Raw genomic sequence first — 56077 nt, 5'->3', positions numbered from 1 at the left:
AGTCGGCGCTGTATTGCCTGCGTTTCCTGCTCATGATCAGGTTCTCCTGTCGGAATGATCAGAGCTTAGCGCCTGGTCCGAATTTCGGGGTCCACTTCAAGGCGCCGACGCCCTGGCCCTGTTCACCAAGAACCAGCGGCGCTGGCACGCCAAGCCGCTCGACGAGGCGACGATCACCGCCTTTCGCGAAGCCTGCGAGACTCATGGCTATTCGGCGGCACAGATCCTGCCCCACGACAGCTATCTCATCAATCTCGGCCATCCCGAGCGCGAGGGGCTGGAAAAATCCCGCGCGGCCTTTCTCGATGGGTGCCAGCGTTGCGAGCAGCTGGGGCTGACATTGCTGAATTTCCATCCCGGCAGCCACCTGGGCCGCATCAGCGAGGCGGACTGCCTGGCACGCATTGCCGAATCGATCAATGAAGCCCATGCACGAACCCGCACGGTCGTCGCCGTGCTGGAAAATACCGCCGGGCAGGGCACCAACCTCGGGCATCGTTTCGAGCACCTGTCCGCCATTATCGAAGCGGTCGAGGACAAGACCCGAGTCGGCGTCTGCCTGGACACCTGTCACGCTTTCGCCGCCGGCTACGACCTGCGCAGTGCCGAGGCGACCACCGCCACCCTCGACGAATTCGGCGCGGTGATCGGCTTCGACTACCTGCGCGGCATGCATCTCAACGATGCCAGGAGCGCGTTCGCCAGCCGGGTCGACCGCCATCACAGCCTCGGCCAGGGCAATATCGGCCTGGCGGCATTCACCACCCTCATGCGCGATCCGCGCATCGATGACATCCCCCTGATTCTGGAAACCATCGATTCATCGCTGTGGGCCGAGGAGATTGCCTGGCTGCGCGCCCAGCAATTCGAGCCCTCCTGACACCCGGGAACCCCCTAACCATGCAAGACAACGGCTTTTTCAACTGGCTGGGCGAGCGACTGGGTGACGCCCTGCGCGAGCTCATCGACTTTCTGAATCACCTGTTCGGCGGCGCCTTCGCGGCGGCACGGGATTTCGTCGACGGGCTGACCGCCTCACTGGGCATCAGCGACTCGCTGTTCGCCATGCTGATGCTGATCATCGGCCTGCTGATGCTGTACAAGGGGCTGCGCGGCTTTCTGCGCGGCGCCGTGATCGGTGCCCTGATCTGGACCCTGCTCGGGCTGGCCATACTGAGCTGGCTGATCGCCTGACGCGTGTTTTGCCGGACGACTCGCCAGACGCCCCGCCCTCGTGTTGAACTGACCCTCTTCCACTCACACGAAACGGAGAGCCCGCCATGCAGGACTGCGCCAAACGCCTGATCGCCATCGGCATGCTGCTGATGGCCATGACCGCCACCGCCTTCGCCCAGCAGACCACGAACGGCAACGCGAACAACGTCCAGACCCGCACCGTCCAGGACTGGCAGGTACGCTGCCCGACGGATACCAGTCAGGGCCGCTGCTCCATGACCCAGCTGGTCAACGCCCCGGACGACGATCGGCCGGTGCTGCGCGTGGTGGTGACCTATCCGCCCCAGGTCGATGGGCCGGCCATGGTCTTCCTGCTGCCGCTGGGTGTACGTCTGGCTCCGGGGCTGCAGCTGGCCGTGGACGGCGGCAAGCCGGTCAAGTTCCCCTACCAGGTCTGCGTACCGGACGGCTGCCGTGCGGATATTCCCGTCAAGCCGGAACTGATGCAGCAGTTGCGTCAGGGCAGCCAGGCCACATTGAGCCTGATCGACCCGCGCGGCCAGCGCATGGACCTGTCCATCTCGCTGATGGGCTTCAGCAACGCCAGCGAGCAGATCGCGCCCTGAAACGCGTTATCTGCCTGCCAACGACAAACGGGGCGCCCCAAGGGGCGCCCCGTTTGCGTTCGCACAGGCCGCGAGTGCCTCACTCGGCCAACGCTTTCTCCACCACCTCGTAGACATTGGGCGAGAGCTCCTCGGCGCGAATACGCTCGAGCTCCGCCTTCATCAACACCTGGCGTGTCTCGTCGTAACGCCGCCAGCGGGTCAGCGGGGTGATGATCCGCGCAGCGATCTCCGGGTTGAGCGTGTTGAGCGCGATCACCACGTCGGCGAGCAGCTTGTAGCCTTCGCCGTCGAGGCGATGGAAGTTGACCCGGTTCTGGCCCGCGAAGGCGCCGATCAGCGCGCGCACCCGGTTGGGGTTCTTGAGCGAGAATGCCGGATGCTCCATCAGGTACTTGACCCGGTCGAGCGCATCCGCCTGCGGCCGCGTGACCTGGAGGCTGAACCACTGATCCATCACCAGCGGATCGTGCGCCCACTTCTCACCGAAGGCCCTGAGAAGCGGGTCGGCAACCTCGTTGCGCGAACTGTGGACCAGCAGGGTCAGCGCCGCGCGCACATCGGTCATGTTGTGGTCGGCCTCGAACTGCTGGCGGGCCAGCTCAATGGCTTCCTCGTCCTCGATGCTGATCAGGTACGCCAGGGCGACGTTCTTCAGGCGACGCCCGGCGATCTGCTCGGCGGAAGGCGCGTAGGGTGCTTCGGAGCGATTGGCCCGGTAGAGCGCCATGAAGTCATCGCGCAGCGCCGTGGCCAGCGACTGACGCACGAACTCGCGCGCCGCGTGGATGGCATCCACGTCGACCACCGGCTGCTGCTCGGCGATGTACGCCTCGGACGGCAGCGTGAGCATCTCGGCGAGCACCGCCTTGTCGTCGGCCGGCTCGTTGAGCAGCCCGCGGAATGCCTCGACCACCCGCGCATCCATGACCTTCTCGACACCGTTGCGGTGCGCGGCGATCAGATCGTCCAGGGCCAGCATGGCCAGCCGCTGCCCGGCATCCCAGCGGTTGAAACCGTCGGAATCGTGCGTGAGCAGGAATGCCAGATCCTCGCGGCCGTAGGGGAAGCGCATCTTGACCGGCGCCGAGAAACCGCGCAGCAGCGACGGCACCGGGGCTTCGGCAACGTCGGTGAAGATGAAGGTCTGCTCGTCCTCGCGCAGGTGCAGCACCCCCTCCTTGCCCAGCTTCTCCTTGCCGTCGGCACCAGCGAGGGTCAGGGTCAGATCCTCGCCGGACTTGGTACCCACCAGCCCCACTCGCACCGGGATGTGCAGCGGCAGCTTGTCGGGCTGGCCCGGCGTGGCCGGCGTACGCTGGCGCAGCGTCAGGTGATATTCGGCCGACGCATAGTCGTACTCGCCATGCGCGTCGATCTCCGGCGTGCCGGCCTGGGAATACCAGCGCATGAACTGATCGAGATCGAGCCCGGACACCTCGGCCATGCAGCCGGCGAAGTCCTCGATGGTCACCGCCTGGCCGTCGAAACGCTCGAAGTACAGATCACTGCCCTTGCGAAAGGTCTCCCAGCCCAGCAGATTGCGCAGCATGCGCACGATCTCCGCACCCTTCTCGTAGATGGTCAGGGTGTAGAAGTTGGAGATCTCGATGTAGTGGTCGGGCTGGACCGGGTGCGCAGTAGGGCCGGCATCCTCGGCGAACTGCGCGGTACGCAGGAAGGAGACATCCTCGATGCGCTTGACCGGCGCCGAGTTCATGTCGGCGGAGAAGCTCTGATCGCGGAAGACCGTGAAGCCTTCCTTGAGCGAGAGCTGGAACCAGTCGCGGCAGGTCACGCGGTTGCCCGACCAGTTGTGGAAGTACTCGTGGGCGACCACCCCCTCGACACGCTGGAAGGCCGCATCGGTGGCGGTCTGCGGATGAGTCAGCACCGCCGCCGAGTTGAAGATGTTGAGGCCCTTGTTCTCCATCGCGCCCATGTTGAAGTCGTCGACGGCGACGATCATGAACAGGTCGAGGTCGTACTCGCGGCCGTAGGTCGTCTCGTCCCACTCCATGGCCGCCTTGAGCGAGCGCATGGCGTGGTCGGTCTTCTCCAGGTTGGCCGGCTCGACCCACAGCTGCAGGGTGACCTCGCGACCGCTGCGGGTGGTGAAGTGGTCCTCGACCTTCTTCAGGTCACCGGCCACCAGCGCGAACAGGTAGCTGGGCTTGGGGTGCGGATCTTCCCAGGTGACGAAGTGCCGACCATTGGGCAGTTCGCCGCGCTCGACCGGGTTGCCGTTGGAGAGCAGCACCGGCAGCGAGGCGCTGTCGCCGATCACCGTGGTCGAGAAGGTCGCCATCACGTCCGGACGATCCGGATAGAAGGTGATGCGGCGGAAACCCTGGGCCTCGCACTGGGTGCAGAACATGCCGTTGGACAGGTACAGCCCTTCCAGCGCGGTGTTGCTGGCCGGATCGATCTCGACCTCGGTCTCCAGACGCAGTCGGTCCGGGGCGTCGGGAATGGTCAGCGAGGCATCGTCGAGGCGGTACTCGCCATCGTCGAGCTCCTGACCGTCGATGGCGATGCGCTTGAGGGTGAGCTTCTCGCCATCCAGCACCAGCGGCCGGCCCGGCGCACTGTCCGGGTGACGTTCGAGGTGCAGCACGGCACTGACCCGCGTCGCCGCGGGTACGAGATCGAACTTGAGATCGACATGCGTGACGCGAAAGGCCGGCGGCTGGTAATCCTTCAGGTAGACCGGCTGCGGGGCAGCGTCGACGGGCTTGATCTCCGCTTCTTCGGAAACGCGCGTATCGGACATGGAACGAGTACTCCTGTACAAGGTTACCGGCATTGTACGGCGAGCAAGGCAGGAGTCTCAAAGTCAGCCGGGAAGCCCGGCAGTCAGCGCCCGGAGCGGGACGACACACGACTCGCCTCGTCCAGCCGCCGTTGCGCCGCCGCATCGGCGGCGGCGGCAAACGGGCAGGCACCGCGCGGCTCGGGACGGGTGATGATCCACAGCCCCAGCGCGAACAGGCCGACGATCAGCCCCAGCCTGACCACCAGCGCCCCCACGGTGAAGCCGATCACCAGCGACGAGACGACCAGCATGGTCGCCGCCATCCACTTGGCGTGGCGGGGGATGGCGCGCTCGTCCTCCCAGGCAAGGATCGGCGGCCCGAAGCGCGGGTGACGGCGAATCCAGTGCGCGAAACGCGGCGATCCCCGCGAGGCCAGCCACACCGCCAGCAGCATGAAGCCGGTCGTGGGCATGACGGGCAGGAACAGACCTATCACGCCGAGCGCGAAGCTGACGGCGGCCAGGCTTGCGTAGATGGCGTGCTTGAGGTTGGGCATGGGGCTTTCTCCCGAACGCGACGCTCCTAGCCTACCGGATTTCGCTCGCCGACGGATGGATCGCATCGTCGCACCCGGCACGTCCGCCGGCGCACGGCAAGCGATCGCCGGGCCCGAACGGGGCACGCCGGAACGAAACCGGACCCGACGCTCGCCCCTTCATGACACCCGTCCTCCGCTCGGCGAGGAAATGCAAACCGGCTATCACCAGCCTAGACAAGATTCCAGCACATCAGTCGCGAAAGTTGTTGAACTGCAGCGGCAACTCGATGGACTCATCGCCCTTGAGCAGGGCGATGGCCTGCTGCAGGTCGTCGCGCTTCTTGCCGGTGACCCGCACCTTGTCGCCCTGGATCTGCGCCTGCACCTTGAGCTTGGCGTCCTTGAGCGTCTTGACAATCTTCTTGGCCAGCGGCTGGTCGATGCCCTGACGCAGGACGATGCGCTGGCGCACCCGCACGCCGCCGGTCTCGGCGTCCTCCTCCTCGAGACAGCCGACATCGATGCCGCGGGCGATCAGGCGACCCTTCAGGAGGTCGAGCATCTGGCGCAGCTGGAACTCGGCCTCCGCCTCCATGAGCACGGCGCCGGTTTCCTCGGTGAAGCTCGCGTCGACGCCGCGGAAGTCGAAGCGGGTGGTGAGTTCACGATTGGCCTGGTCGACGGCGTTGGTGACTTCGTGCTTGTCGAGTTCGGACACGATATCGAAAGAGGGCATGACAGGGCTCCGGTAGGTGAACGGCGCCATCCTAGCCGATCGGCGAAGGCGCTGCAGCCGCTGGTGTCACTGACTCGGCCGGCGTCGATGCACCCAGCGGCTTGTCCATCTGCCAGGCGGCGCAACCATCGACGTAGTAGTCATCCAGCCAGCGGCGCGGCAGGTAGCCCATGCGCCGATACAGGCCCATGGCGACGCGGTTGTCGGCACGGACTTCCAGGCTCAGGCGCTGCATGCCACGGTCGACGGCGACTGCCTCCAGCGCATTGAGCAGCCGCCGCCCCACGCCGCCGCCACGCAGCGCGGGATGCACACAGAAGGAATAGAGGCGGGCGGTGCGACTGTTGCGCCGGAACAGCAGAGTCCCATAGCCCTGCAGCTCGCCGTCGGCATCGACGACGACCCGGGTCACGGCGTTGGCGCGCTTGAGCAGGTGCGAAAGCTGACGGCGCGAGAAGCGATCCCCGGCGAAGCAGGCCTGCTCGAGTCGGCACAGGGCCTCGAGATCCTCCGGACGGGCGTCGCGAAGCAGCGGTGGGTGCGGCGAATTCATGGGTGATTCCGAAACTGGCGGCGACGGCATTGTCGGATGCTGAAAAGCGCCCTGTCATTGCCTGGTTGCATGAAATTATTTCACCATCGACCCGGCTTGTAGCGAGTGCCGGTCAAGCGCATGCTAGCGGCAATTTTGCCCCGTCCGGCTCCCCCTTGCACGCAGGAAATGCACCCATGGCTCCCTTGCGCATCGTCGTCGACCGCCTTTCCGACTGGCAGCCCTACTACCCCTCGGAAGATCTGATCACCGCTGCCGATTACCTCGCGCGCGAGGATGATGCCCTCGATGGCGTCACCCACGTCATCAACCTGTGCAGCGGCCTGGACTACCTAGAGACCGGCTACTATGTCTCGCTGCTCGCCCAGGCTCGAGGGCAGCGAGTACTGCCTACGGTCGAGACGCTCAATCAGCTGTCCCGCAAGGCGCTGGTCGACCTCCAGCTGGAATCACTGGCTCCCTTGATGGACCGGCTGGCCCGGCACGGCGCGCTCCCCGGCGAGGCCTTCACGCTGCGGGTGATGTTCGGCGAGTGCCTGGAGGATGGCCTTGGCAGGCTGGCCCGCCGACTCTTCGAACGCCTGCCCTGCCCGTTGCTCGAGGCACGCTTCCAGCGCCGTCAGGGGCTGTGGCGGCTGACCCGACTCAAGCCGCTGGCGCTCACCGCCCTGCGCGGCGCGGAACAGGACCTGTTCGCCCAGGCCCTGAACCGGCACTCGCGCAAGGTCTGGCGCACGCCCAAGGCGCGCCGGCGCTACCGCTACGACCTGGCGATCCTCGTCGATCCCAAGGAAACGCTGCCGCCCAGCAACAGGAGCGCGCTCAAGCAGTTCATTCGTGCCGGCCGCCGGCTGGGCATCGACGTGTCACTGATCACCAAGCGCGACGAGGGGCGGCTCGCCGAGTTCGACGCCCTGTTCATCCGCGAGACGACCAGCCTCGACCACCACACCTACCGCATGGCGCGGCGTGCCGAGCACGAGGGGCTGGTAGTAATCGACGATCCGCGCTCGATCCTGCGCTGCACCAACAAGGTCTACCTGCACGAGTTGCTGCGCGCCAGGGGCGTGCCCGCCCCGGACGGCCTGCTGCTGTATCGCGACGACCTGCGGCGGCTACCCGAAAAGGCCGCCGATCTGCAGTTCCCGATGGTGCTCAAGGTGCCCGACGGGGCATTCTCGCGCGGAGTGGTCAAGATCACCTCCAGCGAGCAGCTCGTCCAGGAGGCCGAGCGGCTGTTCGCCTCCTCCGCCCTGCTGCTGCTCCAGGAGTGGCTACCCACCGATTTCGACTGGCGGATCGGCGTGCTCGACGGCAAGGTGCTGTTCGCCAGCCGCTACTACATGGCCCGCGGCCACTGGCAGATCTACGACCATTCCCGCGGCAGGACGCGCAGCGGCGGCTTCACCACCCACGGCCCCGAGGACGTACCGAAACCGGTGATCCGCGCCGCCCTCAAGGCTACCCGGCTGATCGGCGACGGCCTCTACGGGGTGGATCTCAAGCAGATCGGCGAACGGGTGGTGGTGATCGAGGTCAACGACAATCCCAATCTCGACGCCGGTGTCGAGGACGTGGTGCTCGGCCCGCGCCTCTACGACACCGTGATGGGAGTGTTCCTCGAGCGCATGGAGAGCAATCGGCGGCGGCCGGGGTGACGGGGCAGCGTCACTCCACCACGACCTCATACCCGGTGAACTTGCGCAGGTTGATCACCCCGGTGTCGAACATCAGGTATTGGCCCTTCAGGCCCATCAGGGTGCCGCCGACGGCGGGCGTCTTGTCGAAGTTGAGCGAGACCACCTTGGTGGGCGATTCGAGCACCGGGTAGTCGAGCGTCACCGGGGCCTCGTCGAGGGGGCGGATGGCGTCCGTGCCGAAGCGCTCGCGCAGTTCATCGAGCCCCGCGGCCAGCCCCTCGAGCAGCCGGTCACGCTCGGCGACCAGATCGAGCGGCGCCACCTCGCCCTTGAGCATCGCCCGCCAGTTGGTGCGATCCGCCACCTCGCGCTTGAACAGCGTCTCGACGAAGCCCGACTGCTGGCGGGTGTCGACCTCGAGGATCGGCAGCGCCTGGACAGCGCCCTGATCCAGCCAGCGGGTGGGCACCTGGGTCCGTCGGGTGATGCCAACCTTGAGCCCCGAGGAGTTGGCCAGGTAGACCACATGCGGCCGGAAGCAGTGGCGCTCGCCCCATTCGGGCTCGCGGCAGGTACCGGCGAAGTAGTGGCAGGTTTCCGGCTTGACGATGCAAGTGTCGCACTGCGCCAGCCGCTTGAAGCAGGGGTAACAGTAGCCCTGACCGAAACTCTTGCGGGTAGCACGCCCGCAGTGGGTGCAGGCGATGGCACCGGTATGGGTCAGGGTGAGCCGCTGCCCCAGCCGCGCATTGAGGTCCAGACGCAGCTCACCGGCGCGCAGGGTGTAGCGCGCCGGCTCGCCGTCGTCGCCGGGCTCGATCGCCATCTTGCGCAGGCAGCCCTGGCGGGTGATCAGTTCATCCACTTGATGCTGTCCTCGCCGCCGGCGCTGGACTGGCTGGAGCAGGTGCCCTCGAGATAGCCGACCCGCTCGCTCTCGGGCACGTTGTGCTCGATCTCGTAGCGCATGACGGCCTCCAGGCACAGTTCGGTCTGCTCGGGGGTGAGAAAGCGCCCGTCGGGCCATTTGCGCAGCGCCACGGCCTGCTTGAGGCTCTGATAGATCTCGGGCGTCATCTGCTCGATCATGCGCGCGAAGGTCATGTCACTCATCGTCGTCAACTCCGGTAAATCCGAACTCCATTGTCTCACGTCGCGCTGGCGAGCGTCTGCTCAGGCCGTGCGGGCCGGGGTACGGCTGGCCCACAGGCCGATGCCCAGCCCGATCAGCAACCCGCCCAGGTGCGCCTCGTTGGCGACATTGCCGAAGCCCACCGGGGCGGCGAAATCGGTCATGGTGAAGACCATCCAGCCGATCATGAACACCACCAGCATGGTCGGCACAAAAAAGCCGCTGTGCGGCCGCCGCCGCGCCATCAGCCAGACATAGCCCAGCAGCGCGTAGTCGACACCCGACATGCCGCCGAACAGCACCGTGCCGGTGGCGTACTGCGCCAGGTTCGAGCCCAGCGCGCTGGCCAGCACCACCCAGACGAAACGCCGCGAGCCGTGCAGACTCTCGATCTGACGACCGAAGTACCACAGCCACAGCATGTTGAAGATCAGGTGCATCCAGCCGAAATGCATCAGGGCCGGTGTCAGCAATCGCCACAGCTGGCCGGATGCCAGCGTCTCGCCCAGGGCACCGACCTGCACGCCGTTGCCGACCAGGGTCACGGGCACGATCGTCAACGCCGCCAGGAGCCGGTCGCCGAACAGTGCCATCAGGCCGAAAACCGCCACACACAGCACGACCAGCCCCGCCGCCGCCGGGGCCTCCGCCAGCACACCCTGGCGCCAGTTCGTGCCGGCACGCGGCTCGTCGGGGGCGACGGCGAGAGTATCTCCGCGCTGCCAGCGCTCGACCAGGCGCATCAGCGCCTCGTGCTGGCGGGGGTCGGCCAGCCACAGGACCTGCCCTTCTTCCTCGTGGCTGATGCGATGACCGATGCGTCGCGCCCACAGCGCCTGGCGCAGGGTGCGGGTATCGATATCGTGCGGAATGATCAGCACCTTGTGCATGACGAACCCTCAGACGATGGAAAGCAGGACAACCGCAGCGACAGGGCGACAAAAAGAAAAGTCCGGCGGAGGGGGCCGCCGGACAATGAGCAAGGGATCATTCAAGGGAACACTGACTCTGACGGGCGCTGCGGCGAGAAGTTTCATGACGACGCAAAAAATTGTGTAATTAATTGTAAAACCTTCAATCCAGGTCGATTTCCCAGGGTCGCGGCCGCGAACGCTCGTCCCGCGGCACCCGCAGCCAGACGAACTTGTCGGCGTCCAGCCGGGCCTCGCCGTCCCAGCGGTAGGCCACCAGCCGGCCGTACTTGACCGCGCTGTAGTCCAGGCAGGCGATGTTGGGCGCCGGCAGCGCCGGCACGCCCTCGCACCAGTAGTGCCCCAGGAACAGCGGCGGCTGCTCCGGCCCGTAGTAGGTCAGGCGCTGGCGCTCGCTCGCCGACAGCGGGCGCGATTCGAGATCCCCCGGCAGGTTGTCTGGCTGGAAGACCACATCGCCGTAGGTACGCGGATGGCGGGCCCAGAAGTGGGCGCGGAAGGTGCGCCGCGTAAAGCCGTCGCCGGACTGGATCTCAATGCCCTCGGGCAGGCGCAGGTGTGTGCCGCGGGTCAGCCGCTCGAGCACCCGGAAGGCGAAACTGTCGGGGTCGGCCGAGGCGTCCAGGAACGCCTCGTCGATGCGGGCGTTCGGGTACGTGGCCAGGAAACGCTCGATCAGGGGCGCGTCCCAGCAGGCATGCACCACGCGCATGCCATCGAGCTCGAGCAGCAGCGGAATGTTCATGAACCACGCCAGCACGTCTTCCCACTCGTCGGGATGATCGCGGTACTGCTCGAGCGTCTCGCGGATGATCCGATTATGGCGCGGCGTGTGTTCCCGCAGCCACTGGCAGCCGGTGCCGTCCGGGCAGCGTCGGTTGTAGGCCAGGGCATTGAACTCATGGTTGCCCATCACGATATGGGCCTCGCCGGCTTCCACCATGTTGCGAGCGATCGACACGGCCAGACGAATGCGCGGCCCCCGGTCGATCAGGTCGCCCAGGAACACCGCCTTGCGCCGCGGGTGGCGATAGACGCCATCCTGGCGGTGATAGCCCAGCTTCTCGAGCAGGGCGCCCAGCGTGGCGCCACAACCGTGCACATCACCGATCAGGTCATAGCCTTCGATACCGCCGCTCATGCTCATCTCACTCCCCCAGCCGGCTGCTCCAGCCGAGCTTGCTGCGACAGATCTCGTAGTAATTGTGGCCCCGCGGGTGGATCAGCGTGAGCCGCTGGGGTTTGCGGCGCACATAGAGGATGTCACCGGGCTTGGAGACCACCTGGGTCTGGCCGTCGCAGCTGACATGCGGATAGGCCTCGTTGGTCTCGCCGATATGCAGGGTGATCTCGCTGGCGGCGTCGACCACGATCGGCCGGCTCGACAGGGTGTGGGGAAACATCGGCACCAGGGTGATGGCCTCGAGCCCCGGATGGACGATCGGCCCGCCGCCGGACAGCGCATAGGCGGTGGAGCCGGTGGGTGTGGCGATGATCAGCCCGTCCGAGCGCTGGCTGTAGACGAACTGGCCGTCGACGAACAGCTCGAACTCGATCATGCGGGCCGCCTTGCCGGGATGCACGACGACGTCATTGAGCCCGTCGGCGGTGCCGACCAGCGAGCCGTTGCGGAACACCTCGGCATCCAGCAGGAAGCGCTGCTCGCTGTCATAATGACCGTCCAGCACCGCACCGACCTTGTCCTCGACCTCGTCGGGGGAGATATCGGTCAGAAAGCCCAGCCGCCCACGGTTGACGCCAAGCACCGGGGTGCCGCTCAGGCACATGGCGCGCCCGGCGCCCAGCAGGCTGCCGTCACCGCCGACCACGATCACCAGGTCGCAGATATCGCCCAGCAGGCGCCGGCTCGACTCCTGCTGGCCATGATCCAGCAGCACGGTGGCGGTACGATCCTCGATGATGACATGATGCCCCCGGGCATTCAGGAAACGGATCAGGCGCCGCAGCGTCTCAACCACCTTGGCACTGCCCAGGCGACCGATGAGACCGATGTTCTTGAAGGGTTGCATGCATGTTCCCCAGCCACGTCGAGCGGGTCATTATGCGGGCAGGGCAGGGCCCGGGCAAACGCCGCCGCCGCGTGCCGGCCACCCACTGGCGGCCGCCCGCCGCCCCACACACCAGGGAGACGCCGATGACTCACCCGCGGGAACTCGAGATCGATGCGCGCCTGCGCCATCCCGTGGTCCGCGACCTGGCCTGGCTGCTGCAGGCCCCCGACCTGCTCGACACCCCCTACCCCGGCCGCCCCGGGCTCGACGAACTGGCACTCGATGATCCCGACCGGCGCCAGGCCTGGCTGCGGGAACTGGAGCAGCGGCCCGGCGATCTCGAACGGGCGGTCGCCCACCGTCTGGGCGGACGGTTGGGTCTCTACCACGAGGCACTCTGGCACTTCCTGATCGCCCGGGCACCCGGCACCCGGCTGCTGGCGGCCAACCTGTCGATTCGCGACGCCCGCGGGGTGACCCTCGGCGAACTCGACCTGCTGTACCGCCGGCGCGGCGACGCCACCGTCGTGCACCTGGAACTGGCGATCAAGTACTACCTGGGGCTGGAAGCAGGTCCGGGCGACGACACCGCGCCGGCGCGCTGGATCGGCCCGGGCTGCGCCGACTCGCTGGCCATCAAGAGCCGGCGAGCCCTGACCCATCAGCTGACGATGAGCCGTCGTCCTGAAGCGCGGGAACGCCTGGCAGCGTACAGCGACGCGCCGGTGGAGCAGCGCCTGGCCCTGCTGGGCATCCTGTTTCGTCCGGCCGTCATGCACGGCGGCGCCCTTCCACTGCCGCGCGGCACCACTGCCGGCGCCCTGATCGGCGAATGGCTGCCGCTGAGCGCCTGGCCCCGTTATACCGGCAGGCTAATCGCCCCCGTTTGCGGTGCCTTTCTCGACAAGCCGCACTGGCTGGCGCCGCCACCCACCGACCAGCTGATGCCTCTGGGCGCCCTGACGGACGCCCTGCTGGCACGCTTTCGAGCACGCCGGACACCCTGCCAACTGGCCCTGCGCGACGCCGGCGGCGGGCACCGTCGGGTCTTCGTGGTACCCGACGGCTGGCCACACCTGATCCCGCTCATGCCACGCTGACACCTTCACCCGCGTATCAGCGCGCGATGAGCAGAACCTTCATGGCTTTCTCCTCGGCGGCGTTGCCGAAGACCCGATACGCCGACTCGATATCGTCCAGGTCGAAACGGTGAGAGATCAGCTCGGCGGGCTGCAGCTTGCCACCCTGCAGGGTCTGCAGCAGCATCGGGGTGGTGTTAGTGTTGACCAGCCCGGTGGTCAGCGTCACGTTCTGGATCCACAGCTTTTCGATGTGCAGCTCCACGCTCTTGCCGTGCACGCCGATATTGGCAATGTGCCCCCCCGGCACCACGATCGACTGGCAGACATCGAAGCTCGCCGGCACACCCACCGCCTCGATCGCCACATCCACGCCCTTGCCATCGGTCAGTGCCAGGATGGCATCGGCCGCCGAGCTTTCCCGGGCATCGATGACGTCGGTCGCCCCCAGTCGGATGGCCATCTCGAGCCGTGCCGGATCCATGTCGGTCACGATGATCCGCGACGGCGAGTAGAACTGGGCGGTCAGCAGGGTCGCCATGCCGATCGGCCCGGCACCGACGATCGCCACGGTGTCCCCCGGCTTGACGCAGCCGTTGAGCACGCCGATCTCGAAGCCAGTAGGCAGGATGTCGCTGAGCATCACCAGCGCTTCCTCGTCGGCCTCGGGCGGTACCGGGTACAGGCTGTTGTCGGCGTGCGGAATGCGCACGAACTCGGCCTGGGTGCCATCGATGAGGTGGCCGAGAATCCAGCCGCCGTCCTCGCAGTGGGAATACAGCTGACGCTTGCAGGCCGGACAACGACCGCAGGACGTGATGCATGAGATCAGCACGCGATCGCCGGGCTTGACGTTGCTCACCGCATCGCCGACTTCCTCGACGATACCCACGCCTTCGTGGCCCAGCGTCAGGCCGGCGGGTACCTCGGGAACATCGCCCTTGAGGATGTGCAGGTCGGTCCCGCAGATGGTGGTGTAGAGAATCCGCACTACCGCATCGGTAGGCTTGTCGAGAGTCGGGCGAGGCTTGTCCTGCCAGGCTTTTTTGCCGGGGCCCTGATAGACGAGTGCTTTCATGGCAACGCTCCTGAACGTGACGATGACCGGCTGTCATCCGTTCAGGAGCATGGCGCATGGGGCCGGACGCGCCTTGACGCGAATCAGCCTCCGACGCGGTGGCGTGTGCCGGAGCTGACCGGGATCAAGACGTCACGCGACACCGGGCACCCGGCGTCGCGTCCACCACTCATTGATCAGCAGCGAGGCGAGGATGATGGCGCCACCGGAGGCCAGCCGCACCAGGTCGGCATCGCGATTCCAGATCAGCAGGTTGACCACCAGCCCGGCGGGAATCAGCGCATTGTTCATGATCGCCAGCGCGCCGGCATCGACGCGAGTGGCCCCCTTGTTCCACAGAAAATAGCCAAGCCCGGACGCGGCCAGCCCCAGCCACAGCAGCACGCCCCACTGAACGCCTGTGGTGGGCAGCTTCGCCGTGCCCAGCAGGCCATAGGCCAGGGCCACCAGTACCAGCGCCCCCAGATAGAACCAGCCGAACACGCTGCGCTGGGGGACCTCGGCGAGCAGGCGGACGGCCAGATGTCGGTAGGCGACCTGACCGACGGCGAAGCACAGATTGGCGCCCTGCACGACCAGAAAGCCCAGCCAGAAGGAGTCACTGACGCCCTGATAACGGATCACCGCTGCACCGGCTACCGCAATCGCTGCCGTCAGCAGGTAGAATGGGGAAAAGCGCCGGGCCATGGCGTCGTCCAGCAGGGCGACGTACACCGGCGTGAAGATGGTGAACAGCAATACCTCGGGCACGCTCAGCAGCAAGAAGGACTGATAGAAGAAGATGTACATCAGTCCCAGCTGCACCGCCCCGACGGCCATCAGCAGCAGCTTGACCCGGTTGGCCACCGCACGCGGCCGCAGGAAGGGCAGGAACAGCAGGCTGGCCAGGCCGATGCGTATCAGCACGGCGAGGTAGCTGTCGACCTGGCCGGCGAGATAGACGCCGATCAGCGAGAAGGAAAACGCCCACAGGGCCGTGACACCGATCAGGTAGGACATGACGCAATCATCCGAGAGAGAAGCTGTCGAGCCGGCAATGGTAGCGCTGCGCCGCCACCTCCTGTCAACGTCGGAAGTTTATTTTAGTTCACTGCCCGGTGCGCGCTCGCAAACCGGCTGGGCGGGAAACGGCGAAGGCCGCGTAGCGGTCACCACCGATGAGGATGGCAGTGTGGTCTTCACCGAAAGCGGCCGGTTTCACCCGGCCGTCGCCCCCGACGCGCCGGCGGTGAGCTTTCGCAACGTGTTTCGCTGGAGGTTTCTGGCCGACCGGGTCAGCCTGGCGCACGAGCGCCGCGGCGCAGAAGCCGCCGTACGACTGTTCGACCTGGCGCCGGAAGACACCGCCAACACGTGGGCATCGTGCCATGACCACATCTGTGGCGATGATCGCTATCGGGCATGGCTTGTATTGGGGCCACTGGGATTCGATCTGCGCTGGACCATCGAGGGGCCGCGCAAGGATGAACATCTACATTATCGCTATCGGCGGGCGGCGTCGGCCGGCGTGCGCTGACCGACGCCCGGGAGTGTAACGGGAGGGAAAGCCGGCTTACTTGTGCAAACGGGCCTTGCTCATGCCCCAGCAGACCAGCTTGGCCATCACCCAGCCTGCCAGCAGCAGCAGTAGCACCGTCAGCAGCATGGAGACCGGCTTGACGATGCAGGTCGCCCCCACCACGGCGGCGGCGGTGCACCACACCCAGCGGTCGTCCTGGCTACGCAGTACCCGGGGAATCCGGCGTTCGACGAACTGGCCGAACCCTCCTTCCCAGCCTTTCCAGGTCAGAAACAGGATCACGGCGAATGCGATCAGCCAGATCACGGTCACGGTCATTTATCAGCTCCTGAGAGATCACACGAACTCGGTATCACGGGTATCGTCAACGTACGCGCACTCCGGGGCGCACGATCGATGACGAGGGAATCATGCCGATGGATCATCACAACCTGTCCCGCGTCGGCTGACGCAGGGGAAAGCCTTCCGGGCAAACGCGGTGACGGAAAACGGTCGACTTGCATCGTGGATGCCATGAAGGCCCTGGCCGGATGTCCTGACGGCAGGGTACCCCCGCCCCGGGGCACGCGCAACCGGCCGACGGCGCTCACCATGCGCCCATGAGCCACGCTTGTTGAATCACGGTCATGTCGTTCCCGAGGGACTTGAAAAAATTCCCCCTGCCCCTGACAGCCCGGGGTCGAGACGTTACCATGAGCCTGACATGCACATACCGAAAGGTTCATCACATCATGCAGATTGCGCAGAATTCCGTTGTCGCGTTCCACTACACCCTGACCAACGACGCGGGTGAAGTGCTGGACAGCTCGGAAGGCCGCGAGCCGCTGACGTATCTTCACGGTGCCGGTAACATCATTCCGGGGCTGGAGAAGAAGCTGGAAGGTCACCAGAGCGGCGATAAGCTGCAGGTGGACGTCAGCCCCGAGGAAGGCTACGGCGAAAAGCAGGACGCCCTCGTCCAGGAAGTGCCGCGTGATGCCTTCCAGGGCGTCGAGAGCGTCGAGCCGGGCATGCAGTTCCAGGCTCAGACCCAGGGTGGCCCGCTGATGGTCACCGTGACCAGCGTGGAAGGCGACACCGTCACCGTCGACGGCAACCATCCGCTGGCCGGCCAGCAGCTCAACTTCGACGTCGAGATCGCCGAAGTGCGTGAAGCTTCCGCCGAGGAAATCGAGCACGGCCACGTGCACGGCGAAGACGGCCACGAGCACTGAGGATTCCGCGCTCCGCCCACGGCGGACACGTGGCCCGACGGGGCAGCCTCTGGCTGCCCCGTTTTCGTTTACCGGATACACTCGCCTGACGCAACGCCCGCCTCAACACGCCTTCTGCTCCTCGAGCCGCCGCAGTGTCCGATACCCGCCCCACAGCCGGGTCGCGGTGGTCACCAGGCAGGCGGCGGTGAACACGCCCGCCAGCACGACGAAATGCGCCGGCCACAGGCAGAAGGCCACGAAGGCCAGGATCGTCTCCGTGCCCTCGGTGAGCCCATCGAGATAGAAGAAGGCCTTGTGGGGGAAGTCCGGGCGCTCGAGCCGATGGCGCGCGGCCACGATGGCAAAGGCCAGAAAGGAGCTGGCGGTGCCCATGAAGGCGAACAGCAACCAGGCGGCCGCCAGGGCGTTCGCGGCCGGGTCGGCCATCGCGAAGCCGAGCACCACGGCGGCGTAGAAGACGAAGTCCAGGCCGATGTCGAGAAAGCCCCCGGCGCCGCTGGCCCGATGCGTCCGACGCGCCAGGGCACCGTCCAGCCCGTCGGCCAGGCGATTGAGCAGGATGACCACCAGCGCCGCACCGAACCACTGCCCGGCCAGCAGCGGCAGCGCCAGCAGCCCGACGGCGAATCCGCCGACCGTGACCTGCCCGGGCGTGATGCGCAGCCGGGCCAGCCCGCCGGCCAGGTAACGCAATGGCGGCTGGGTCCAGCGGGCCGTCCAGCGATCCAGCATGTCGTCTCCTCGTGGTCTTGTCAGTCGCGATCGGCGCCGCGTCGGCGCCAGGCGAAATAGCGCCCCAGCAGGTCCAGCAGCCGCTGGGGCTTGTGGGCATTGCGCCAGACCCCGGCGGTGGCCCTGGCCGCCTCCGCATAGGTGGGGTAGGCATGGATCGTGCCCAGCAGCTTGCCGAGGCCGAGGCCGTGGGTCATGGCGAGGGTGAACTCGGCCAGCAGTTCCCCGGCGGCATCGCCGACCACGCTCGCCCCGAGGATGCGATCCTTGCCGGGTACCGTGAGCACCTTGATGAAGCCGTCGGTCCGCCCGTCGACGATCGCCCGGTCGAGTTCGCCGAAGGCGTAGCGGGTCACCTCGAAGGCCACGTTCCGGGCATTGGCTTCCTGCTCGTTGAGGCCCACCCGACCGACCTCGGGTTCGGTGAAGGTCAGGGACGGCAGGTTGCTGTCATCGACCGCAAAGCGCCGAAATTCGCCGAACAGGGCATTGATCGTGGCGTGCCAGGCCTGATGCGCCCCGGCATGGGTAAACTGATGGGGGCTGGCGACATCGCCGCAGGCCCAGATATTGGGCTGAAGGCTGCGCAGGGTGGTATCGACCGCGACAGTGCCCCCGGCGTCGAGCTCGATGCCCAGCGCCTCCAGCCCCAGCCCCGCGACGTTGGCCTCGCGCCCCACCGCCAGCAGCAGGTCCGAGAACGGCAGCCGCTGCCGGGCGCCCTCCCCCGACTCGACCACCAGGCAGCGCCCGTTCGGCATGGCGGAATCGCGCTCGACCCGCAACGCCCGGGTCTGCCGATGAACCTCGACCCCTTCGGCGACGAGACGCTTGCGCAGCGGTTCGCTGACATCGGCATCTTCGCGCGGCAGCAATCGTTCGGCCCGCTGCACCAGCGTGACCCGACTGCCCAGACGCGCGAAGGCCTGGCCCAGTTCACAGCCCACCGGGCCGCCGCCCAGCACCAGCAGGTGCTCGGGCAAACGCTCGAGCCGCCAGAGCGTCTCGGTGGTCAGACAGACGCCCGCCTCGAGCCCCGGCAGCGCCGGAACGCGCGGACGCGCCCCGGTGGCGAGAATCACGTGCCGAGTGGTCAGCACGCGCTCGCCGACGCGGACTTCCCAGGGCGTCTGCAGATGCGCCGTGCCTTCGACCACCTCGACGCCCAGCGAACGGTAACGCTCGGGGCTGTCATGCGGCGCCACCGCCTCGACGGCCTGATACACGCCGGCCATCACCGTGGAAAAATCGACACGCGGCGCCTCGACCTGAATGCCCCGGGCCGGCGCCTCGCGCACGCGCTGGGCCAGCCGCGCTGCGTGTATCAGCGCCTTGGAAGGCACACAACCGGTATTCAGGCAGTCCCCGCCCATGCGCTCGCGCTCGACCAGCGCCACCCGGGCCTGCAAGGCGCTGGCGATGTAGCTGGCCACCAGCCCGGCCGAGCCGGCACCGATCACCACCACGTCGTAGTCGAACCCCTTCGGCCGTGGGTAGCGCTTCGTCAGGCGACGCCGCTCGACCCAGGTGGCAACGCGCCGGGCGAGCAGCGGGAACACGCCCAGCAGCACGAACGAGGCCACCAGGGTGGGCGACAGCACGTCGCCGACCGCATCGACCTCGCCGAGCGCGCGCCCGGCATTCACGTAGACCACGGTGCCCGGCAGCATGCCCAGCTGGCTGACCCAGTAGAAGGTGCCGACCCGCATGCGCGTCAGCCCCATCACCAGATTGATCACGAAGAAGGGAAACAGCGGCACCAGCCGCAGCGTGAACAGATAGACGGCCCCCTCGCGGCGAATGCCGTCGTTGATGCGTTGCAGCTGGCGCGCGAAGCGCCGCTCGACGCTCTCCCGGGCCAGCCAGCGCGCGACCAGAAAGGCCAGCACGGCACCGAAGCTGCTGGCAAACGAGACGATGATGACACCCTGCGCCAGGCCGAACAGTGCCCCCGCCAGCAGGGTCAGCAGCGCTGCACCGGGTAGCGAGAGCGCCGCCATCAGCACATACCCGGCGAAGAAACCGCCGGCCACCACCAACGGCTGGGCGGCGAACCACGCCTGAAAATCGGCCTGACGCGCCTTGAGGGTTTGCAGCGTCAGCCAGTCATCGGCACCGGCCAGGAAGAACAGCGCGATGAGCGCCAGCAGCACGAGCAGGGCAATCAGGCGGGGTCGCGTCACGTCGGGACTCCTCGTCGATGAAGGAAAGCGCATCCGGCAGGCGATGCGAACCGTACCGTTATACTGACGAACTCGCGTTGCGGATTCACGCGACCGCCCTGACATCGACGATTCAAGAGGTTCCCGCCATGCGTCTCGCGATACTGACCCTGCTGCTCGTGATGGCCGCCGGAGTCCTCCCGGCCCAGGCCGGGGAGACCCGCACCGCCACCTTCGCCGGTGGCTGCTTCTGGTGTGTCGAGGAGGCCTTCGACCAGGTCGAGGGTGTGATCAGCACCACTTCAGGCTATACCGGCGGTGACCAGCGCCACCCGACCTACAAGCAGGTCTCGGCGGGCGGCACCGGTCACGCCGAAGCCGTGGAAGTGGCCTACGACCCGCAGCGGGTGGACTATGCCACCCTGCTGCGGGCGTTCTGGCACAACATCGACCCCTTTGCCGAGAATCGTCAGTTCTGTGATGCCGGCAACCAGTATCGCAGTGCAATCTTCTATCACGACGAGCGGCAGAAACAGCTCGCCGAGCAGAGCCGCGCGGCACTGGCCAAGCGTTTCGAGCGGCCGATCGCCACACAGATCGTCCCCGCCAGGGACTTCTGGAAGGCCGAGACGTACCATCAGGACTACTACCGCAAGAATCCCATCCGCTATCACTTCTACAAGGCCGGTTGCGGCCGTGAAGCACGCCTCAAGGAAATCTGGGGCGACCAGGCCGGCCGCCCCGGCGAGTGAAGCGCGGGAATATCACCCCTGGCTGACAGCGGCCTGCGGACGCCGCTCGCGCCGCCACAGCCACACCGCCGTCGTCAGCGTCACCAGCAGCACCAGCCAGGAGCCCGCCACCAGGGCCGGCCAGCCGCCGGCCTGCCACCAGGGCTCCAGATAGAAGCCACCGAGACTCGCGCCCAGGTAGTAGCACACCAGATACAGGGCCGAAGCGGTCCCGCGGGCCTGGGTCGCCTGCCGGCTCACCCAGCTCGAGGCCATCGAGTGGCAGAAGAAAAACCCGAAGGCATTGATGGTCAGCCCCGCCAGGATGCCGGCCAGTGACTCGCTGAGCGTGACCAGGCTGCCCAGCATGAAGATGCCGATGCCCAGCAGCATGCACAGCGGCTGGGCCAGCTTCTGCGCCACACGTCCGGACAGCGCCGAGCCCAGGGTGCCGCCGAGATAGGTGACGAAGATCATCCCCAGCCACTGGGTCGTCAGCGAATACGGCGCATCGCTCAGGCGGAACGTCATGTAGCTGTACTGGTTGATGAAGATCAGGAAATTCAGCCCGCCGATCAGATAGGCGGCCAGCAGCAACGGGTTGCGCAGATGCGCGCGCATGCCGCCGAGCGCCACGTCGAGCCGCAGCGAGGCGGGCCGGAAATTGCGCGCCGGGGGCAGCAGGCGCCAGAAGACCGCCAGACAGACCAGGCTCAGCGCCCCGACGGTCAGGAAGCTCGCCTGCCAGCCGCCGTACTCGCCGGCAAAGCCGCCGACCACCCGGCCGCCGATGCCGCCCAGGGTATTGGCGCTGATGTACAGCCCCACGGCCAGCATCAGGGCGCGCCGGTCGAACTCGTCCCCCATCCAGGCAATCGCCACCGCCGGCAGTCCGCCCAGGGCCAGCCCCTGCAGGGCCCGCAGAACCAGCAGGCTGGTGAAATCGGGCACCCAGGGCAGCAATAGCGAGCACAGCGCCGCTACCAGCAGGCTCACGCGCATGATCGCGCCGCGGCCGATAGCGTCGGAGAGTGGGCCGTAGATCAGCAGTGAACCGGCCAGGGTCAGCGTCGCCACGCCCATGACCATGGCGCTGGACAGCGTCGAGACACCGAACGCCACCCGCAGGTCGGGCAGCAGCGGCTGGGCGGCATACAGGTTGACGAAGACGGTGAAGGAGCCCAGGCAGAGTGCCAGCGTGGCACGCCACCAGTCGCGACTGTGCGCTTCAATCATGTGTTTCTCCAGCAGTGACGGGCGCATAGCATCGCCCATCGCGCTATCATCGGCCAAATAGTGCTTGAAGATGATAACGATCGGATTTTGTGATGCCCCTGCCCTTCGACCTGCGCGCCCTGCGCGTCTTCCTCGCCGTGGCCGACCACGGTGGCTTCACACGTGCCGCTCGCGAGCTGCACCTGGCTCAGTCCGCGGTCAGCCAGACCGTCGCCACCCTCGAGTCGCGCCTGGAGCTGACGCTCTTTCACCGCCACGAGCGACGCATCACCCTGACCCCGGAAGGAGACCTGCTGCGGGACAAGGCACGAGCGCTGCTGGAACATGCCGATGCGGTGCATCTGGCCATGCGCGAGGTTCACGGACTGGTCAAGGGCGAGGTACGCATCGGGATTCCGTCGATGCTGGGATCGTACTATTTCCCGCCGGTGCTGATGGGCTTCAAGGCCCGCCATCCGGGGATTCGCCTGACGGTCGTGGAAGCGGGAACGCGGCGCCTGCAGCGGATGATCGCCGACGGCGAGCTTGATCTGGGGGTGATCATCTCGGCCCCCGAGCTGACCACGCTCGAGCAGCACGAACTGCTCAGTGAAGAGATGGTGGTCTGCGTGCCGCGGGATCACCGTTTTGCCACGCGTCGCCGCGTGACGGCCGAGGAGGTCTTCAACGAACCGCTGGTGCTCTTTCAGGACGGGTATTTCCATCGCGAGTTCGTCGACCGCTTGGCCGGTGAACTCGGGCGCCAGCCGCAGATCGCCTTTCAGTCCAACCTCATTGCCTTGACCAAGGCGATCGTGCGCCAGGGGTTCGGCATCACCACCTTCCTGCGCCGGGTGGTGACGGAGGAGGATCTGGCGGCGGTGCCCCTCGATCCGCCCGCCTGGCTCGACCTGTCGCTGGCGTGGTCACGCGGCGCCTATCTGTCCCGCGCGGAAAGCGCCTTCGTCGACTTCGTGCTCGAGCATCGTGCCCAGCTATGACGCCCGCCGCTCATTCACGGGCCAGCAGCCAGCGCTGGGCCAGCTCGACACGCGGCAGCGGGCGCCGTGCCTGCCAGTAGTAGCGGCGCCAGTAGACGTTGTCGAGCCGGGATATCTTCACCCCCCGCGACGTGGAAGCATGCAGGAAGCGCCCGCTGCCGACATAGACGCCGACGTGGTTGTAGGGTCCGGGCGGACGGAAGAATATCAGGTCACCGGCCTGGAGCTCGTCGCGGGTGACCTGCTCCCCTTCCCGCACCTGATCGTCGGTGGTGCGCGGCAGGCTGACGGCGAACGCCTCGCTGAAGATACGCTGCATCAGTGCCGAACAGTCGATGCCGCGGCGGCTGTCGCCGCCCAGCACATAGGGCGTTCCGACCCAGCGCTCGTGCTCGTCGAGCAGGGCCTCGCGGATCAGGCTGGGGGACGCCTGGCGAAAGCGCAGGATCTGCTCGGCCAGCCGATCGGCGGGCAGGTCGCTTCTCGGCGACGGCGCCTTTGACGTCTCGCGCGGCGCGGTGGGCTCGGTTGACGGTGTGGCGGCACAGCCGGCCAGCAGCCCGGCCACAGCCAGGGCGGACACGCAGACACGGAGCATCCAGCAACCCTATCGTGATGGAGGAGCCGACCCGCCGTGACCGTCACGAACGGCATGTCGCTGGGGGAGTGATGCCCGGGTACCACTCCCTCAACGGCCTGGCGCCGACTCCGAGCGCATGTTGAATTGACGCAGGGCACCATGCCCTGCCGGTTTCGCCCGATGATAGGCAACACCGGCGGGCTTGTCATCCGCGACCAACGGCGGCCCCGGGGAGCCGCCTCAGTGCAGCGTACGCGCGTCCCCCGGCAGGGTATCGATATGCAGCGGCGAGGAGTGGCGCGGTCGCGCACCGGGGAAGTCGAGACTCGCCCAGGCACCGGCCAGCGGCGGCGCCCCGCTCAGCCAGGCACCCAGCGCCTGCCGGAAGCTGTCGAGCAACGTCTGGCGATCCTCGGTTTCGCCCATGAAGAAGGAAAAGCCGGCATACAGGCCGCGGGCATAGTCCCGCCAGTTGCCGTAATGCGCCCGGGCCAGGCCCTGCGCGGTATCCAGCAGCGCCAAGTAAGCATCCCGGTCGAGCCACCCCATGCCCCGACCGGCCGCGGCAATGTCCACCGCCTGGGCGACGTCCCAGGCGGTCATGTCGACCTCGTTGCAGCCATCGACATTGCCCCGTACCCGCCGGAGCCGCAGCAGATGGTTGCGCGCCTCCTCGTCACAGTCCCCGGATTCGAGGATGGCGATCTCTTCATCGAGACGGCGCGTATTGAGGGTATAGGGCGCGTAATTGACCTGGTATTCCTGACGATCGCCCACCTCGAGCAGGAACGTCAGGAACTCGCTGAGCTCCGCGGCGCTGTTGAGGCCATACTGCGACTCCAGCCATTCACCCAGCGCCGTTTGCTCATGGCGACTCTCCGGTTGCGGCTCCGCCCAGGGACCAGCGTTGAGCGGACCCGCCAGCGCCAGTGCGGTGAACCGGTCGAGCGAAGGACGCGGCCCGGGCTCGCGCCAGGCCACCTGCCGCCAGTCCAGCCAGTGAAACGGGCTGCCCGGGTCGTCGCGATGCCAGCGAATCTCGTGAATCAGCGTATCGTCAGGCAGCTCGGGCAATGCCTGCTCCCAGGCCGCCCAGGCATCGAGCAGCCGCCGTGCGTCCGGGTAGAAGCGACACAGCACCCCGCGCAGCGACTCGGCCAGACCGGCGATGCCGTCAGGGTCGAAGTCACCGCTGTCACTCGCCATCAGCAGGTAGAAGGCGTATTTCTCGGCCATGTAGATCGTGGCCGCGTGGCGGGCACAGCGTTTGAGGCCGTCGCGCTGGGCCACCGCCTCGGGCGCCGGACGGCCGAACCCGGTTTCCAGCGAGGGCAGCGTGCCGTGCATCGCGTCCGCGGCTAACTGGTTGAGATGATGCACCTGAGCCGGCAGCCAGAAGCGTGCCATGCCCGGCACACCTTCGTCGGGAAAGAGTCCCAGCGTCTCCTGCAGATAGCGGCGCACGTCCTGCTGCCGCGAGACCTCGATGGGCGTGACCACCCCCTGCCGGTAGAGCAGGTCGGGTTCGCGCACCGAGGCCAGCGCCAGCAACCAATGACGCGCCTCCTGCCGCCAGCCACGCATCGCCCGGCGTGAGGCCTCCCGGGCCGGCTCATCGAGCAGCTCGGCCAGCGGCACCCGCCAGGGACTGAGCGGCGAGTGCAGCAGCAAGGCCCAGTCCCGGGCGTGCGAGGCCATGCCATCGCGCCCGTCGAACAGGCTGCGCCCTCGCTGATAGGCCAGGGTGACGGCGGTCCAGTCGCTGTAACGCCGCATCAGCAGGTCGGCCGCATGTCCGGCGAACTGCTCGGCTTCCTCGGGCTCGAGCCAGCCCAGGGCGGCGCCCGCACAGGCCAGATCCACCAGTCGCAGCCAGTCCCAGGCCGCCCACTCCAGCGGCTCGCCCCGCGACAGAAACCCCAGCATGACCTTGCCGTAGCGGCGCTGCTCGCCCAGCCCATTGAGCCACGCCTGACGCGCGTCGCCATCCATCTCGAGCAGCCGCGCCGCATCGATGTCCCAGCCGTAGCGATGCCCCTGCGAGGCCAGCCACAGCAGCACGCGGATCAGCTCGTCGCGCCCGCGGATCTGCCAGCCCTGATCCAGCCAGGTCGCGGCATCCGGCCAGTCGGGAAGGCGGCTCGGCGGCAGCACCAGCAATGGCGCGAAGGCGGCGCGAATTCGCCAGGCGCCCGGCGCCTCGGGCCACGGCGTGCCCGAAACGCGGCGGTTCAAGGCGTCGTCCAGATGCGCCCAGGTAACGCCATCACCCTCGGCCTCGAGAGCCGACAGGGCCTCGCCGGCCAGCGCAAAGGCCTCGTCGCCATGGTGCCAGCCCGCATCGCGGCGTGCCTGGCGCAACGCCTCCAGCCAGGCGTCCAGGGTGTCGTGATGCTGATGAATGTCACGACCCAGGGCATGCAACCAGGCTTCCACGCGCTCGTTGGGCAGCCACCGGGCCGCCGCGGCCAGTGCCAGCAGTTCCAGCGCCTCCAGCTGCGTCTGCGGATTGGCACGCCCTCCGGGGAAGGCTTCAAGAAGCCGCCATGCCAGCTCGCCGCGCTCCGGCACGCCCAGCTGGACGAGCCGCTCGGTGGCCAGGGCCGGTTCCAGCGATGTGGGATCGGGGTCAAAGGTCCAGCCACATAACACCAGCTGTTGGGCCCACCAGGCATAGAGCGGATCGACCAAGGCACACCTCTGTTGATTGGCATGAGCGGAAATTCGGGCGAGATAGTGTAGCGGAATCCCCGGCGTTCGCCGATGGGCAGGATGTCGTATGGGGAGCCGGGATACCCGGCCAGCTTGCCGGATTCCCACTCCGTGTACGACGCTTTCCACAAGCGTGCCGTTTCGACGCCCTGCGGGACGCCGATTGACCGTGCGCTCCTCGCATCGACTCTCACCCGGTATCAAGGAGGCCAGCATGAACAACGCCCAGCTCAACGAGCTCAAGCAGCGCTACGTCGCCAGCGGCGCCGCCAGCCCGGCCACCCAGTTCGCCGACCGCGCGGAAAACGCCGAACTGTGGGACGCGGACGGCAAGCGTTTCATCGATTTCGCCGGGGGCATCGGCGTACTCAACATCGGACACCGCCATCCGAAGGTGGTCGAGGCGGTCAAGGCCCAGCTCGACAAGGTGATGCATACCTGCCAGACGGTCATGCCCTACGAGGGCTATGTGCGGGTGGCCGAGCGGCTCAGTCAGCTCACGCCGGTCCGCGGCCATGCCAAGGTCATGCTGGCCAACTCCGGCGCCGAGGCGCTCGAGAATGCCGTCAAGGTCGCGCGCGCGGCCACCGGCAAGAACAACGTCATCTGCTTCGATGGGGGCTATCACGGCCGTACCTTCATGACCATGGCGATGAACGGCAAGGTCGCCCCCTACGCCACGGACTTCGGCAGCATGCCAGGCAATGTTTTCCGCGCGCCCTACCCGGTGCCCTACCACGGCGTCAGCGAGGACGAGGCGCTGCGCGGCCTGAAGATGGCCCTCAAGACCGACGCCAACCCCAAGGATACCGCGGCAATCGTGCTCGAGCCGGTACTCGGTGAAGGCGGTTTCTATGCCGCGCCGACGAGCTTCCTGGAGAAGATCCGCGAGATCTGCGACGAGCACGGCATGCTGATGATCGTCGACGAGGTACAGAGCGGCTTCGGGCGTACCGGCAAGCTGTTCGCCATCGAACACAGCGGTGTCGAACCCGACATCATCACCATGGCCAAGAGCATGGCCGACGGCATGCCGATCTCCGCCGTGGTGGGCACCGACAAGCACATGGATGCCTCCGGCGGCAACTCGCTGGGCGGCACCTACACCGGTAGCCCGGTGTCCTGCGCCGCGGTACTGGCGGTACTCGACGTCTTCGAGGAGGAGGATATTCTCGGCAAGAGCCGTGCGCTGGGCGACAAGCTTGTCAAACGGTTCAACCAGTGGCAGAAGGACTTCGCCTGTGTCGACAACCCGCGCAACATGGGCGCCATGGCGGCATTCGAGCTGGTCACCGACAAGAACGCCCACACGCCCGATGCCGACCTCGCCGGGGCACTGTGCAAGCGCGCCCGCGAGAAGGGGCTGATCCTGCTTTCCTGCGGCCTGTACGGCAACACCATCCGCTTTCTGATGCCGGTGACCATCGGTGACGACGTGCTCGAGGAAGGACTGGCCATCATCGAGGAATGCCTGACCGAACTGAGCGGCTGAACGACGTAACGTCGCCGGGCGGGAAAGACCGTTGAAGGAAAAGCAGGCAGGGCACCGCGTCTCACCCTCGAGACGCGGTGCCGGCGGTCATGACGACTTGCGCAGCTTGGCGACGGCCCACAGCAGCACCACCGCGCCGACCGTGGCGGTCACCAGCGAGCCGATGAAGCCGCTCGAGGAGAGCCCCAGCAGGCTGAACAGAAAGCCGCCGATCAACGCCCCGACGACCCCCACCCCGATGTTGCCGAGGATGCCGAAGCCTCCGCCACGCATGATGTTGCCGGCGATCCAGCCGGCCAGACCACCGATGATCAACCACAAAATCAAGCCCATAGCGGCCTCCTTGCGTTGCACGATTCGTGAGGAAGTCCGGTCAGGGTGCCACAGCTCCTCTCAGAAAGACGACCCCGGCTGACGGAGAAACTCGACTTCCTCGGGCGTCGACTCACGACCGAGAATGGCGTTGCGATGCGGATAGCGGCCGAAGCGCTCGAGAATCCGCCGGTGGCGATGCTCGTACTCGAGGTTATTCTCCAGCCCCGGCTGATCGAACAGCTTCACGGCCTCGTCGTGAATGCGCAGCGATTCGCTGTGCATGTAGGGCATGTAGAGGAAAACCCGCTGCGATGTCTCGAGCTCGGCGTCGACACCCGCGGCGACGGCCTCCTGCGCCAGCACCAGGGCCTGGGCGTCCTGGGCGAAGGCCTCGGGGCGGTCGCGAAACAGATTGCGCGAGAACTGGTCGAGCACGAGGACCTCCGCCAGCCGGCCGTGGGGCGAGTCGCGCCAGGGCCACAGCTCGCCAGCACGGGCCGCCTCCCATATCGCGCGAAAGCGTGTCTCGATGCAGCGATCGAGCGCCGGGTCCTTGCGGAACCACTGCCGGGGGGCGAGCTCACGGAACCAGAAATCGAGCACGCTCTCGTGGCCTTCAGTCATGTCGGCATCCTCCACGGTTTCGGCCTCGCGCCCGGGCCGTCACGGCGCTCGGCAGGGTGAGGGTTGGGCGAGCAAAAGCATATTTCATAACGTTTAACAATACTATGTCCGACAAATGGATAATGGCAGAATCGATTCACGCCCATATACTTTCGTCTCGCCGTGAGACGCAGCGGAGCCTGCCCGAGCCGATACAGCCACCAGGCTGAATCGACAAGTCACCCAAGGACTCAGAACCCCCTATGCACGCCCTTACCCTGATCTCGTTTCTCTTCTTCACGGGACTGGTGGCCTTCATCACCTGGCGCATCACCCGCCGCGATGACCATCAGAGCACCCGTGGCTACTTCCTCGCCGGCCGCAGCCTGACCTTCCCGCTGATCGCCGGTTCGCTGTTGATGACCAACCTTTCCACCGAACAGATGGTCGGCCTCAACGGCAGCGCCTTCACCGACGGGCTGAGCGTGATGGCCTGGGAAGTGGTCGCCGTGGTGGCCCTGGTGGCTCTGGCCCTGTTCTTCCTGCCGCGCTTTCTGCGCAGCGGCATCGCCACCGTGCCGCAGCTGCTGGAGATCCGCTTCGACGCCGGCACCCAGCTGATCTGCAACATCATCTTCCTGCTCGCCTATGCGGTGATCCTGCTGCCGATCATTCTCTACTCCGGCGCCGTGGGCCTGCAGGGCATGCTCGACCTGCCCGGGCTGACCGGCATCGAGTCCAGCACCACCCTGTTGTGGGGCACCGTCTGGGTCGTGGGTCTGATCGGCTCGATCTACGCCCTGTTCGGCGGTCTGCGCACCGTGGCGGTCTCCGACACCCTCAACGGCATCGGCCTGCTGATCGGCGGCTTCGTGGTGGTCTACTTCGGCCTGCAGGCCGTGGGCGACGGCCATGGCGTGGCGGCCGGCTGGGAAGCACTCAAGCAGCAGAGCCCCGACAAGCTCAACTCGATCGGCGGTGCCGACCAGCAGGTCCCCTTCGCCACCCTGTTCACCGGGGTCTTTTTGATCAACCTGTTCTACTGGACCACCAACCAGCAGATCATCCAGCGGACCTTCGCCGCCAAGACCCTGGCCGAGGGACAGAAGGGCGTGCTCCTCACCGGCCTGCTCAAGCTGCTCGGCCCGCTCTACCTGGTGGTCCCGGGCATCATCGCCTACAACCTTTACGCCGGTGACGGCATCCGCGCCGACCAGGCCTACGGGCATCTGGTGTTCAACGTGCTGCCGCCCTACCTGACCGGCTTCTTCGCCGCGGTCATGGTCGGCGCCATCCTTTCCTCGTTCAACTCGGCGCTCAACAGTACCACCACCCTGTTCAGCCTGGGGCTGTACAAGGCGGTGATCAACAAGAACGCCACCGAGGAACAGGTCGTCAACTCGGGCAAGATCTTCGGCTGGGTCATGGCCTTCGCCTCGATGACCATCGCACCGATGCTCGCCGGCCAGGAAAGCCTGTTCGGCTACCTGCAGAAGATGAACGCCCTGTACTTCATCCCCATCCTCGCGGTGGTGCTGGTCGGCCTGCTGACCAAGCGCGTGCCCGCGATCGCCGCCAAGATCGCGCTGATCGGCGGCTGCGCGGTGATCGCCGCCGGCTACTTCCTGCCGCCGTTCAACGGCATCCTCGATGTCCTCAACCAGTATCACTTCGTCGCCGCCGTGTTCGTGATCCTGGTGCTCGGCATGCTGCTGATCGGCAAGTTCATGCCACGCGAGACCGAGTGGGTGCACGAGGACAGCGGCCAGGTGGACCTGACGCCGTGGAAGGGCGCCATCCCTGCCGGGATCGTGTTGATCGTGCTGGTCATCGCGATCTACGCCTCGTTCGCCGGCGGCGTTTCCTGAGCAACCCGCCCGCAGCACGCCCCCGACGACCCCGCCCCTTCGGCGGGGTCGTTGCATTCCGGGCCTCATGACTTGTCACGCCCGGCAATCGCCCGCAGATTAGGGGCTGAATTTCCGGCGGACCCGATCATCATGCGCCAGACCCTGGCACGCGAAGTCACCAACCTGCTCGAACGCGGGCGCGATCGTCAGCTGCGCCTGGCGGTCACCGGCCTGTCCCGGGCCGGCAAGACGGCCTTCCTCACCTCGCTGGTCAACCAGCTGCGCCATGCGGGACTCGAGGCACGCCTCGACCTGATGGCCTGTGCCCGCGAGGGCCGCCTGCTGGGCGCCCGACGCGTCGCCCAGCAGGATCTCGCCGTGCCGCGCTTTCCCTACGACGAGGCCATGGCGGCGCTCGACGAGACGCCGCCGCGCTGGCCCGACCCGACCCGCGGCATCAGCGAGCTGCGCCTGCAGATCCGCTACCGCCCGGGGCGCCACGGCCTGTTTGGCATGATGAATGCCGACAGCGCCACCCTGACCCTGGACCTGTTCGACTATCCCGGCGAATGGCTGCTCGACCTGCCGCTCCTCGAGCACGACTTTCTCAGCTGGAGCGAACGCCAGCAGGCGGCCCTGACCCCGGCGCGTCGCGAACTGGCCGCCGACTGGCTGGAAGCCGTCGCCGAGTTGACACCCGATTCCACGGCCGACGAAGCCGAGCTGGCGGCCATCGCCGAGCGCTATGCCGCTACCCTGCGGGCCGCTCGTGAAGCGGGCTTCGCCGATCTGCAGCCGGGCCGCTTCCTGCTGCCGGGGGACCTGGCCGGGGCACCGGTGCTGCAGTTCTTTCCCCTGCCCGGCGTCGGCGAGGCCGACCGCCAGGCCCTGGAGGCCCTGCCCGAGGACAGCGTCTACCACACCCTGTCGCGGCGCTTCGCTCACTACCAGCAGCACGTGGTCAAGCCCTTCTATCGCGAGCATTTCCGGCGCTTCGACCGCCAGATCGTGCTGGTGGACGTGCTGGGCGCCCTCAACGCCGGCCCCGAGCGCTTCGAGGACCTGTCCCGTGCCCTGGCGACGCTGATGCGCAGCTTTCATTACGGCAAGCGCAGCCTGGTGTCGCGGCTCTTCGCGCCGCGCATCGACCGCCTGGCCATCGCCGCCACCAAGGCCGATCACGTGACGCCGGAACAGCACGCCAACCTGGTCACCCTGCTCGAGGCGCTGCTCGCCGAGCCGATCCAGGACCTGCGCTTCGCGGACATCCCGGTCAAGGCGCTGTCGCTGGCCTCGATTCGCGCCACGCAGTCGCGCGAGGTCGAGCGCCAGGGCCGGCGCTTCCCGGCCCTGCGCGGCACCACCCAGGCCGGCGAGGAGGCCCTGCTGTTCCCGGGCGAGGTGCCCGCCCAGATCCCCGAGACCGATTTCTGGCAGCGCCAGGGCTTCGCCTTCGAGCACTTCCGGCCGTTGCCGCGTGACGCACGCGGCGACGCCCTGCCCCACATCCGCCTCGACGCGGCCCTCGACTGGCTGATCGGAGACAAGCTCTCATGACCTCCCCCCGCCCCCGTCAACGCTTCTCGCTGGACGACGCCACGCCGAACCCGGCCGATCCGCGTCCGGCCGAGCATTATCCGCTGGATGTCACCAGCCACGCTCACGAGGAAGAGGACGACGCCACCCGCGCCCCGGGGCTGGACACCGCCCTGGCCCGGCCCCGCAAGCGCCGCTGGGGGCTGCTGACCCTGCTCGGCGGCAGCCTGGCGCTGGGGGCCGTCGAGGCCGGACGCACGCTCTACCAGGCCACGCTGGGCGGCGATCCGCTGAGCGGCGCCTGGAGCGCGCTGCTGCTGCTGGCCCTGGGCCTGGGCGGGTCGGCCCTGGCCCGCGAGCTGTGGCGCCTGCGCCGGCTGCGCCGCCATGCCGTCCTGCGCGAGCAGCTGGATGCGCTGCCCGAGGCCTCCGCCGCCCAGGCCGGTCGACTGGCGGAACGCCTGCGCGAGCAGCTGCAGCTGGACCGGGACGACCCGCACTGGCAGGCCTTCTGCGCGGCTCATCAACCGCACCATGACGGCGCGGAGACGCGCACCCTGCTCGCCCACCATCTGCTCGCCCCGCGCGACCGCGAGGCCCGCCGCCTGATCTCGCGCATGTCCGGCGACACGGCGGTGATGGTGGCCGTCAGCCCGATGACGCTGGTCGACATGCTGCTGGTCGCCTGGCGCAACCTGGCGATGCTCGAGCGCATCACCACGCTCTACGGCCTGGAACTCGGCTACGCCAGCCGCCTGCGCCTGTTCCGCCAGGTGCTGGCCAACCTGGCCTTCGCCGGCGTCACCGAGATTGCCAGCGAGGCCAGCATGGAGCTGTTCTCGATGAACCTGGCCAGCAAGCTTTCCACCCGGGCCGGCCAGGGGCTGGGCATCGGCCTTCTGTCGGCCCGGCTGGGACTGCGCGCCATGCGCCTGACCCGTCCGCTGCCCTTCGACGACACGGACAACCCGCGACTGGCCAACCTGCGCCACGAGCTCTGGCAGCGGGTACGGCGCCTGGAGGAGTCGGCCACTCCGCCGCGCTGATTCTTGCAGGGCACCCGGCGTCTTGACCCCGGTCAAGCCCCGCCCCCGGCATTCGTGACTAGACTGAGTGAAAGTCTCGTACCACGACTCTATCGGGGGAAAACATGGTCAAGACGATACTGGTACCCGTTGACGGCTCGGAGGCGGCCAGGCTGGCGCTGGAACTGGCCTGCAAGATCGCCCGGGCCGATCAGGCAACAGTGCATGTCCTGCACGTGCCGGAACAGCTCGCTCATGACACCCTGCTGGTCTGGGGCGTCGGCGCGGCACGCATGGAAGCTTCCGAGGCGGAGGTCGAACGCGCCGGCCATGACATGCTCGAAGCCGCCCTGCAGGCCGCCCGGGAACAGGGCATCACCGATGTCGACGGCAACGTGCGCCAGGGCGACCCCACGCGGGTGATTCTCGACGAAGCCCAGCGCACCAAGCCCGACATGATCGTCATGGGCAGCCGCGGACTCAGCGACATTCGTGGGCTGGTGGTCGGCAGCGTCTCCCACAAGGTCTCTCACGCCGCGGCCTGCCACGTCGTCACCGTTCACTGACGGCGGCCTCCCCCGTGCCGATGCCCGTCCGGGCATCGGCCCGACACTTGGCACGTCGGCCATACGCGGCCCGGACCGATCGCGAGTTCAATCAAGCGCGAAGAAATCCCGCAGCCGCCGGGCGACACCATCCGGATGGTGGTGACCGATCCGTTCGGCATGCGGCACATGCCCTGTCAGCGCCGGATGGGCGTTGTCCATGACGAAGGCATGCCCGGCAAGCGCCAGCATCTCGGTATCGTTGAGATTGTCGCCGAAGGCCAGGCAGCGCTCGGCGGGCAGCGCCAGATGGGCCAGCAGCCGTTGCAGGGCCGTGCCCTTGTTGACCCCTGCGGCCATGATCTCCAGCGAATCGGCCATCGAGTAGGTGACATGCAGGGCCTCGCCCAGTGCATCGCGAATGGCGGCTTCCAGGCGCGCCAGCGACTCGGGCCGGCCGATGCACAGCACCTTGCCGACGCCTTCGCCATCGTGCGCCGCCAGATCGGCGACCCGGTAACCGAAGCCGGTACTGGCATGCAGCACCAGCAGCTCCGGTGCCGGCGCATCGATCAGCCAGGCATCGCGGGTGTAAAAGTTGAGCCGGACGTCCGCCTCACGCGGCATGTCGACCAGCCGGCGCACCTGTGCGGCCGGCACCCACTGTTCGGCGATCAGGGTATCGTCCGGCGCGTACAGGTGGGCGCCGTTGGTGCTGAGAATGTAGGCGGGAACGCCCAGATGGCGGCGAAAGGCGGCAATGTCGTGGTAATGGCGTCCCGACGCCAGCGCAATGTGGTGCCCTCGGGCATCCAGCTCCCGGAAGGTGTCGATGGTGAAGCGGTCGAGCGCGTGGGTATCATCGAGCAGGGTATTGTCGAGATCCGTGACAATCAGGTGGGAATCCATCGGACATCCTGGTGGCTGACGAACAGGGCCACAGGCTACCGCAAAACCCGTCGCCCTGTCGGGCCCGCTACCCCGCCTTTGCCTGCCGCAGGGCCTTGAGCCGAGCCACCGCCTGACGGGCCAGCGGTGACAACGCCGTGCCGTCCTGGTCGGCGTAGTCGATGATCTGCTGCTTCATGCCACGCGCCCAGAACTTCTGAAGGTGCATCGCCACGCGCTCCTCGGCACCGTTGTCGCCGGAAGGCTGATTGGCGGCGATCTGGTTGACCATCTTGATCAAATGCTGCAACTGCGCATCGTGCATCGTGAATCCTCCTGCCTCGCCCGCCGGCGCCACGCGACGCCGGCGGGCACACGGATCGTTGCTATTTGACGGGCGCCGCCGGATCGACCGACACGCCTTCCAGATAGGCATGCTGACGCTGATCAAAGTCGGCGAAATGCCGCTGCCACGCCGACGGCTGCGAAACCTTTTCCACCTGGACGGCGGTCACCTTGTATTCCGGGCAATTGGTGGCCCAGTCGGAGTTGTCGGTCGTGATCACGTTGGCGCCACTGCCGGGATGGTGGAAAGTGGTATAGACCACGCCCGGCGGCATCCGCTCGCTCACCCTGGCGCGCAGCACCGTCTGGCCGACCCGGCTGGTGATGCCCAGCCAGTCGCCATCCGCAATGCCCCGCATCTCGGCATCGTCGGGATGGATCTCCAGTACATCCTCGGCGTGCCAAGCACTGTTGGCGGTCCGCCGCGTCTGCGCACCGACGTTGTACTGCGACAGGATGCGCCCAGTGGTCAGCAGCAATGGATAGCGGCGGCTGGAACGCTCGTCGGTGGCCACATACTCGGTGATGGCGAAGCGGCCCTTGCCGATCGGGAATTCGTCCTCGTGCATGGTCGGCGTTCCCGCCGGATGCGCCTCGTTGCAGGGCCACTGGATGCTGCCCAGTTCATCCAGCCGTTTGTAGCTGACACCGGCGAAGGTCGGCGTCAGCCGCGCGATCTCGTCCATGATCTCGGCGGGATGCCGATAGTGCATCGGATAGCCCAGGGCGTTGGCCAGGTCCATGGTGACTTCCCAGTCCGCCTTTCCGGCCAGCGGCGGCATCACCCGGCGCACGCGGTTGATGCGTCGCTCGGCGTTGGTGAAGGTGCCGTCCTTCTCGAGGAAGGTCGACCCCGGCAGCAGCACGTGCGCGTACTTGGCCGTCTCGTTGAGGAAGATATCCTGCACGATCAGGCAGTCCAGCGCGGACAGCGCCGCTTCCACATGCTGGGTGTTGGGATCGGATTGCACGATGTCCTCGCCCTGCACGTAGAGCGCCTTGAAGGTGCCCGCCACCGCGGCGTCGAACATGTTGGGAATGCGCAGTCCCGGCTCGTCGTCCAGTGTCACGCCCCACTCCGCTTCGAAACGCCCGCGCACCACCGAGTCGGCCACGTGCTGGTAGCCCGCCAGCTCGTGCGGGAAGGAGCCCATGTCGCAGGATCCCTGCACGTTGTTCTGGCCGCGCAGCGGGTTGACGCCGACGCCCTCGCGACCGAGGTTGCCGGTGGCCATGGCCAGGTTGGCGATACCCATGACCATGGTTGACCCCTGGCTGTGCTCGGTCACGCCCAGACCATAGTAGATCGCCGCATTGCCGGCGCCGGCGTAGGCCCGCGCGGCCTCGCGGACCCGTTCAGCAGGTACACCGATTTCCGCCTCCCGGGCTTCCGGCGAGTGCTGCGTATCACGGATGAAGTCGCGCCAGGCCCGATAGGCTTCGGGCTCGCAGCGACGCTCGATGAAGTGATGGTCCTCCAGCCCCTCGGTGACCACCACATGGGCCAGCGCATTGACCAGCGCCACATTGGTGCCCGGCTTCAGGGCCAGGTGCAGACTGCGGCCGCCATGCGGCGTTTCCAGCAGGTCGATTCGGCGCGGGTCGGCCACGATCAGCGTCGCTCCCTCGCGCAGCCGCCGACGCATCTGCGAGGCGAAGACCGGATGAGCATCGGTCGGGTTGGCACCAATCACCAGCACGGTGTCGGCCTTCATCACCGAATCGAAGGTCTGGGTGCCGGCCGACTCGCCCAGCGTGGTCTTCAGGCCGTAGCCGGTGGGCGAATGGCAGACACGGGCGCAGGTATCGGTATTGTTGTTGCCGAAGGCGGCCCGGATCAGCTTCTGTACTAGGTAGGTTTCCTCGTTGGTGCAGCGCGACGAGGTGATGCCGCCGATGCTCTCGCGACCATGGCGGGCCTGGGTGGCCTTGAGCCGCTCGGCGGCGAAGGCGATGGCCTCCTCCCAGGACACCGCACGCCACGGGGACTCGATCGACTCCCGGATCATCGGCTCGCGGATCCGGTCGGGATGCTCGGCATAGCCGAAGGCGAAGCGCCCCTTCACGCAGGAGTGACCATGATTGGCGTCGCCACCCTTGTAGGGCACCATCCGCACCACCTTGTCGCCCTTCATCTCGGCCTTGAACGAGCACCCCACGCCACAGTAGGCACAGGTGGTGATCACGCTGTGTTCGGGCACGCCCTGGTCGATGACGCTCTTTTCCATCAGCGTGGCGGTGGGGCACGCCTGGACACAGGCACCGCAGGATACGCACTCGGAATCCATGAACGGTTCGTCCTGTCCGGCCGCGACCTTGGAGTCGAAGCCCCGGCCGTTGATGGTCAGGGCAAAGGTGCCCTGAACCTCCTCGCAGGCACGCACGCAGCGCGAGCAGACGATGCACTTGCTGGGGTCGAAGCTGAAGTAGGGATTGGAGGTGTCCGTCTCGGCGTCCAGGTGGTTTTTTCCCTCGAAACCGTAGCGCACCTCCCGCAGCCCGACGGCGCCGGCCATGTCCTGCAGCTCGCAGTCCCCGTTGGCCGAGCAGGTCAGGCAGTCCAGCGGGTGGTCGGAGATGTAGAGCTCCATGACGTTGCGGCGCAGCCTGGCCAGCTTGTCGGTCTGCGTATGGACGGCCATGCCCTCGGTCACCGGCGTGGTACAGGAAGCCGGATAGCCGCGCCGCCCCTCGATTTCCACCGCACACAGCCGGCAGGAGCCGAAAGCCTCGAGATTGTCGCTGGCACACAGTTTGGGAACGGTGACACCCGCCAGGGCGGCCGCCCGCATCACCGACGTGCCTTCCGGAACGCTGATTTCCATGCCGTCGATGGTCAGGGCGACGGCGGTGGCGGAAAGCCGCGCCGGCGTGCCCAGATCCCGCTCGACTGAGACACGATCAGGATCGAGAGCGGTCTGGCGCGGGTCGAAGTAGTTGATCATTGCTGGCCTCCTCCGGCCAGGCCTGGCCGGGGTTGCAGGTCGTCCGGGAAATGCTGCATGACGCTCTGTACCGGGAAGGGAGTCATCCCGCCCATGGCGCACAGCGAGCCGTCCACCATGGTGTCGCAGAGATCGGCAAGGAGTTCGAGGTTGGCGTCGCTGTCGGTGCCCGCACGAATACGATCGATCACCTCCACGCCACGTACCGCGCCGATCCGACAGGGGGTGCACTTGCCGCAGGACTCGACGCTGCAGAACTCCATGGCGAAGCGCGCCTGCTCGCCCATGTTCACGGTATCGTCGAACATCACCACGCCGCCGTGCCCCACCACGCCGCCGAACGCCGCGAAGCCTTCGTAATCGATGGCATTGTCCCACTGACTCTCGGGCAGATAGGCCCCCAGCGGACCGCCCACCTGCACGGCCTTGAGCGGCCGCCCGCTGCGGGTACCGCCGCCGAAGTCTTCCATCAGTTCGCGCAACGTGGTGCCGAAGGCCAGCTCGACCAGCCCGCCACGCTTGACGTTGCCCGCCAGCTGCAGCGCCACGGTTCCGCGGGACTTGCCCATGCCGTAGTCGGCATAGGCCTGCGCCCCCTGGTCGAGGATGAAGGGAACCGCGGCCAGCGAGAGCACGTTGTTGACCACGGTGGGCCGTCCGAACAGGCCCTTGATGGCGGGCAGCGGCGGCTTGGCGCGCACCATGCCGCGCTTGCCCTCGAGGCTGTCGAGCAGGGACGTCTCCTCGCCGCAGATGTAGGCCCCGGCGCCCAGGCGGACTTCCAGCTCGAAACGCTGGCCACTGCCGAGGATGTCATCGCCCAGATAGCCCGCGGCGTAGGCACGCTGCAAGGCCTCGTTGAAGATCCGGTGCGCCACCGGGTACTCCGAACGCAGGTAGATGTAGCCCTGGGTGGCGCCGACGGCAAGCCCGGCGATGGCCATGCCCTCGATGAGCATGTAGGGGTCGCATTCCATGACCAGCCGATCGGCGAACGTGCCGGAGTCGCCCTCGTCGGCATTGCAGACAATGTATTTCTGCCCCTGAGGCTCGTCATGGACGGTCTGCCACTTGATGCCGGTGGGGAACGCCGCCCCGCCTCGCCCGCGCAGGCCGGACGCCTTGACTTCGTCGACGACGGCCTGGGGCGTCATCTTGAGTGCCCGGGCCAGCCCGGCGAAGCCGCGATGCGCCCGGTAATCCTCGAGGGAAAGCGGGTCGGTGATGCCGATACGCGAAAAGGTCAGGCGCTGCTGTTGTTTCAGGTAAGGGATGTCGTCAGTCGGCCCCTGGGCCAGCGGATGCGTCTGCCGCCCCTCGAACAGCCCGGCCTCGACCAGGCCATCCACCGCCTCCGGCTCGACGGGACCATAGGCGACGCGCCCTGCCGGCGTATCAACCTCGACCAGCGGCTCGAGCCAGCAGAGCCCCCGGGACCCGTTGCGGATCAGGGTCAGGTCACGCCCCTCGCGCCGTGCTGCCGCCTCGATGCGCACCGCCACGTCGTCGGCTCCCATCGCCAGCGCCGTGGTATCGCAGGGCACATAGATCGTCACGCTCATCACTTCACCTCCACGACCGTCGTGGTGAGATCGTCCACCAGCCTGTCGAGTCTTTCCGCCGTCACCCGGCCGTGGATATCGTCATTCACGCGAATGGACGGGCCGCAGGCGCAATTGCCCAGGCAATACACCGGCTCGAGCGTAAACTCGTTGTCGCGGGTGGTCTGATGGTAGTCGACACCCAACCGCTCCTTGGCGTGCGCCTCCAGCTGGCGTGCCCCCACCGCCTGACAGGCTTCGGCGCGGCAGACCTGAATGACGTGACGGCCCGCCGGTTGCGTTCGGAAGTGGTGATAGAAACTGATGATGCCGTGCACTTCGGCCCGGGTGCAGCGCAGGGCCTCGGCGATGATCGGCACCGCAGCGTCAGGCACATGGCCGAAGCGGTTCTGCAGGGCGTGCAGGATCGGCAGCATGGCGCCGGGTTCGTCCTTCAGCGCATCCACCTCGCGCTGAATCGACGCCCGGGTCCAGGCCACCGGCTGGGTCGAGCCGGGTGACGTCATGGCGTTGCCCTCATCGGCACGGTGATTGGCGTCCAGCATGGGAATAGCCGTTCTTCGTTGTTGCCGGCCCCGGGGAGCCTGCTTTCTGGAAAATAGCACGCCGGTGTCCGCCTCGAGGGTGTCACCGTCAAGGTTGATGACACAGCAAGGCCGATGAACCGCGCAGACCGGCTCGACGGACCACCGGGCGTAACCGGTGTTTGCCCAATCTGCGGCAGTTTCCCGTGCGGGACTTCCTTGCGCACGAACACGGCATGACCCTGTGCGACACCGGGCCCGGCCGCTTCGACCTTGATTCCCCGGCCGGTCGCCCGCACCTCGAAGGAACAGCGGCGACCACCGCCCGGTCGCCATGCTCATCCGACAGGAGGTCGACATGAAGACACTGGTCATCGGCGCCAACGGCAAGATCGGCCGGCAATTCTGTGAACTGGCCCAAGAAGCCGGCCACCCCGTGCGGGCCATGATCCGCGACAGCAATCAGCAGGCCTGGTTTCGTGAGCGCGGCATCGACACGGTGATCGCCGACCTGGAAGGGCCGATCCGCCACGCCTTCTATGGCTGCGACCAGGTGGTGTTTGCCGCCGGGTCGGGGCCACACACCGGGCCCGACAAGACCCTGCTGATCGACCTGAACGGCGCCGTGCGCGCCATCGACATGGCCACCGAGCTGGGCATTTCGCGCTTTCTGATGGTCAGCGCCATGCGTGCCGAACGCCCGCTGGACGCCCCCGGGAAGCTGCGCCCCTACATGGCCGCCAAGCACGCCGCCGACGCGCATCTGCGGGCCGCCCGCCTGCCCTACGTGATCCTCAAGCCGGGCCGGCTGACCGACGAGGCAGCTACCGAGCGCCTGGCGACATCGCTGGAAGAAGCCGGCGACAACCGCGTCTCGCGCGCCAACGTGGCCCATGCCCTGCTGCATCTGGCCGAGGACCGCACCCAGCGTCGCCGCGAGCACATCCTGCTCGACGGCCGCCGCGAGCTGGCCGACGCCCTCGCCTGAATCGTCGGGCCGGGCCGTCGTCGTCTGGACAACAATTGGCGGCGGCGGCCCGAATCCGTATAGTGGCCCTTCGTTCCCCGCCAATCGTACCGACTCCCCCATGCTGCAGAACAACGCGCTGCTATCGCAGCTCAAGCAACAGATTCGTGAAAACACCCCGCGCGTCGAGGGCGTAATCAAGGCCACTGACCGTGGTTTCGGTTTCCTCGAGACCGATGACGGGGACTCCTACTTCGTGCCGCCGCCCGCCATGAAGCAGGTTCTCCACGGCGACCGTGTCGAGGCAGTCCTCAAGGAGGAAGGCGACAAGAAGTCGGTCGAACCCGAGCGCCTGATCGAGCAGTCGCTGGAGCGCTTCATCGCCCGTGTGCAGAAGCGCGAAGGACGTCTGGCGGTGATTCCCGACCATCCGTCGATCAACAACGTGGTGAAATCACGGATCAAGCGCGGCCTCGACGAGGACAGCATCGCCGACGGCGACTGGGTGGTGGCACGACTGGTGCGTCACCCGCTCAAGCCCGATGACCGCGGCTTCTTCGGCCAGATCGACGAACTGATCGCCAAGTCCGACAACCCGGCGGTGCCCTGGCGCGTGACGCTGGCACGCCACGCGCTGGAGCAGGCCTCGCCGGAAGCCGGCGACGACTGGACACAGGCCGACGAAGGCCTTCAGCGTGAAGACCTCACCGCCTGGCCGCTGTTCACCATCGACGGGGAAAAGACCCGCGACATGGACGACGCCCTGCACGTCGAGACCCGCGAGGACGGCGGCTGGCGACTGACGGTGGCGATCGCCGACCCCACCGCCTACGTCGCCGAGGGCCATGCCGCCGACCTCGAGGCCCAGACCCGCGCCTTCACCGTCTACCTGCCGGGGCAGAACGTGACCATGCTGCCCGAGGTGCTGGCCGACGACCTGTGCTCGCTCAAGGAAGGCGAGGAGCGGTCGGCGCTGGCCTGCACGCTGAACGTCGACGCCGACGGCAGCCTGGGCGAGTATCGGTTCTTCGCCGCCACCGTGCGCTCCCACGCCCGGCTGGTCTACGACACCGTCTCCGACTGGCTCGAGGGCCAGGGCGAATGGGCGCCCGATGCCGCCGTGGCACCGCAGCTCGAGGCGCTGGCCAGGCTGACCGAGGCCCGCGCGGCCTGGCGGGCCGAACACGCCCTGGTGCACAAGGACCGTCCCGACTACGTCTTCGATCTCGACGACGCCGGCAACGTCCTCGATATTCGCATCGAGGGCCGGCGCATCGCCAATCGCATGATCGAGGAGTCGATGATCGCCGCCAACGCCTGCTGCGCCGACCTGCTGGCGACCCACATCGGTCACGGCATCTTCAACGTGCACCGCGCCTTCGAGCCGGAAAAGGCCGATGCCGCCCTGGAATTTCTGGCCAACCAGCAGATCGAGGTGGAACGGGAAACCCTCACCGAGCTGCCGCGCTATCGCGAACTCAAGCGCGAGCTGGAAAGCCGCGACGACGCCTGGCTGGACGCCCGCCTGCGTCGCTTCCAGGGCTACACCAGCATGTCCGCGCAGCCGGGACCGCACTTCGGCCTGGGGCTGCCGGCCTATGCCACCTGGACCTCGCCGATCCGCAAGTACGGCGACATGGTCAACCATCGCCTGATCAAGCGTGTGCTCAAGGGCGAGCAGGCGCCGGCCGAAGCCAGCGCCACCCTCACCGAGCAGCTCACCGAGCGCCGGCGCCTCAACCGCATGGCCGAGCGCGATGTGAAGGACTGGCTCTACGTGCGCTTCCTGACGCCCGCCGCCCAGGCCCAGCAGGACTTCGAAGCCGAGGTCGTGGCCATCAACCGCGGCGGCATGCGCGTGCGCCTGACCGCCAACGGCGCCACTGCCTTCGTGCCCGCGCCGCTGATTCACAGTGACCGCGACAAGGTCGTCATCGACGACAAGGAAGGCCGCATCCAGGTCGAGGGCGAGGAACGCTTCAAGCTTGGCGACGTGATCCGCGTCGCCCTGACCGAAGCGCGCGAGGAAACCCGCTCGCTGGTGGCTCGTCCGGCAGCCTGAAGGTACTTTTCACGCTTCTTACCCACGGCGGCTCGCAAGGGCCGCCGTTTTTTTATGTGCCCAAAAAACGTCATCGTGACGATAGTCACGACTTTTCTGCTGAGATCTTCACCAAAACAGACTCGACAAACAATATATTAAAAAATTATTAATATTTACTCACCCTCTTTCCAGCCCGCCAGCAACTGGCTACCATCCCTCGCCTCGTGCTCCACGAACAGACAGGGTTGCCGGGGAAAAGGAAAAATACCGGTACGCAGTGTCTCACCCGGACCTGTCGCCATAACAACCAGGAGACTCTGACAGCTTCAATGGCAACGGACTCTGCCGGGAAGCCCGACATTGCTGATTGGAGACATTGCATGAGCAGCACCATCGATATCGAGTCCGGTATCTCCGCCCACGAGCTTGAAGCCCGGATCGAGGACGCTCCCAGTGGGGCAACACTGCGATTTGCGGCCGGGGATTACCACTTCGATGATGCGATCACCATCCGGCGTTCCGATATCTCGCTGGTCGGCGCCGGCGCCGAACGTACCACGCTCACCTTCTCCGACGAGGCGCTGGACCACAACGACGACTTTGCCATCCGGCTGTACGGCGGCTATGGCCATGACGTCGGCACCCTCGACTCGCACGCCGACGAGGGAGACCGGCAAATACGCCTGGAAAAGGCTCCCGACGACCTCTCTGCCGGGGATACCGTACGCCTCTGGCAGGACAACGACGACGCCTTCTTCGACGAGATCGGCGATACCTCATGGCGCAAGGTCAAGTACGCCGAGCTTCGCACCAGCATGGCGCGTGTCGAGTCCGTCGACGGCCGGGAGGTGACCCTCGATCGCGGCATTCACTTCGACCTGGACGGCGGCGAGACCCATGTCGAGCGCATCGACACGGTCAACGACGTGTCACTGGAGGGGTTCACCCTCGCCTTCGAGCTGGGCACGCCCGACGCCGCCAAGTTCCACAATACACGCGACTCGCTGAGCGACTATCACGCCGTGCTGCTGGACGGCACGGTCAACGCCAGCGTCGATGACATTCGGGTCGTCAACGGGCCGTCGACCGCCTTCCGCTTTTCCCGGGCGCTCGACAGTGACGTCGACAACCTCGAAGCCCACGGCAGCTTCAACAAGGGAGGCGGTGGCAACGGCTACGGCTTCGAGCTGCACGAGAGCTACGACGGTGACTTTACCGGACTCATCGACAGCGGCATGCGCCACGGACTGGTGTTTGCCTCCTGGCGCTCCTCGGTCGGCAACGAGATTCGCGTGGAATCCACCGACCGGGACGTCAACTTTCACGGCGGACGCGATCACGACAATCACATCCATGTCGAACAGTCGATCCGCAATCCCGATGCCGACGCCCTCTCCCCGTCGCTGTGGATCAACGGCGGCGGCGAGAGCTTCGGTGCCATTACCGACGCCGACGCCAATCAGGTCCGCTTCGAGTACGTGGTCGGGTCGCGGCGTGACGACCATATCGAGGGTACCGACGACGGCGTCTATCTCGACGGCGGACTGGGCCACGACACCCTGATCGGCGGCGACGGCGACGACATCCTGCAGGGTGGCCCGGGCGATGACTGGTACGACGGCAACGATCGCATCGACGGCGGCGACGGCTACGATACCGTGCTCTACATGGCGGACCGCGACGCCTATACGCTCGATTTCGACGGCGACACGGTGCACGTCACCGGCAAGGGCGGAACGGATACCCTCGAGCATGTCGAGCAACTCATCTTCGCCGACGGCACCCACCTCGACGTGGCCTCCCGGGACAGCGTTCAGGGAAGCGCCGCCGCAGTACCTACCGTCGCCGACATCCTCGACCATGACGACGCCCCGCTCGACGGCGATACCAGCGATACCGACCTGCGCCTCAACGGCGACGTGACCAGCGCCTGGTCTAATGGCTACGTGGCGGAAATCTTTGTCGAGAACCGCTCCGACGAGGCCATCGACACCCCCGAGCTCCATTTCACCATGGCCGATGACATCGCCGTCGTCTGGAACGGCGACGTCGCGCAGGATGGCGACGACTACCGGGTCCATGACGACGAGCATCAGGTGCTGCAACCCGGCGAGACCTGGCGTTTCGCCTACAAGGCCTACGGTGACGCCCGCTCGGTCCCCGACTCGCTCAGCGCGCAGAACGCCGATGGCGATGATCTGTCGGTCGTGCTGACGGGCATCGATACCGGGCAATTCGATTCGCTGGCCGGCTGACGCGGGATCGGCCGCACGGTGTGCCATACCTTTCAGACCAGGCACGATGCACCAACAAAAAGGGCACCCCGCGGGGTGCCCTTTCGATCGCCTGGCGATGCAGGAGCGGACGGCTTACCAGCCGGTCGCTTCCTTCAGGGCATCGCCGATCTCGGCCAGGGAGCGCACGGTCTTGACGCCCGCCGCTTCCAGCGCCGCGAACTTCTCGTCCGCGGTGCCCTTGCCGCCGGCGATGATGGCACCGGCGTGGCCCATGCGCTTGCCCGGAGGCGCGGTGACACCGGCGATGTAGGAAACGACCGGCTTGGAGACGTGCTCCTTGATGTAGGCCGCCGCTTCTTCCTCGGCGGTACCGCCGATCTCGCCGATCATGACGATCGCCTCGGTCTGCGGATCCTTCTCGAACATCTCGAGGATGTCGATGAAGGTGGAGCCCGGAATCGGGTCGCCGCCGATGCCCACGCAGGTGGACTGGCCGAAGCCGTGGTCAGTGGTCTGCTTGACCGCTTCGTAGGTCAGGGTGCCGGAACGCGACACGATGCCGACCTTGCCCGGCTTGTGGATGTGGCCCGGCATGATGCCGATCTTGCTCTCGCCCGGCGTGATGACGCCCGGGCAGTTCGGGCCGATCAGGCGTACGCCCAGCTCGTCGCACTTGACCTTGACGTCGAGCATGTCGAGGGTCGGGATGCCCTCGGTGATGCACACGATCAGCTTGATGCCGGCGTTGGCGGCTTCAAGGATCGAGTCCTTGCAGAACGGGGCCGGCACGTAGATGACGGATGCCTCGGCGCCGGTCTCCTTGACCGCTTCCTTGACGGTGTTGAACACCGGCAGACCCAGGTGCTCCTGGCCGCCCTTGCCCGGGGTCACGCCGCCGACCATCTGGGTGCCGTAGGCGATCGCCTGTTCGGAGTGGAAGGTCCCCTGGCCACCGGTGAAGCCCTGGCAGATGACCTTGGTGTTCTTGTCGATCAGGATACTCATTACTTGCCCTCCGCTGCTTTGACGACCTGCTGGGCCGCATCGGTCAGGCTGGTAGCAGCGATGATGTTCAGACCGCTGGACGCCAGTTTCTCGGCCCCCAGCTCGGCATTGTTACCTTCCAGGCGCACCACGACCGGCACGTTGACGCCGACCTGCTCGACGGCACCGATGATGCCCTCGGCGATCATGTCGCAGCGCACGATACCACCGAAGATGTTGACCAGAACGGCCTTCACGGAGTCATCGGAGAGGATGATCTTGAAGGCTTCGGCCACACGCTCCTTGGTCGCGCCGCCGCCGACGTCCAGGAAGTTGGCCGGCTGGCCGCCGTTGAGCTTGATGATGTCCATGGTGCCCATGGCCAGACCGGCGCCGTTGACCATGCAGCCGATGTTGCCGTCGAGCGCCACGTAGTTGAGTTCCCACTGCTGGGCGTGAGCTTCGCGCTCGTCCTCCTGGGACGGGTCACGCATCGCCTGCAGGTCCGGGTGGCGGTACAGGGCGTTGCCGTCCAGATTGATCTTGGCGTCGAGGCAGTGCAGGTTGCCTTCGTCGGTGATCACCAGCGGGTTGATCTCGAGCAGCGCCAGATCCTTGTCGTGGAACAGCTTGGACAGGCCCAGGAAGATCTTGGTGAACTGCTTGACCTGAGCCCCCTCGAGGCCCAGCTGGAAGGCCAGCTCACGCGCCTGGTACGGCTGCGCGCCGACCAGCGGATCGATCTCGGCCTTGAGGATCTTCTCGGGGGTTTCCTCGGCGACCTTCTCGATCTCGACACCCCCCTCGGTGGACGCCATGAACACCACGCGGCGCGTGCCGCGATCGACCACGGCACCCAGGTACAGCTCGTTGGCGATGTCGGTGCAGTTCTCGACCAGGATCTTGGCGACCGGCTGGCCCTTCTCGTCGGTCTGGAAGGTCACCAGGTTCTTGCCCAGCCACTGCTCGGCGAAGGCCTTGGCCTCGTCCGGGCTCTCGACCAGCTTGACGCCGCCGGCCTTGCCGCGGCCACCGGCATGGACCTGGGCCTTGACGACCCACTTGTCGCCACCGATCTTCTTGCAGGCCTCGGCGGCTTCCTCGGGGGTGTCCACGGCAAAGCCCTTGGACACCGGCAGACCATAGTCGGCAAACAGCTGTTTGCTCTGATATTCGTGAAGGTTCATCGTGTCATGCCATTGGTTGCATGTGACTCGAACGATGACGCGGCGCCGGGCTGACAGCTCGCCCCGGCCCGCATCACCCCTGTTCGCCCGCATGCGGGCGAAGCGCCCTCGAGCGAGGGCGCGGGTTTACAGCGACGATCGTTACTTGCGCTTCTTGCGGTTGGCCACGTGGATGGCATGGCCTTCCACCGCCAGCGCCGCCTCGTGGACCGCCTCGGAAAGCGTCGGGTGCGCGAAGCAGGTCAGCGCCAGGTCCTCGGCGCTGGAGCCGAATTCCATGGCGATCACGCCCTGGGCGATCAGCTCGCCGGCATGCTGACCGACGATGTGCACGCCCAGCACGCGGTCGGTCTCGGCATCGGCGATGATCTTGGCCGAGCCTTCGGTGGCGTTGTTGGCCATCGCCCGGCCGCTGGCCGCGAACGGGAAGCTGCCGGTCTTGACCTCGATGCCCTCGGCCTTGGCCTGCTGCTCGGTCATGCCCACCCAGGCGACTTCCGGGGCGGTGTAGATGACGCAGGGGATGGCGTCGTAGTTCATCTCCGCCTTGTGGCCGGCGATGATGTCGGCCACCATCACGCCCTCTTCGGAGGCCTTGTGCGCCAGCATCTGACCGCGCACCGCGTCGCCGATGGCGTAGACGCCCGGCACGCTGGTCCGGCAGTGATCGTCGACGAAGATGAAGCCACGCTCATCGAGCGTGACACCGCTGTCGTCATCCAGCACGCCCTGGGTGTACGGGCGACGACCGACACAGACGATGACCTTGTCGAAAGTCTGTTCCTGCTCGCCCTCGCTGTCGGTGTACTTGACGACGACTTCCTCGCCCTTGACCTCGGTACCGGTCACACGGGCACCCATCTTGATGTCGAGGCCCTGCTTCTTGAGCAGCTTCTGGGTTTCCTTGGCGATGCTCTGGTCGACCATCGGCAGGAAGGTGTCCATCGCCTCGAGCATGGTCACTTCGCTGCCCAGACGATTCCACACGCTGCCCAGCTCGAGACCGATGACACCGGCACCGATGACGCCCAGGCGCTTGGGCGCTTCCTGGAACTCCAGCGCGCCGGTGGAGTCGACGATCAGCCCTTCGGTCAGCGGCGCCGGCGGAATCTCGACCGGCACGGAACCGGTGGCGATAACGATGTTGTCCGCCTCGTAGGTGGCCTTTTCACCGTCGTTGCCGGTCACTTCGACCTTGCTGTTGGAAAGCACCTTGCCGGTCCCTTCCAGGGCGGTGACGCCGTTGGCCTTGAAAAGCCCGGAGATGCCGCCGGTCAGGTTGGTGACGATCTTGTCCTTGCGGGCCATCATCTTCTTGACGTCCATCTTGACGTCGCCGGTCTCGATGCCCAGATCGCCGAAGTCGTGCTGGGCTTCTACGAACTTGTGCGAGGCTTCCAGCAGCGCCTTGGACGGGATGCACCCGACGTTCAGGCAGGTGCCGCCGTGCACGGTCTTGCCTTCCTTGCTGACCCACTTCTCGACACACGCGGTCTTCAGGCCCAGCTGGGCGGCACGGATGGCGGACACGTAGCCCCCGGGGCCCGCGCCAATGACGATCACATCGTATTTATCGGCCATGAATCTATCCTGTTCGATCTAGTTGGCTTGGCGGCGAATCAAACGTCCAGCAGCAGGCGTGCCGGATCCTCGAGCAGCTCCTTGATCGTGACCAGGAACTGCACCGCATCCTTGCCATCGATCATGCGGTGATCGTAGGACACGGCCAGATACATCATCGGCCGGATCTCGACCTTGCCGTTGACGGCCATGGGGCGCTCCTGAATCTTGTGCATGCCCAGGATCGCCGTCTGCGGCGGATTGAGGATCGGCGTCGACATCAGTGAACCGAAGATGCCGCCGTTGGTGATGGTGAAGGTGCCGCCCTGCATTTCATCGATGCCAAGCTTGCCGTCACGGGCCCGCTTGCCGAAGTCGACGATGGTCTTCTCGACGTCCGCCAGCTTCATGCTGTCGGTATCACGCAGTACCGGCACGACCAGACCGCGGTCGGTAGACACGGCCACGCCGATGTCCTGGTAGCCATGGTAGACGATGTCGGTACCGTCGATGGAGGCGTTGACGTCCGGGAAGCGCTTGAGCGCCTCGGTGGCCGCCTTGACGAAGAAGCCCATGAAACCGAGCTTGGTGTCGTGGGCCTTCAGGAAGGTGTCCTTGTACTGAGCACGCAGCGCCATCACCGCGCTCATGTCCACCTCGTTGTAGGTGGTGAGCATCGCCGCGGTCTGCTGAGCCTGGACCAGACGCTTGGCGATGGTCTGACGCAGACGGCTCATCGGCACGCGCTTCTCGGGGCGCTCGCCTTCGACCGCCGGAGCCGGCGCGGCGGCGGCCTTGGCGACGCTGCTCTGGGCGGCCGGCGCGGCGGACTTCTTCGCGGAGCCCGACTTGATGGCCTTCTGGACGTCTTCCTTGAGGATGCGGCCGCCCTTGCCGGTGCCTTCGATCTTGGCAACGTCGAGGTCGTTCTCGGCAACCAGCTTGCGCGCGGCCGGGGCGAGAATCTTGTCACCGACTTTCTCGTCGCGTTCTTCGCCAGCTGCGGACTCACTGGACTCGTTGCCGGCGGACTCGCTCGCGCCACCGGAGGCGTCGCCACCGGCGCCCTCGGCGAAGACGGCCAGCAGCTGCTCGGAGGTAACCTGCTCTCCTTCCTCGGCCTTGATCTCGGCCAGTGCACCGTCGGCCGGCGCCACGACCTCGAGAACCACCTTGTCGGTCTCGATGTCCGCCAGCACTTCATCGCGCTTGACCGCTTCTCCGACCTTCTTGTGCCAGGTCGCCACAGTGCCTTCCTGCACGGACTCGGGGAAGGACGGTGCCTTGACGTCGTGCTGCTTGCCGGACGCGGCCGGCGCCTCGGCCTTGGCTGCCTGATCCTTGTCGGCCGGCTGCGCGTCGCCGCTATCGGCCTTCTTCTCCTGACCGGCCGATGCGTCGGCCGCTCCCAGCATGCCCAGCACCTGTTCGGATTCGCAGGTCTCGCCTTCCTCGACCTTGATTTCCGACAGCGTGCCCGCCTCCGGCGCCACCACCTCGAGGACGACCTTGTCGGTCTCGATCTCGACGATCAACTCGTCGCGCTCGACGCTATCGCCGGGCTTCTTGTGCCAGGCGGCAACCGTGCCCTCGGCGACGGATTCCGGAAAACTGGGCGCTTTGATCTCGGTAGCCATTTCGTTTCCTTAGTGTGTTCTCTCTCGTCGGTCGCGACGCCTCAGGCGTTGAAGGCGTCATCCACCAGTTGGCGCTGTTGTTCCACATGCACGGACATGTAGCCGGCGGCCGGTGCGGCCGATGCCGGACGACCGGCAAACTTGAGCCCGCGACCCAGGCCATCCACCAGCATGTCGGCAACGACACGCATGTGGTGCTGACTCTGGTACCAGGCCCCCTGGTTGAGCGGCTCTTCCTGACACCACACCACCTGCTCGAGGTTGGTGAAGTCCTTGAGCGCCTCATAGAGCTCTTCCTTGGGGAAGGGATAGAGCTGTTCGACGCGCACGATGGCCGTGTCGTCGCGCTCGTTCTCGGCCCGATAGGCGGCCAGGTCGTAATACACCTTGCCGGCGCACAGCACCACGCGCTTGACCTTCTCGGGGTCCAGCTTGCCCTGGTCCGGCAGCACCATGTTGAAGCGGCCGTTGGCCAGTTCGTCCAGGCTCGAGGTCGCTTCCTTGTGGCGCAGCAGGCTCTTCGGCGACATGATCACCAGCGGCTTGCGCAGCGGGCGAATCACCTGGCGGCGCAGCAGATGGAAGATCTGCGCCGGCGTGGTCGGCACGCAGACCTGCATGTTGTGCTCGGCGCACAGCTGCAGGAAGCGTTCGAGCCGCGCCGAGGAGTGCTCCGGCCCCTGCCCCTCGTAGCCGTGCGGCAGCAGCAGGGTCAGTCCGCACAGCCGCCCCCACTTGGACTCGCCCGAGGAGATGAACTGGTCGACCACGACCTGGGCGCCGTTGAAGAAGTCGCCGAACTGCGCCTCCCAGATGATCAGCGCGTTGGGCATGGTGGTAGCGTAGCCGTACTCGAACGCCAGCACCGCCTCTTCGGACAGGAAGGAGTCGTGGATGGTGAAGCGCGGCTGCCCGTCACGGATATGCTCGAGCGGCACGTAGGTGCTGCCGTCCTTCTGGTTGTGCACCACCGCATGGCGATGCGAGAAGGTGCCACGCCCGGAGTCCTGGCCGGTCAGGCGAATCGGGTGTCCCTGGTCAAGCAGCGTGGCGTAGGCCAGGGTTTCGGCGAAGCCCCAGTTGAGCGCCATGCCGCCGGCCAGCATCTTGCGGCGGTCCTCGTAGATCTTGCTGACCTGACGCTGGACCTGGACCCCGTCGGGTATCTCGCACATGCGCGCGGCAATCTGTTGCATGCGCTTCATGTCGAAGGACGTGTCCGCGTCGCCGGTCCATTCGTGACCCAGATAGGGCGTCCAGTCGACGAAGAGCTCCGTGTTGGGCTCCTTGACCAGGGCGTTGGCCACATGGTTGCCGGCCGACAGGTCATTCCGATAGGTCTCGACGTACTCCTTGGCCTGATCCTCGCTGATCAGCCCTTCCGCGATCAGACGCTCGGCGTACAGGGCGCGCGAGGTCTTGTGCGACTTGATCTTGCTGTACATCATCGGCTGGGTGCCGGACGGCTCGTCGGCCTCGTTGTGGCCTCGGCGCCGGTAGCAGACCAGGTCGATAACGACGTCCTTGTGGAACTGCTGACGATAGTCGAGCGCCACCTGAGCAGCATGGATCACCGCGTCGGCGTCATCGCCGTTGACGTGGAAGATCGGCGCCTGAACCATCTTGGCGATGTCGGTGCAGTACTCGGTGGAGCGCGAATCCTGCGGGTTCGAGGTGGTAAAGCCGACCTGGTTGTTGATCACGATGTGCAGCGTGCCACCGGTCCGGTAACCGCGGGTCTGCGACATCTGGAAGGTTTCCATGACCACGCCCTGCCCGGCAAAGGCGGCATCGCCGTGGACGTTGATCGGCAGCACCTTGTCGCCCTTGGTATCCTCGCGCCGATCCTGGCGGGCCCGCACGGAGCCTTCCACCACCGGCGAGACGATCTCCAGGTGCGACGGGTTGAAGGCCAGTGCCAGGTGCACCTCGCCGCCCGGCGTCATGACGTTGGAGCTGAAGCCCTGGTGGTACTTGACGTCCCCGGAGCCCTTCTCGATCAGTTTCTTGCCGTCGAACTCGTCGATCAGCTCCGAGGGGCTCTTGCCGAGGATATTGACCAGCAGGTTGAGGCGACCGCGGTGGGCCATGCCGATGACCACTTCCTTGGTGCCGTAGCCACCGGAACGCTGGATGAGTTCATCCATCATGGGGATGAAGGTCTCGCCGCCTTCCAGGCCGAAGCGCTTGGTGCCCGGATACTTGGACGCCAGATAGCTTTCGAGCCCTTCCGCCGCGGTAAGGCGCTCCAGCACATGCCGACGGACCTCGTCGCTGTACCTGGGGGCGGAGCGTACCGATTCGAAACGCTGCTGCAGCCAGCGCTTTTCCTCGGTATCCACGATATGCATGAACTCGCAGCCGATGCTCCGGCAGTACGTCCGCTCCAGCGCCTCGACGATTTCCTTGAGCGGTGCCTTGTCCTTGCCCAGGAACAGCGAACCGGTCTGGAACTCGGTGTCCATGTCCGCCTGGGACAGCTGGTGGAAGGCCAGGTCGAGATCGGGGACCGGCACCGGGTTGCGCAGATCGAGCGGATCGATGTCGGCCTTCTGGTGGCCGCGGAAGCGATAGGCATTGATCAGCTGAAGGACCTTGACCTGCTTCTTGCTCTCGCCGCTTTCGGTGGCCGGAGCGGCGGCACCGTTGCGGCGCTGCTGGGCCAGCTGGTAGAACTGATCGCGGATCGGGCTGAGGGGAATATCGTGAGAGGGGCTGCCTTCCGGCCGGGGTAACGTGTCGAAGTAGTTACGCCATTCGTCCGGGACTGCGTTGGGATCGACGAGGTACTGCTCGTACAGCGCTTCCACATAGTGAGCGTTGCCGCCGCTCACATGGGAGGTGCGCCACATCAACTCCATTATGCCTTCTTGCATCTTTCGGTCACCCTGCACTGATGGGGTGGTGTCGGCGCCGGAGTTGCGCTTGGGCTCCGGCGTCACTCTTTGCTCTAACGAGAGCGAGACTTGCACTGACTGGACCCGCTCTGCGTGAACGAGTGTCGTCCAAGAGTTTCGGCGGCTTTGATCGTCAAGAGCCGGTGCCCCTGACACCGGCTCTTGACGCCTGGACCGGCTCCCAGCCGCGACACATTGCCGCGCCCGGGAACAGGGGGTAATGATAACAAGCCATGAACCCCGGTTTAAGTGGCGTTCGCCAGCAAAAGCTCGCGAATCTTGCCGATCGCGCGGGTGGGGTTCAGCCCCTTGGGACACACCGCCACGCAATTCATGATGCCGCGGCAACGGAACACGCTGAACGGATCCTCGAGCTCGGACAGACGCTCGCGAGTCGCGGTATCGCGGGAATCCGCCAGGAAGCGGTAGGCCTGCAGCAGGCCGGCCGGCCCGACGAACTTGTCCGGATTCCACCAGAACGACGGGCAGGAGGTCGAGCAGCAGGCACACAGGATGCACTCGTAGAGACCGTCGAGCTTGTCGCGATCCTCCGGTGACTGCAGGCGCTCGATGGCCGGCGGGGTGGCGTCGTTCTGCAGGTACGGCTGGATGCGCTCGTACTGCTTGTAGAAGATCCCCATGTCGACGACCAGGTCACGAATGACCGGCAGCCCCGGCAACGGGCGTAGCACCAGCTTGTTGTTCTTGACCACATCCGACAGTGCGGTGATGCAGGCAAGCCCGTTGGTGCCGTTCATGTTCATCCCGTCGGACCCGCAGACCCCTTCGCGGCAGCTGCGGCGATAGGCCATCGAGCTGTCCTGCTGCTTGATCATCTCGAGAACGTTCAGGACCATCAGGTTGCGGCCCTGAGTGTCCACCTGGAACTCCTGCATGTACGGTGCGGAGTCGGTTTCCGGGTTGTAGCGGTATATGGATACCTGAAGCATGGACATCGGTGCTCCCCTTAGTAAGTCCGGACTTTCGGCTCGAAGGTGTCGAGGGTCTTGGGCTGGAAGTTCACGTCACGCTTGCCCAGCTTCTTCTCGACCGGGAAGTACATGGAGTGCTTCAGCCAGTTGACGTCGTCGCGGTCCGGATAGTCGTAGCGGGAATGCGCACCGCGGCTCTCCTTGCGCTCCAGCGCCGAGATGGCGGTCGCCTCGGCCACCTCGAGCAGGTTGTCGAGCTCGAGCGCCTCGATGCGGGCCGTGTTGAAGGCGTTGGACTTGTCGCCCAGGTGCGCGTTGGCGATGCGCTCGCGCAGCTCGGCCACCTTCTTGACGCCTTCCTGCATGTGGTCTTCCTGGCGGAACACGCCGAACGACTTCTGCATGGTTTCCTGCAGCTCGGCACGCAGCTCCGGCACGGACTCGCCACCGTTCGACTCGTTCCAGCGATTCAGGCGGGACAGGGCCTGCTCGACGTCGGATTCGGCCGCGTCCAGGTACTCCACCCCTTCGTTCAGCGCGCTTTCGATGTACATGCCGGCGGCGCGACCGAACACCACCAAGTCGAGCAGCGAGTTACCGCCCAGTCGGTTGGCACCGTGCACCGAGACACAGGCCGCTTCACCGCAGGCGAAGAGGCCGTTGACGATCTGATCGTTGCCGTCGCCGTCCTGGACGATGACCTGGCCGTTCACGTTCGTCGCCAGACCGCCCATCATGTAGTGGCAGGTCGGCACGACCGGGATCGGCTCCTTGACCGGGTCGACGTGAGCGAAGGTCTTGGCCAGCTCGACGATACCCGGCAGGCGCTTGCTGAGGACGTCCTCGCCCAGATGGTCGAGCTTGAGCAGCACGTGATCGCCGTTCTCGCCGCAGCCACGTCCTTCGAGGATCTCCATGACCATGGAACGCGCGACCACGTCACGACCGGCCAGGTCCTTGGCGTTCGGCGCATAGCGCTCCATGAAGCGCTCGCCGTCCTTGTTGATCAGGTAGCCGCCTTCGCCGCGACAGCCCTCGGTCACCAGCACGCCGGCGCCGTAGATGCCAGTCGGGTGGAACTGCCACATCTCCATGTCCTGCACGGAGAAGCCGGCCCGGAGCGCCATGCCGATGCCGTCACCGGTGTTGATCAGGGCGTTGGTGGTGGACGCGTAGATACGACCGGAACCGCCGGTCGCCAGCACGGTGGCCTTGGACTTGATGTGCACCACTTCACCGGTCTCGATGCACAGGGCGATACAGCCGACCACATCGCCACTGGCGTTCTTGACCAGATCCACCGCGTACCATTCGTTGAGGAACACGGTGTTGTTCTTCAGGTTATTCTGATACAGCGTATGCAGCAGCGCGTGACCGGTACGGTCGGCCGCGGCGCAGGTACGGGCCGCCTGGCCGCCCTTGCCGAACTCCTTGGACTGGCCGCCGAACGGGCGCTGGTAGATGCGGCCGTTGTCGAAGCGCGAGAACGGCAGCCCCATGTGCTCGAGCTCGAAGACCGCCTTCGGACCTTCGGAACACATGTACTCGGCAGCATCCTGGTCGGTGATGTAGTCACCGCCCTTGACGGTGTCGTACATGTGCCAGCGCCAGTCGTCGTTGGGATCCGCGGAGGCGATGGCACAGGTGATGCCGCCCTGGGCCGAGACCGTGTGCGAACGGGTCGGGAAGACCTTGGTGATCACCGCGGTCTTCTTGCCGGACTTGGCCAGCTCGAGCGCGGCACGCAGGCCGGAGCCACCACCGCCGATGATGATTGCGTCGAACGTCAGGCTACGCATATTGGACATGGATCAGGCTCCCCACAAGACTTGTACGCCCCACACCAGGAAGATGAAGATGGCGAGGATGATGGCG

48 protein-coding genes and 1 pseudogene (1 of these 49 cut by a window edge) are annotated in these 56077 nt (G+C 66.4%); 17 read left to right on the top strand and 32 right to left on the bottom strand.

What is annotated here, in order from left to right:
• Nucleotides 1-100 precede the first annotated feature (100 nt).
• From nfo to ACTCB7_RS15815, 3 genes and pseudogenes are all read left to right on the top strand, one after another.
• Nucleotides 101-880: pseudogene (gene nfo, locus ACTCB7_RS15825) on the top strand (deoxyribonuclease IV); the annotation flags it as partial.
• Between the two features lie 20 nt (nucleotides 881-900).
• The gene (locus ACTCB7_RS15820; RefSeq protein WP_463007449.1) at nucleotides 901-1194 is read left to right on the top strand and encodes a hypothetical protein; all 294 of its coding nucleotides are present in this window, start codon (nucleotides 901-903) and stop codon (nucleotides 1192-1194) included.
• A gap of 86 nt (nucleotides 1195-1280) precedes the next feature.
• A complete protein-coding gene (locus ACTCB7_RS15815; RefSeq protein ID WP_463007448.1) occupies nucleotides 1281-1802 on the top strand; it encodes an invasion associated locus B family protein in 522 nt (173 codons plus the stop codon).
• A gap of 79 nt (nucleotides 1803-1881) precedes the next feature.
• On the opposite strand, the gene pepN is transcribed toward ACTCB7_RS15815, so the two are convergent.
• The 4 genes from pepN to ACTCB7_RS15795 all read right to left on the bottom strand — a co-directional run bounded on the left by pepN (nucleotide 1882) and on the right by ACTCB7_RS15795 (nucleotide 6385).
• A complete protein-coding gene (pepN, locus tag ACTCB7_RS15810) occupies nucleotides 1882-4575 on the bottom strand; it encodes an aminopeptidase N (RefSeq protein WP_463007447.1) in 2694 nt (897 codons plus the stop codon).
• 83 nt (nucleotides 4576-4658) lie between these two features.
• A complete protein-coding gene (locus ACTCB7_RS15805) occupies nucleotides 4659-5114 on the bottom strand; it encodes a YbaN family protein (RefSeq protein ID WP_463007446.1) in 456 nt (151 codons plus the stop codon).
• A 232-nt stretch (nucleotides 5115-5346) separates the two neighbouring features.
• Nucleotides 5347-5832 carry a YajQ family cyclic di-GMP-binding protein gene (locus tag ACTCB7_RS15800; protein ID WP_463007445.1) on the bottom strand — a complete coding sequence of 162 codons (486 nt, stop codon included), beginning with the start codon at nucleotides 5830-5832 and terminating at the stop codon, nucleotides 5347-5349.
• 31 nt (nucleotides 5833-5863) lie between these two features.
• Nucleotides 5864-6385, bottom strand: coding sequence for a GNAT family N-acetyltransferase (locus tag ACTCB7_RS15795; RefSeq protein ID WP_463007444.1), 522 nt, complete (start codon nucleotides 6383-6385; stop codon nucleotides 5864-5866).
• Nucleotides 6386-6561: 176 nt separating this feature from the next.
• Between ACTCB7_RS15795 and ACTCB7_RS15790 the strand changes: the two genes are divergently transcribed.
• Complete coding sequence (locus tag ACTCB7_RS15790; protein WP_463007443.1) at nucleotides 6562-8043, top strand: RimK family protein; 1482 nt, start codon at nucleotides 6562-6564, stop codon at nucleotides 8041-8043.
• A 10-nt stretch (nucleotides 8044-8053) separates the two neighbouring features.
• Here ACTCB7_RS15790 and ACTCB7_RS15785 read toward each other — a convergent pair whose 3' ends face one another.
• The 5 genes from ACTCB7_RS15785 to ACTCB7_RS15765 all read right to left on the bottom strand — a co-directional run bounded on the left by ACTCB7_RS15785 (nucleotide 8054) and on the right by ACTCB7_RS15765 (nucleotide 12119).
• On the bottom strand, nucleotides 8054-8851 hold the full coding sequence (locus ACTCB7_RS15785) for a DUF2797 domain-containing protein (RefSeq protein WP_463007452.1): 798 nt from the start codon (nucleotides 8849-8851) through the stop codon (nucleotides 8054-8056).
• 26 nt (nucleotides 8852-8877) lie between these two features.
• Nucleotides 8878-9138 carry a YeaC family protein gene (locus tag ACTCB7_RS15780; RefSeq protein ID WP_463007442.1) on the bottom strand — a complete coding sequence of 87 codons (261 nt, stop codon included), beginning with the start codon at nucleotides 9136-9138 and terminating at the stop codon, nucleotides 8878-8880.
• Between the two features lie 60 nt (nucleotides 9139-9198).
• Nucleotides 9199-10047 (bottom strand): rhomboid family intramembrane serine protease, encoded by an 849-nt coding sequence (locus ACTCB7_RS15775; RefSeq protein ID WP_163648420.1) that lies wholly within the window; start codon nucleotides 10045-10047, stop codon nucleotides 9199-9201.
• Between the two features lie 184 nt (nucleotides 10048-10231).
• Entirely contained in the window at nucleotides 10232-11236 is a 1005-nt protein-coding gene (locus ACTCB7_RS15770; protein WP_463007441.1) for a metallophosphoesterase, read from the bottom strand.
• 1 nt (nucleotide 11237) lies between these two features.
• Nucleotides 11238-12119 (bottom strand): NAD(+) kinase, encoded by an 882-nt coding sequence (locus ACTCB7_RS15765; RefSeq protein WP_463007440.1) that lies wholly within the window; start codon nucleotides 12117-12119, stop codon nucleotides 11238-11240.
• Nucleotides 12120-12244: 125 nt separating this feature from the next.
• Here ACTCB7_RS15765 and ACTCB7_RS15760 point away from each other — a divergent pair, with 125 nt between their 5' ends.
• Nucleotides 12245-13201, top strand: coding sequence for a DUF1853 family protein (locus ACTCB7_RS15760; protein ID WP_463007439.1), 957 nt, complete (start codon nucleotides 12245-12247; stop codon nucleotides 13199-13201).
• 16 nt (nucleotides 13202-13217) lie between these two features.
• Here the strand turns inward: ACTCB7_RS15760 and ACTCB7_RS15755 are convergent, their stop codons facing one another.
• Both ACTCB7_RS15755 and ACTCB7_RS15750 read right to left on the bottom strand, forming a co-directional pair.
• Nucleotides 13218-14258: a zinc-dependent alcohol dehydrogenase family protein gene (locus ACTCB7_RS15755; RefSeq protein WP_463007438.1), complete on the bottom strand. Its 1041-nt coding sequence runs from the start codon at nucleotides 14256-14258 to the stop codon at nucleotides 13218-13220.
• Between the two features lie 132 nt (nucleotides 14259-14390).
• Nucleotides 14391-15257, bottom strand: coding sequence for an EamA family transporter (locus ACTCB7_RS15750; RefSeq protein WP_463007437.1), 867 nt, complete (start codon nucleotides 15255-15257; stop codon nucleotides 14391-14393).
• On the opposite strand from ACTCB7_RS15750, the gene ACTCB7_RS15745 reads away from it, so the two are divergent.
• A complete protein-coding gene (locus ACTCB7_RS15745; protein ID WP_463007436.1) occupies nucleotides 15256-15774 on the top strand; it encodes a DUF6314 family protein in 519 nt (172 codons plus the stop codon). The two genes, ACTCB7_RS15750 and ACTCB7_RS15745, sit on opposite strands and share 2 nt — an antisense overlap.
• 36 nt (nucleotides 15775-15810) lie before the next feature.
• Here the strand turns inward: ACTCB7_RS15745 and ACTCB7_RS15740 are convergent, their stop codons facing one another.
• Nucleotides 15811-16095, bottom strand: a complete 285-nt coding sequence (locus ACTCB7_RS15740; RefSeq protein ID WP_163648414.1) for a hypothetical protein — start codon at nucleotides 16093-16095, stop codon at nucleotides 15811-15813.
• A gap of 413 nt (nucleotides 16096-16508) precedes the next feature.
• Between ACTCB7_RS15740 and slyD the strand changes: the two genes are divergently transcribed.
• Nucleotides 16509-16991: a peptidylprolyl isomerase gene (slyD, locus tag ACTCB7_RS15735; RefSeq protein WP_163648413.1), complete on the top strand. Its 483-nt coding sequence runs from the start codon at nucleotides 16509-16511 to the stop codon at nucleotides 16989-16991.
• Nucleotides 16992-17093: 102 nt separating this feature from the next.
• Here slyD and ACTCB7_RS15730 read toward each other — a convergent pair whose 3' ends face one another.
• The gene (locus ACTCB7_RS15730; protein ID WP_463007435.1) at nucleotides 17094-17726 is read right to left on the bottom strand and encodes a CDP-alcohol phosphatidyltransferase family protein; all 633 of its coding nucleotides are present in this window, start codon (nucleotides 17724-17726) and stop codon (nucleotides 17094-17096) included.
• 20 nt (nucleotides 17727-17746) lie between these two features.
• Nucleotides 17747-19909 carry an FAD-dependent oxidoreductase gene (locus ACTCB7_RS15725; RefSeq protein ID WP_463007434.1) on the bottom strand — a complete coding sequence of 721 codons (2163 nt, stop codon included), beginning with the start codon at nucleotides 19907-19909 and terminating at the stop codon, nucleotides 17747-17749.
• A 128-nt stretch (nucleotides 19910-20037) separates the two neighbouring features.
• On the opposite strand from ACTCB7_RS15725, the gene msrA reads away from it, so the two are divergent.
• On the top strand, nucleotides 20038-20640 hold the full coding sequence (msrA, locus tag ACTCB7_RS15720) for a peptide-methionine (S)-S-oxide reductase MsrA (RefSeq protein WP_463007433.1): 603 nt from the start codon (nucleotides 20038-20040) through the stop codon (nucleotides 20638-20640).
• A gap of 12 nt (nucleotides 20641-20652) precedes the next feature.
• Here msrA and ACTCB7_RS15715 read toward each other — a convergent pair whose 3' ends face one another.
• A complete protein-coding gene (locus ACTCB7_RS15715; protein ID WP_463007432.1) occupies nucleotides 20653-21855 on the bottom strand; it encodes an MFS transporter in 1203 nt (400 codons plus the stop codon).
• Between the two features lie 92 nt (nucleotides 21856-21947).
• On the opposite strand from ACTCB7_RS15715, the gene ACTCB7_RS15710 reads away from it, so the two are divergent.
• Nucleotides 21948-22835, top strand: a complete 888-nt coding sequence (locus tag ACTCB7_RS15710; protein ID WP_463007431.1) for a LysR family transcriptional regulator — start codon at nucleotides 21948-21950, stop codon at nucleotides 22833-22835.
• Nucleotides 22836-22845: 10 nt separating this feature from the next.
• Here ACTCB7_RS15710 and ACTCB7_RS15705 read toward each other — a convergent pair whose 3' ends face one another.
• Nucleotides 22846-23418 carry a C40 family peptidase gene (locus ACTCB7_RS15705; RefSeq protein ID WP_463007430.1) on the bottom strand — a complete coding sequence of 191 codons (573 nt, stop codon included), beginning with the start codon at nucleotides 23416-23418 and terminating at the stop codon, nucleotides 22846-22848.
• Between the two features lie 237 nt (nucleotides 23419-23655).
• Nucleotides 23656-26106 (bottom strand): DUF1266 domain-containing protein, encoded by a 2451-nt coding sequence (locus tag ACTCB7_RS15700; RefSeq protein ID WP_463007429.1) that lies wholly within the window; start codon nucleotides 26104-26106, stop codon nucleotides 23656-23658.
• A 235-nt stretch (nucleotides 26107-26341) separates the two neighbouring features.
• Between ACTCB7_RS15700 and gabT the strand changes: the two genes are divergently transcribed.
• Nucleotides 26342-27619, top strand: coding sequence for a 4-aminobutyrate--2-oxoglutarate transaminase (gabT, locus tag ACTCB7_RS15695; protein ID WP_224414381.1), 1278 nt, complete (start codon nucleotides 26342-26344; stop codon nucleotides 27617-27619).
• Between the two features lie 87 nt (nucleotides 27620-27706).
• Here the strand turns inward: gabT and ACTCB7_RS15690 are convergent, their stop codons facing one another.
• Nucleotides 27707-27952 (bottom strand): GlsB/YeaQ/YmgE family stress response membrane protein, encoded by a 246-nt coding sequence (locus ACTCB7_RS15690; RefSeq protein ID WP_463007428.1) that lies wholly within the window; start codon nucleotides 27950-27952, stop codon nucleotides 27707-27709.
• A gap of 60 nt (nucleotides 27953-28012) precedes the next feature.
• Nucleotides 28013-28558: a DUF924 family protein gene (locus ACTCB7_RS15685; protein ID WP_463007427.1), complete on the bottom strand. Its 546-nt coding sequence runs from the start codon at nucleotides 28556-28558 to the stop codon at nucleotides 28013-28015.
• 242 nt (nucleotides 28559-28800) lie between these two features.
• Between ACTCB7_RS15685 and ACTCB7_RS15680 the strand changes: the two genes are divergently transcribed.
• From ACTCB7_RS15680 to ACTCB7_RS15665, 4 genes are all read left to right on the top strand, one after another.
• Nucleotides 28801-30405 carry a solute:sodium symporter family transporter gene (locus tag ACTCB7_RS15680; RefSeq protein WP_463007426.1) on the top strand — a complete coding sequence of 535 codons (1605 nt, stop codon included), beginning with the start codon at nucleotides 28801-28803 and terminating at the stop codon, nucleotides 30403-30405.
• A 132-nt stretch (nucleotides 30406-30537) separates the two neighbouring features.
• A complete protein-coding gene (locus ACTCB7_RS15675) occupies nucleotides 30538-31944 on the top strand; it encodes a YcjX family GTP-binding protein (protein WP_463007425.1) in 1407 nt (468 codons plus the stop codon).
• A complete protein-coding gene (locus ACTCB7_RS15670) occupies nucleotides 31941-32969 on the top strand; it encodes a TIGR01620 family protein (protein WP_463007424.1) in 1029 nt (342 codons plus the stop codon). Before ACTCB7_RS15675 ends, ACTCB7_RS15670 begins: the two co-directional genes overlap by 4 nt.
• Nucleotides 32970-33073: 104 nt before the next feature.
• Complete coding sequence (locus ACTCB7_RS15665) at nucleotides 33074-33514, top strand: universal stress protein (protein WP_224414376.1); 441 nt, start codon at nucleotides 33074-33076, stop codon at nucleotides 33512-33514.
• An 87-nt stretch (nucleotides 33515-33601) separates the two neighbouring features.
• On the opposite strand, the gene ACTCB7_RS15660 is transcribed toward ACTCB7_RS15665, so the two are convergent.
• From ACTCB7_RS15660 to ACTCB7_RS15640, 5 genes are all read right to left on the bottom strand, one after another.
• Nucleotides 33602-34402 carry an HAD family hydrolase gene (locus ACTCB7_RS15660; protein WP_224414375.1) on the bottom strand — a complete coding sequence of 267 codons (801 nt, stop codon included), beginning with the start codon at nucleotides 34400-34402 and terminating at the stop codon, nucleotides 33602-33604.
• 67 nt (nucleotides 34403-34469) lie between these two features.
• Nucleotides 34470-34706 (bottom strand): formate dehydrogenase subunit delta, encoded by a 237-nt coding sequence (locus tag ACTCB7_RS15655; protein WP_224414374.1) that lies wholly within the window; start codon nucleotides 34704-34706, stop codon nucleotides 34470-34472.
• A gap of 61 nt (nucleotides 34707-34767) precedes the next feature.
• Entirely contained in the window at nucleotides 34768-37671 is a 2904-nt protein-coding gene (fdhF, locus tag ACTCB7_RS15650) for a formate dehydrogenase subunit alpha (RefSeq protein WP_463007423.1), read from the bottom strand.
• Nucleotides 37668-39233 carry a formate dehydrogenase beta subunit gene (locus ACTCB7_RS15645; protein WP_463007422.1) on the bottom strand — a complete coding sequence of 522 codons (1566 nt, stop codon included), beginning with the start codon at nucleotides 39231-39233 and terminating at the stop codon, nucleotides 37668-37670. Before ACTCB7_RS15645 ends, fdhF begins: the two co-directional genes overlap by 4 nt.
• Nucleotides 39233-39739, bottom strand: a complete 507-nt coding sequence (locus ACTCB7_RS15640; RefSeq protein ID WP_463007451.1) for a formate dehydrogenase subunit gamma — start codon at nucleotides 39737-39739, stop codon at nucleotides 39233-39235. The genes ACTCB7_RS15645 and ACTCB7_RS15640 overlap by 1 nt, the downstream gene beginning before the upstream one ends.
• A gap of 376 nt (nucleotides 39740-40115) precedes the next feature.
• Here ACTCB7_RS15640 and ACTCB7_RS15635 point away from each other — a divergent pair, with 376 nt between their 5' ends.
• The 3 genes from ACTCB7_RS15635 to ACTCB7_RS15625 all read left to right on the top strand — a co-directional run bounded on the left by ACTCB7_RS15635 (nucleotide 40116) and on the right by ACTCB7_RS15625 (nucleotide 45023).
• Nucleotides 40116-40745, top strand: coding sequence for an SDR family oxidoreductase (locus ACTCB7_RS15635; RefSeq protein WP_463007421.1), 630 nt, complete (start codon nucleotides 40116-40118; stop codon nucleotides 40743-40745).
• A gap of 100 nt (nucleotides 40746-40845) precedes the next feature.
• Entirely contained in the window at nucleotides 40846-42786 is a 1941-nt protein-coding gene (locus tag ACTCB7_RS15630) for an exoribonuclease II (RefSeq protein WP_463007420.1), read from the top strand.
• 362 nt (nucleotides 42787-43148) lie between these two features.
• Entirely contained in the window at nucleotides 43149-45023 is a 1875-nt protein-coding gene (locus ACTCB7_RS15625; RefSeq protein WP_224414369.1) for a cellulose binding domain-containing protein, read from the top strand.
• A 114-nt stretch (nucleotides 45024-45137) separates the two neighbouring features.
• Here the strand turns inward: ACTCB7_RS15625 and sucD are convergent, their stop codons facing one another.
• The 8 genes from sucD to sdhD form a co-directional block, all read right to left on the bottom strand.
• Nucleotides 45138-46010, bottom strand: coding sequence for a succinate--CoA ligase subunit alpha (gene sucD, locus ACTCB7_RS15620; RefSeq protein ID WP_224414368.1), 873 nt, complete (start codon nucleotides 46008-46010; stop codon nucleotides 45138-45140).
• Nucleotides 46010-47176: an ADP-forming succinate--CoA ligase subunit beta gene (sucC, locus tag ACTCB7_RS15615; RefSeq protein ID WP_224414367.1), complete on the bottom strand. Its 1167-nt coding sequence runs from the start codon at nucleotides 47174-47176 to the stop codon at nucleotides 46010-46012. Before sucC ends, sucD begins: the two co-directional genes overlap by 1 nt.
• A 141-nt stretch (nucleotides 47177-47317) precedes the next feature.
• Nucleotides 47318-48757, bottom strand: a complete 1440-nt coding sequence (gene lpdA, locus ACTCB7_RS15610; protein WP_463007419.1) for a dihydrolipoyl dehydrogenase — start codon at nucleotides 48755-48757, stop codon at nucleotides 47318-47320.
• Between the two features lie 38 nt (nucleotides 48758-48795).
• A complete protein-coding gene (gene odhB / locus ACTCB7_RS15605) occupies nucleotides 48796-50373 on the bottom strand; it encodes a 2-oxoglutarate dehydrogenase complex dihydrolipoyllysine-residue succinyltransferase (protein WP_463007418.1) in 1578 nt (525 codons plus the stop codon).
• Between the two features lie 41 nt (nucleotides 50374-50414).
• On the bottom strand, nucleotides 50415-53249 hold the full coding sequence (locus ACTCB7_RS15600) for a 2-oxoglutarate dehydrogenase E1 component (protein ID WP_463007417.1): 2835 nt from the start codon (nucleotides 53247-53249) through the stop codon (nucleotides 50415-50417).
• A gap of 266 nt (nucleotides 53250-53515) precedes the next feature.
• Nucleotides 53516-54226 (bottom strand): succinate dehydrogenase iron-sulfur subunit, encoded by a 711-nt coding sequence (locus ACTCB7_RS15595; protein WP_463007416.1) that lies wholly within the window; start codon nucleotides 54224-54226, stop codon nucleotides 53516-53518.
• 11 nt (nucleotides 54227-54237) lie between these two features.
• The gene (gene sdhA / locus ACTCB7_RS15590) at nucleotides 54238-56010 is read right to left on the bottom strand and encodes a succinate dehydrogenase flavoprotein subunit (protein WP_463007415.1); all 1773 of its coding nucleotides are present in this window, start codon (nucleotides 56008-56010) and stop codon (nucleotides 54238-54240) included.
• A 3-nt stretch (nucleotides 56011-56013) separates the two neighbouring features.
• On the bottom strand, nucleotides 56014-56077 hold the 3' end of the coding sequence (gene sdhD / locus ACTCB7_RS15585; RefSeq protein ID WP_463007414.1) for a succinate dehydrogenase, hydrophobic membrane anchor protein. Its footprint extends 284 nt past the window's final position; only the last 64 of its 348 coding nucleotides appear in the window; its start codon lies off the right edge, out of view; the stop codon is at nucleotides 56014-56016.

It is taken from the genome of Modicisalibacter sp. (genome assembly GCF_055145905.1).
The sequence above is the reverse complement of the archived record's forward strand: the minus strand, read 5'-3'. Positions and strand labels throughout refer to the sequence as shown.

Bases quoted from the DNA above. Each gene is read 5' to 3' on its own strand.
- ACTCB7_RS15625 (WP_224414369.1), top strand. From the start codon at position 43,149: ATGAGCAGCACCATCGATATCGAGTCCGGTATCTCCGCCCACGAGCTT.
- ACTCB7_RS15765 (WP_463007440.1), bottom strand. From the start codon at position 12,119: ATGCAACCCTTCAAGAACATCGGTCTCATCGGTCGCCTGGGCAGTGCC.
- fdhF (WP_463007423.1), bottom strand. From the start codon at position 37,671: ATGATCAACTACTTCGACCCGCGCCAGACCGCTCTCGATCCTGATCGT.
- ACTCB7_RS15730 (WP_463007435.1), bottom strand. From the start codon at position 17,726: ATGCTGGATCGCTGGACGGCCCGCTGGACCCAGCCGCCATTGCGTTAC.
- ACTCB7_RS15685 (WP_463007427.1), bottom strand. From the start codon at position 28,558: ATGACTGAAGGCCACGAGAGCGTGCTCGATTTCTGGTTCCGTGAGCTC.
- ACTCB7_RS15805 (WP_463007446.1), bottom strand. From the start codon at position 5,114: ATGCCCAACCTCAAGCACGCCATCTACGCAAGCCTGGCCGCCGTCAGC.
- ACTCB7_RS15740 (WP_163648414.1), bottom strand. From the start codon at position 16,095: ATGACCGTGACCGTGATCTGGCTGATCGCATTCGCCGTGATCCTGTTT.
- ACTCB7_RS15715 (WP_463007432.1), bottom strand. From the start codon at position 21,855: ATGATTGAAGCGCACAGTCGCGACTGGTGGCGTGCCACGCTGGCACTC.
- ACTCB7_RS15795 (WP_463007444.1), bottom strand. From the start codon at position 6,385: ATGAATTCGCCGCACCCACCGCTGCTTCGCGACGCCCGTCCGGAGGAT.
- ACTCB7_RS15745 (WP_463007436.1), top strand. From the start codon at position 15,256: ATGACGCAATCATCCGAGAGAGAAGCTGTCGAGCCGGCAATGGTAGCG.
- ACTCB7_RS15690 (WP_463007428.1), bottom strand. From the start codon at position 27,952: ATGGGCTTGATTTTGTGGTTGATCATCGGTGGTCTGGCCGGCTGGATC.
- odhB (WP_463007418.1), bottom strand. From the start codon at position 50,373: ATGGCTACCGAGATCAAAGCGCCCAGTTTTCCGGAATCCGTCGCCGAG.
- sdhA (WP_463007415.1), bottom strand. From the start codon at position 56,010: ATGTCCAATATGCGTAGCCTGACGTTCGACGCAATCATCATCGGCGGT.
- ACTCB7_RS15780 (WP_463007442.1), bottom strand. From the start codon at position 9,138: ATGAGTGACATGACCTTCGCGCGCATGATCGAGCAGATGACGCCCGAG.
- ACTCB7_RS15710 (WP_463007431.1), top strand. From the start codon at position 21,948: ATGCCCCTGCCCTTCGACCTGCGCGCCCTGCGCGTCTTCCTCGCCGTG.
- slyD (WP_163648413.1), top strand. From the start codon at position 16,509: ATGCAGATTGCGCAGAATTCCGTTGTCGCGTTCCACTACACCCTGACC.
- sucC (WP_224414367.1), bottom strand. From the start codon at position 47,176: ATGAACCTTCACGAATATCAGAGCAAACAGCTGTTTGCCGACTATGGT.
- ACTCB7_RS15635 (WP_463007421.1), top strand. From the start codon at position 40,116: ATGAAGACACTGGTCATCGGCGCCAACGGCAAGATCGGCCGGCAATTC.
- ACTCB7_RS15675 (WP_463007425.1), top strand. From the start codon at position 30,538: ATGCGCCAGACCCTGGCACGCGAAGTCACCAACCTGCTCGAACGCGGG.
- ACTCB7_RS15655 (WP_224414374.1), bottom strand. From the start codon at position 34,706: ATGCACGATGCGCAGTTGCAGCATTTGATCAAGATGGTCAACCAGATC.
- sucD (WP_224414368.1), bottom strand. From the start codon at position 46,010: ATGAGTATCCTGATCGACAAGAACACCAAGGTCATCTGCCAGGGCTTC.
- ACTCB7_RS15660 (WP_224414375.1), bottom strand. From the start codon at position 34,402: ATGGATTCCCACCTGATTGTCACGGATCTCGACAATACCCTGCTCGAT.
- ACTCB7_RS15760 (WP_463007439.1), top strand. From the start codon at position 12,245: ATGACTCACCCGCGGGAACTCGAGATCGATGCGCGCCTGCGCCATCCC.
- pepN (WP_463007447.1), bottom strand. From the start codon at position 4,575: ATGTCCGATACGCGCGTTTCCGAAGAAGCGGAGATCAAGCCCGTCGAC.
- ACTCB7_RS15595 (WP_463007416.1), bottom strand. From the start codon at position 54,226: ATGTCCATGCTTCAGGTATCCATATACCGCTACAACCCGGAAACCGAC.
- ACTCB7_RS15755 (WP_463007438.1), bottom strand. From the start codon at position 14,258: ATGAAAGCACTCGTCTATCAGGGCCCCGGCAAAAAAGCCTGGCAGGAC.
- ACTCB7_RS15750 (WP_463007437.1), bottom strand. From the start codon at position 15,257: ATGTCCTACCTGATCGGTGTCACGGCCCTGTGGGCGTTTTCCTTCTCG.
- ACTCB7_RS15600 (WP_463007417.1), bottom strand. From the start codon at position 53,249: ATGCAAGAAGGCATAATGGAGTTGATGTGGCGCACCTCCCATGTGAGC.
- ACTCB7_RS15645 (WP_463007422.1), bottom strand. From the start codon at position 39,233: ATGAGCGTGACGATCTATGTGCCCTGCGATACCACGGCGCTGGCGATG.
- ACTCB7_RS15630 (WP_463007420.1), top strand. From the start codon at position 40,846: ATGCTGCAGAACAACGCGCTGCTATCGCAGCTCAAGCAACAGATTCGT.
- ACTCB7_RS15670 (WP_463007424.1), top strand. From the start codon at position 31,941: ATGACCTCCCCCCGCCCCCGTCAACGCTTCTCGCTGGACGACGCCACG.
- gabT (WP_224414381.1), top strand. From the start codon at position 26,342: ATGAACAACGCCCAGCTCAACGAGCTCAAGCAGCGCTACGTCGCCAGC.
- ACTCB7_RS15775 (WP_163648420.1), bottom strand. From the start codon at position 10,047: ATGCACAAGGTGCTGATCATTCCGCACGATATCGATACCCGCACCCTG.
- ACTCB7_RS15820 (WP_463007449.1), top strand. From the start codon at position 901: ATGCAAGACAACGGCTTTTTCAACTGGCTGGGCGAGCGACTGGGTGAC.
- ACTCB7_RS15640 (WP_463007451.1), bottom strand. From the start codon at position 39,739: ATGACGTCACCCGGCTCGACCCAGCCGGTGGCCTGGACCCGGGCGTCG.
- msrA (WP_463007433.1), top strand. From the start codon at position 20,038: ATGCGTCTCGCGATACTGACCCTGCTGCTCGTGATGGCCGCCGGAGTC.
- ACTCB7_RS15790 (WP_463007443.1), top strand. From the start codon at position 6,562: ATGGCTCCCTTGCGCATCGTCGTCGACCGCCTTTCCGACTGGCAGCCC.
- ACTCB7_RS15770 (WP_463007441.1), bottom strand. From the start codon at position 11,236: ATGAGCATGAGCGGCGGTATCGAAGGCTATGACCTGATCGGTGATGTG.
- ACTCB7_RS15785 (WP_463007452.1), bottom strand. From the start codon at position 8,851: ATGGCGATCGAGCCCGGCGACGACGGCGAGCCGGCGCGCTACACCCTG.
- ACTCB7_RS15800 (WP_463007445.1), bottom strand. From the start codon at position 5,832: ATGCCCTCTTTCGATATCGTGTCCGAACTCGACAAGCACGAAGTCACC.
- ACTCB7_RS15665 (WP_224414376.1), top strand. From the start codon at position 33,074: ATGGTCAAGACGATACTGGTACCCGTTGACGGCTCGGAGGCGGCCAGG.
- lpdA (WP_463007419.1), bottom strand. From the start codon at position 48,757: ATGGCCGATAAATACGATGTGATCGTCATTGGCGCGGGCCCCGGGGGC.
- ACTCB7_RS15815 (WP_463007448.1), top strand. From the start codon at position 1,281: ATGCAGGACTGCGCCAAACGCCTGATCGCCATCGGCATGCTGCTGATG.
- ACTCB7_RS15680 (WP_463007426.1), top strand. From the start codon at position 28,801: ATGCACGCCCTTACCCTGATCTCGTTTCTCTTCTTCACGGGACTGGTG.